The sequence below is a fragment of the Acetomicrobium sp. UBA5826 genome, from assembly GCF_002433005.1.
Taxonomy (GTDB): domain Bacteria; phylum Synergistota; class Synergistia; order Synergistales; family Acetomicrobiaceae; genus Acetomicrobium.
The window spans coordinates 1-56,917 of sequence record NZ_DJHF01000007.1 but is presented as its reverse complement, the minus strand read 5'-3'; the positions used below and the strand labels follow the sequence as shown (position 1 = coordinate 56,917).

Below are 56,917 nucleotides of genomic sequence, written 5' to 3'. Positions count from 1 at the left end.
AACAACATTTTGTCCAGCACGTTTTTCAACCTCTCCGCGTAATGTCCCTCGAGGAAAAATGGTCGAAGCCCTTGGCGCAAATATTCCCCGAAGGCCGCCAGCGGGTTTATGGCATTTATTACACCCTGGACCGAGGGTATGTCTGGATTGAAGGGGTCGATCACGGGAAAGAGGCGATCGTGTTTTATGGCAATGAATTCCCTGAACGAAAGAAGGGGAACCCTGATTTGAACGAACCTGCGCGATAGGTCGGAAACGCCACTTTCAAGCGATGCACTGCTGCTGTCGGTGGCCCAGATCTTTTTGCCGGGGAAGGCGTCGTAAAGCGCCTTTAGGTGCACGGCCCATTCGCGGGCGTAATGCACCTCGTCTATGATAACACCGTCGTAGCCGGTTCCAAAGGCCGCCTCGCATATATCCCACAGCTTAAAGGGCGCCACCAAGGGATTGTCCGCTGGTATGTAAAGCATTCCCTTCGACCTTGACAGCGCTAACGTCGTCTTTCCCACGCCCCTGGGACCCAGCACAAGCAACCCCCTGGCCGACAGGTCAAGGGCGTCGAAGTATGGTCGCAAACGCTTCGGCAAGTTTAAAACTAGGCGGGCCTGTATTTCTTGCAGTTTTGATAGCAAATCTTGCAAGGTCATGATATTCTCCTTTTCGTTCTGTCGTAGAACGATTTTATCATATATTCGTTCTTTTGCAAAACGAAAATGCCATATATCTTAAAATACGTTTTTCAAGAGAACGTAAATTAGTGGGGTTTAATGACCCTGTGGCTTTTGTCTTCAGTACGCGTTCAATAAACTTTATATGCACATTTCGTTTGTGGCATTTAAATAGAATAACGCCCATAGAATGTAAGATGATCGTTCGATTTAATTAAACTACTATATTGAAATTCAAAACTAAAGACCTGACCCTCGGGTATTTGCATTAAGGATATTCTTTATTCCTTCGTCCATTTCATGCGATACCTCCGCGGGCCAAGCTTTTCGATCTCCCCGCTGGCCAAAGCCTTCTGCCAACGGTTATAGTCCAGCAAAAATAAAACGACGTTTTCTTCTGGATCACGTGCCTTGCCTAAGCGTAGCGGCTTGCCTCTGTGGGCATCGCTTGCCACATGCAAGAGCAGGGACTGCTTTCGCATTTTTTCTATATACTCATCATAGTTTAATTTCCTCATTATTTTTAACGCCCTCCCAAAAAGTTAAGGCTTCCTTATTTGCTTTTCACGGATGTCCAGCCTTAATTCTTCTACGAAGTATAATCCCTCTGTTTGTTTTAGTTGCACGTGCCAAATCCCATAGACCGCGTCAAGTTTTTGTAGGATTTTTAGGAACCACTCCCCGATGTATCTTAAAGGGTAACGTCTGCGAGTCAGCTAAAAATCAAACCCGCTATGACATATGCCCTTTAAAGAAGTGTATAAAGGCGTTACTTTTCCCGTTTTAAGTACCGTTATGCATCCAAGCTCACTTGCAACGGAACCGAAGATATCCCCCAGGTTCAAGGTGAATTTGTGTCTTTTGTCCGCATTCTCACCTTCTTGGTCTTTTTTCTTTACCTGTTCTGACGTCACCTTGCCACCGCTACAGATGTAAGCCCTTAAAGCAGACATGGCCTTTAAGCCCTTCCTGCTCCAGGCCATAGGCCTGGAACTTAACCTAGAAGAAAGTACGTGACTTACGTGACCTTCAGGGCTTGAGCTGCCACAGTCCTCTTCGTTTCGAATCGTTATAGACTGCCAGTTGTTGGTTATATACCTCCTGAAATCTTTTATCCTCCTTCTTTCCTTTTCATCCAGGGCATCGTTTAACATCTCAAAGCTAATCTTTTTAAAGGAGTTAAGGTCATTTGTATTTATGGCCCTGTATATATAACGTCTTTTTTCAGGCTGCCTTGCCGTGGATTCAAGGATCGCTTTATTTAGGTGAAATTTATCGAGCACCAGCTTTGACTCGGGCAGCCAGTTTATCCCCTGTCTTATCCAATTTGCACCATCTCCATGGATGTATATGTCCTTTATGTCCTCCGGGTCGTAAAGCTCGTATATCCTATCTGTTACCTCAAGCCAAAACTCATCTGTGTCTTTTCCGTAACCGCTCATGTATATGGGGTTTATACATCTGTTTTTGGATCCCTCTTTAAAGGTGCCCTCGTATATACAGATCAAAGGAAGATTCGTATTTCTGCCCTCCTGTAAGGATACGTGGTCTTCATCTGCATCTATATGTAATACCTCTACGCCTCTTTTTTTAGGAACTTTTGTCTTTAAGGCCTCCAGGTTTAAGCTGTGGATCTTGTTTTTGACGGTCTGTCTGGATAGCTCACCCTCAGTTACGTTCATCGAACTTTTGGCGTAAGATACCTGGCCTGCCGTTTCTACCAGCTTTACCGTCACTGTTTTGCTCAACCTTTCGTATTTATCCAACCCCAGGGCTTCGTCTAAGGGGTATACGTATTTATCATGACTTTTATCGAAGTAGTAGGTCCTGTTAAAGGATATATCCCCAAATGTGGTATAAACGCTTCTTTTGTCATCACGTCTTTCTACGACCAATCCTCTTTGCTTTCGAGACGTTTTGTCCTTTAATATGGCTTCGTCTGCAAGCTCAAAGTAAGCCTTTACGATCTCCCGGATGAAGGCCTTCGTCATGCGAAAAAGCTCATCTTCTATTTCAGCCAGCGTCCTGACATTGGAACTGCAAAAAAACTTCAATATCTCGGAGATGAAGTTTGAGACAATTTGTAGTAAAATAACCTTGTTCAAGTTGGGACCCTCCTTTATGAATTTTTGTGTGCTACAAAGATTCTACCAAAAGGAGCGGTCCCTTTATTTTTTCCTCTGAAAATCTCCTACAAATATTTTACGCGATCAATCCCATATGAGATTTAAGCTGGTTGCTTCTTTTATTTTATTATAACTCGAAACCAAGGAAACACATTCTCCATATTAATATAAAAATATATTATAGCATATCGTTAAAATGGCATGTAAACATAAAATTCAAAACTAAAGACTTGACCCCAAAGTTTTTTTACCACACACTGCGAGGGGGACATTTGCCCCCCTCGCAGTGTTGTGGTTTCTTATCTATGGATATTAGGCGATTTCGCCTATTATTGTCGATTTTCGGAGAAATTGAGCCACTGTTCGAACTGCCATCGCGCTATTTCATTTTGAAGAGAAAGCATCCTTTCGTGCTGTTGAGATGCCTTAGCCCTGTCTATGCGGCCTTCATACGCCATAGACCGAAGCTCTAAACGAGTTCTTTCGAGCTGGCGCATATTTTCGGCAATCTTGGGTGGAATTTCTGTGCCATAGGGAGTATTGTTCAATCGCGACCTCGAGTCAAAATCGCTCCTCTGTGGGCCGTATCCCCACATCATTGCGCCTGACCCCCAGCCTCCCATCATGCCTCCGCGGCCGTAACCTCTGCCCCACATATGGTGCGGTCCAAATCCATAACTGCCATGTGCCAAAGCGGAGCCCGCCACTGCAATAAGCGCTACCAATGCTAGAACAGCTATTGTTGAACGTTTCATATCTATCGCCTCCTGTACTTTGTCTCGGATCTTTATCTCTAACTTGATTTCATTTTATTCTCGGTGGTTAAATTGCGCCTCGGTATTTTACGAAGCCCTAAGATAGGCAATAATATGTAACCCGCGGGTTTCTGGGGTCGGATCTTTAATCTTGAATTTTAGTTTAATAGGTTAATATACTTAAACCAATATTAATCTAGAACATCTGTATTGAAGAGGTAAAGATGATTTTTGGGATTATCGTCTTCAATACGGACATTTTAAGCATGTTTGCAAAATATTGATCCAAAGAGCGGCTCAAAGAATCTATCATTAATCTAGCAATTTGGTGGTCTTATAATGGTAGGCCCTCGGGTATTTGCACCGCGCCTTTAAACCTTAAATCAAAATGATATAAAATACAACTAATGACCTTAAGTCTCAACAAAAAGAAAGAGGGATTGATATGGCACATTTCAAGAAATTTAAAACGATACAGGCAATGTTTGTTGGCTCATTCATCCTTTGCTGTATCTTTAATACAACTTTGTCCACAGAGGCCCAAGACGTCCCCCTTCCTCCTGTAAATCTGGGACAATCCGGCTTTTTAGACGGAGTGGCAGGTCCCGGGTGGCTTTTTGAGGCTACAGTTGAGCTTTTCAGTTCTGATGAGTTTAAAGGCCCTTCAGGCGATACGTTGCCAGGAGATGCTGATTTGGACACTTGGGTGACGATGATTCACGTCGCAAAGATAACGGAAAAGCGGTTGTTGGGCGGATTTTACGGCGTCGAGATTTTGGTTCCCATAGTTGGCATCGATATGGACATGTCCTTTGTAAATGATAAAAATAGCGGCCTGGGAGACATTACGGTAAGTCCCTTTTTGATCCAGTGGACTGACGGAAGGCTTTTCGGGAAACCCTTTTACGCACGTTTAAACTTCCCCGTCACTTTCCCAACCGGCGATTACAATGAGTCCAGGGCAGCAAATATCGGGAGCAATATATGGCGCTTCAACCCCTACTTTGCCTTTACGATATTCCTTACTCCCAAACTTGAGACGAGTTGGCGTCTGCACTATCTTTGGAACGGTAAAAATGACTCGCCTCCCCATTCTTTCGGTGCGCAAAGCATAGAGCCGGGCGACGCCTTTCACCTCAATTTTGCCCTTTCCTACGAAATCAACCCCAAAATGCGCGTCGGGATAGCGGGCTATTACCTAAAACAGACCACGGACGATCGTATTGATGGAGTAGGCGTACCGAATTCGCGCGAGAAAGTCTTCGGCATTGGCCCCGGTATCATGTATGGAGACAGGTCGAGCACCTACATCGTGAATTACTATTTCGAAGACGATGCGGAAAACAGGCCAGAGGGGGATAGGCTCGTTTTTAGATATATGAGCAGCTTTTAATAATCGTTTTAAGATAGCTCCCAAGGCATTTATGAGGTTTTAAAGCTGCTTGAGCTGTTATAATGTTGTTGTAAACACGAGCAAGACTTTAATTTATAATGTCCTTTTCGTGTCGGAAAAGGAAGGCGGTTATTATGAAAAAAGAAAACAAAAAGGAAATTGAAGCGAAACTACGCGACTTTTTTGCCATGCAAGACATAAAACTGGCCTTTCTGATTGGCTCTTACGCCATGGGGACAGCTAGGCCAGATAGCGACGTGGATATTGCCGTGCTTTTCGGAAAGTCCTTTGACGTCAAGCAGGCCTTAGACTTGAAAGAACAGCTCACTGAGTTAGTTGGAGTAGACGTAGACCTTGTTGTCCTTGATAGCGTCGGTCCGGTGATGAAGATGCAGGCGTTAAAAACGGGCATCTTATTGCGTGCTGAAAAAGGAGCTTACGAGCAGTTTTTTGTTTCTACGGTAAATGAGTATGACGACTTAAAATATTGCCGCAGGGAAATTGAAGAAAACATCCTAAGGAGGCGGCTTTATGCCTGACAAGGACATAGTTTTGGCGAAGGTTGCTACTATACAAAGGTGTCTTGACAGAATCCGTGACGTTACGGGTCTTGATCCCGAAAGCCTTGAAGATATTGACAAGCAGGATATATTCGTCCTTAACCTGCAGCGCGCAATTCAAGCCTGCATAGACCTGGCGGCCCACGCTGTGGCATCAGAACATTTAGGCCTTCCCGAAAGCGTCAGAGATAACTTCGTCATCTTAAAGGAAAAGGGAGTAATAGGCGCAGAGCTTGCCTCAAGAATGCTCAAAATGACAGGGTTTCGAAATATAGCGGTTCATAATTACCAAGCGCCCGACTTAAATATCTTAAAATCCATACTCGCAAATAACTTAAAAGACATCGAGGATTTTTATTCGGCACTTTTACGTTATTGGGGGTTTGCAAGATAAAACAAGCGAACGTCATGAAAATCACGTTTGCACCAGAGATCTTAAAGCTATCCCGGCACCCATATTGGGATGTACATAAACTTAGAGGCGACCTCATGACATTTAAAAACTGCTATGATATACTGAATCTCAACATTAAGTAAAAGCCTGTCCATATAAGAAGAGGTGATTTGATCGTGAAGCGAGTAATGGCTCTCATCTTTGTTTTTTGTATTCTTTTAGGGCTATCTTCATCATCCTTTGCTGCAGTGGAGATCAAGATCGGACATGTGCTCACCGCTGATAGTGCCTGGCATGTCAATCTCGAGGGGTTTGCCAAAGAAGTGGCAGAGCAAACAGAAGGTCGGGTAATTTTTAAGATCTACCCCGGATCTCAGCTAGGTAACGAAAAAGATCTCATTGAGGGATTAATGCTTCAAACTGTCGATGGCGGTTTAATCGGCGGTGGTTCCTTTCAATCCGTCGATCCCAAATTTGGCATAGAAGCTCTTCCCTACGCATGGAAAGATCACGAGACTGCTTACAGAGCAATGGATGGAGAGATTGGGAACTTCCTTCTTGAAATTCTAGAATCTAAAGGTATAAAGGGGATTTCCTGGTGGGAGAACGGATTTCGACATATTACAAACAATAAAAGGCCTATCGTGGTTCCTAAAGATATGGAGGGGCTTAAAATTCGCGTAACTCCCGACAAAATGCGGCTTGACACCTTTAAGACCCTAGGAGCTTCGCCGATTCCGATTAACTTCGGGGAGTTGTATACCGCCTTACAGCAGGGTGTAGTCGATGCACAGGAGAATCCGCTTGGCATCATTTACGCTAATGCTTTCTATGAAGTACAAAAGTACCTGTCTTTGAGCGGGCATATTTGGGGTTCGGCTTTGCTTTGTGTCAATTCGTCAGCGTGGAAACGCATCCCCGATCAGGATAAACCCGTGGTTGAAGCCCTAGCCCATAAATGGCGAGACAGGGAACGGCAGCAAATCATGGACGAAGAAGACGATATGCTGGCTAAGCTAACAGAAAAGGGAATGCAGGTAAATGAGGTCGACAATGCGGCCTTCAAAGCGGCAGTTCAACCGGTGTGGAAGGATTACGAATCGGTGTTTGGGAAAGACTTGATGGATCTTGTTAGGAAATATGGCGAATAAAATACTTGACAGATTTTTTAGGGCAATAGATTATTTGCTTTCTATTGCCCTTTACGTAATTTTCGTCGAGGTGGTCGTTGAAGTAAGCGCGCGCTATATTTTTTCTGTTCCCATTCCCTGGGGATCCGAACTGTCTCAGACTTTGTTGGTATGGATAACCTTTCTGGGCTCAGCAGTGGCCATGAGACAGGGAGAACATTTGGCAATTCGGTTTATTCGAGACATCACTCCCTGGCCATTTTTAAAAAGGGGACTAGAAATCCTTGGCAACTTGTTTTTGATTGCCTTTTTAATCGTTGGAATGTGGTCAGGATATCTCGTCGTTGCAAGGACATGGGGGCTTAAGACGACGGTTCTGCAAATTCCCGCAGGAATACTTTACCTCGCTTTTCCCGTGGGTTGTTTTTTTATGATCCTTGGTTTGTGTCAATTTCTAATAGCAAATCGTCATAATGTAAACGAAAGGGTGTAATCAATCATGCTAATTTTACTCCTCATTTTATTTATTGCCATAATTGCGGGAATTCCTGTCGCTTTTGCTATTGCCCTTTCAAGTACGGTGTATCTAACGATGCTTTCGGGCGTTCCTCTTCTTGCTATAGCCCAACGCATGGTGGTGGGGGTGGATTCTTTTACGCTTCTTGCAATTCCCCTTTTTCTTCTGGCAGGAGAGCTAATGGCCAGAGGAGATATCACGCCGAGAATAGTAAAGTTTACCTCCACCCTTGTAGGGCACATCCCCGGCGGAATGGCCATGGTTATGGCGATATCCTGTATGTTTTTTGGGGCAATTTCGGGATCGGGAGTAGCAGATGTCGTAGCTATCGGTTCAATCCTTCTTCCTGCAATGAACGAGCAAGGCTACAAAAGGCCTTTCAGTGCCACTTTGCTCGGGTGTTCGGGCGCATTGGCAACGATCATACCTCCAAGCATTGTCATGGTCATTATCGGCGTAACCACCGGCGCTTCCATAGGAAAGCTTTTCTTGGGCGGAATCGTTCCCGGGGTTATGGCCGGAGTTGCTTTTATGATTATTTCGTATGTATTTGCCATCAAAGAAAACTATCCAAGAATGGAAAAATCGAGCTGGAAGGAGCGATGGGATGCCTTTAAGATGGCATTATTGCCTCTTCTTGCGCCTGCGATAATATTAGGGGGCATCTTGCTCGGGATTTTTACCGCTACCGAAGCCGGCGGCATAGCTGCACTTTATGCTTTGATTTTAGCTGTCTTCGTCTACAAAAAGGTCTCGTTATCAGAGCTCTTAGGAATAGGTATTGGTGTTGCCAGGACAAGCGCCGTTATCCTTTTTATAATAGCTGCAGCAAGCCTTTTCGGGTGGGTTGTCGCTGCCGAAGACATTCCTCAGAAAGTTGCAACGTTCATGCTTTCGATTAGCGAAAACTATTGGGTCATATTGATTCTTTTCAATATACTTTTGCTTTTGCTCGGGATGTTTATGGAAACGATCGCAATCATCATAATAGTCCTACCAATCTTTTTGCCTATTTTTAATATGTTGGGTATGGACTTGATACATTTGGGCATAATGATATGTGTGAATCTGGCCATAGGAGCTAACACCCCTCCTTTGGGGGTCGACCTGATCGCTGCATGTAGAATAGCTGAGGAGCGATACGAAAACACGTTTAAATACCTGCCACAATTTTTGGGTGCAATGGTATTAGTTTTGGTACTTATAACGGCTTTTCCGCAGCTTGTATTGTGGATACCGAATTTACTTATAAATTAGCGTTAAACTCTGCTAATGCGCTCTTTAATGTTAAGGGCGCATTAACCTGCCTCACCCTTCCTGGTGAGGTGCACCGTTTATGACCATTTCAAGCAGCGTCAGAAGGAAGGCCTGTTTGAACCGGGGCAGAAGTTTTTAACTCCTGGGTGTCCGGGCCTCCGCCCCGCATTTGGGGAAGCCGGGTCGGAATGTGACCGAGCCTGGTTATTACCCACTTACTCCAGTACCCGTTCCGATAGCCTTTCCACTCCGGAGTCCGTTCGTACCGTCCCGCTTGCAGGATCTCTTCCGCCTTCGATTCGAGGGCATGTTAGATGAGGTCCTTGACCACCGATTGAAGGCAGATTAGGTCACCCTACAGCAGGGACTGGACAATTTCGTTGTCAAGATTTACTGTCGTTTTCGCCGCCGGGATCACTCCTTCGGTTTGTGTTTTCTGTCTGACTACACTGTAACCGAAGTCCCGGTGGCTTTTTTGTCCTTCCTCCGACTGCCGCCTTTTTCAGACGACCTTTTTACGGCAGTTTAGGGGGTTGATCCAAATGCAAAAATGGAATACGCCATTAAATAAAAAGACTGCTGATATCTCAGCAGTCTCAACATCATATTTATAATTTTATTTATATCTTTATAGCCACCCTTGCAGCTTCTTCTATGGCTTCCAGTGCTTTCCTTGCCTTTACGGCATCGCCGACAACATAAACCTCCGGCACCTTACCCTTTATTTTCTCTTCCAGTGGGTTATATGCCTTAGCACCCATGGCAAGGACTATTGTATCAAACCCGGTCAATCTCTCTTCTTTCCCATCCTTTTCGAAGACCACGCCATCGTCAAGGAATTCCTTCACTGTTGCTCCAGTAACTGCCTTAACTCCATACTTATTTAACCTTTCTAACAGGAAATACTTTACGGCATCCTGCTCATCCTTTGCTATCTCCGGAAGCATTTCCACTATGGTAACATTGTGATGGTGTTCGCCTAAGAAATCAGCTGTCTCGACACCCACCATACCACCACCGACTATCAAGACATTCATGCCAACCTCTTTCTTCCCTTCCAGTATGTCAACCGCCTTAACAAACTTAGGATTATTTATTCCCTTTATGTTAGGTACAAGTGGAACACCACCTGTCGCCAGTATGACCACATCGGGATTCTCTTTGGCAATTAGGTCTTCAGTTACTTCAACTCCTGTCTTATACTCCACGCCGTATTTCTTACCCATGGTTATATAGTACCTTATGGCCTTTAATATATCCTGCTTGGTGGGCGGAATAGCTCCTATCCTGTACTGACCGCCCAATACATTCTCTTTCTCATAGAGTGTAACCTCATGTCCCCTCTTGGCCGACACCCACGCAGCCTCCAATCCACCGGGCCCTCCGCCCACTACCATTACTTTCTTGGGTTTTTCGGTCTTTTCTATTGTAAGTTCCCCTTCTCTTACGGTAAACGGATTGACAAGACAGGATATATTAGGTTTTGTCGGGTCAAACAGATAACCTGCACATGCCTGCATACAACCTATACACGGTGATATTTCTTCTGTCAAGCCAGCAGCAACCTTATTTGGAAGTTCAGGGTCAGCTAAGGATTCTCTGCCTAAAGCAACTAGATCGGCTTTGCCGCTTTCCAGTATATCCTCTGCAAGCAGTGGTTCATTGATTCTTCCCACTGCTATAACAGGAATGTTAACCGCCCTTTTAATTTCCCCTGCAGCATATACGTTAAATCCAGGAGGTACAGCTGCAGGAGCAATTATATATTGAGTGGTTGCATAAACCCCGCAGGATACATGGATCGCATCGACCCCTGCCTCTTCCATAACGCGGGCCACCAGTCTGGAGTCGTTTATGTCTCTTCCACCTGGCACCACTTCATCACCACTTATCCTGAATATAACCGGATATCCGTTGCCAACTTTTCGTCTAATGTTTTTAATTATTTGCACAGGGAAACTCATCCTGCTCATAAAGTCTCCGCCAAACTCATCTATCCTCTTATTAGAATATGGAGACATAAACTGGGCTATAAGGTATCCATGAGCTCCATGTACCTCCACGGCATCAAACCCAGCTTCTCTCGCCCTTCTAGCTGCGTCACCAAACTTCTCAATGAGGTCATAGACCTCCTCCGTCGTAAGTTCCCTTGGCATTTCTCTTTCTACAGGGCATGGAATTGGTGATGGAGCTACTGGCTGACCTTCAATTTTGTCATGAGTTGTTTGCCTTCCAGCATGATGAAGCTGAATTGCTATTTTAGTCTCGTACTTATGAACTTCGTCTGTGACCTTCTTCCATGCAGGTATAAACTTGTCATCCCATATACCAGGTTCGTCCCATGGAGAACCTTTACCAAGGGGGTCAATTGCCGTGGCCTCTACAATCAGCAGTCCATATCCTCCCTTTGCTCTTGCAGCCCAATATGTTATATGTCCTTCTGTAGGGTTACCATTCGGCAGTGCAAGTCCAGTAGCCATTGGTGGTACCACAAAGCGATTTTTTACCTCCATTGTGCCTATCTTTATCGGTGAAAGCAGTACATGGAACTTCATAAAACAGACCCCCTTTGTATTTTTACTTTATTTTTACTTTATATTGCTAATAATTTTACATTTTTTTGCCTATCTCAGTCAACTCCCAGAACTGCTGTATTGTGATGTCAATAAGAAACTAAAAACTAATAAAATTTTACGACAATGCTTCTCTCAGAGTTAAACGGCTCTGGATAGGCATCCAAAAATTACCTCACCAGCCTCACGCCCAGCTCGTAAGCACGCTTGCAGTCTTTGGGGAATACCTCTTCGTGACGCCTCTTTTTGGCAACGGGATCAAAGCGCCTGGCAGCGTACTTGGAGTAGTTGTCGAACTGCAGCGTGTCATAGCATATAAGCGACTCGCAGGGGCCGAAAAACCTTTCAAGAAGTGCTGCGTTGTCACGAAACATTCGGTCGTAGCCGATCTGTTTTGCGAGCTCTTCCGTTACGTTCATCGTATAGACCCATGCAGTGCGGACCTTTTTAGGCTGCCGGCCCGCAGCGTCGGGCTCGTAGATGGGAAATTGGAAAAAGAGCCTTTCCAGGAAGGACCTCATCTCTCCCGTGACGTCTCCAAAGTAGATGGGAGATCCCAAGATCAGGGCATCAACGGTTCGTATCTCCTCTAAAAGCGGAGCCAAATCGTCATTTATGGCGCACTTCCCAAAGCTTTTTCCGCCTTTTAACTTACAGGCAAAGCAGCTTATGCAGCCCTTGTAATCTAGGTCGTAAAGATGCACCAGCTTTGTCTCGGCTCCTGCCGATTCTGCACCTTTAAGGGCGTGCTCGAGCAACGTAGCGGTGTTCCACTTTTTCCTTGGGCTTCCGTTTACGGCAATTAATTTCATGGACAACACCTCCTAATTAGGTTACCCAAACAATATAAAACCCTGTTCTGGATTTTTGCAAGGGTAAAGAGGAGTATCTTGGTTTTGTGCGGATCGCAACCTTCGATACGTCGGATAATTTAGATAATCTCGATATATTTAGACAATTTATGAAATTGACTTAAACTCCCTTTTTTGTGATATTATGCTCTTGGAATTTTATCAAAAATTTGTGCGAAAGGAGGGTTTGTCCATGTTGTCTGTCATCGATCGCCGATGAAGCCAGGGAAGGATGCGGGTTCCGCATTCATGCACCCGAAAGCTTTTTTGCTTTGGCGCTTCATCTTCGGCTCCCGGGGCAATGATTTTCGGTCGATCGAGGGGCGAACGTGGTCCAACCCTCTAAAGTTTTGACTCGTTCCGGATCTTCTTCGATGATTTTGCCCGCCTTTTTCGGAAGTTTTGAAGCGCCTCTAAGCACGCATAAGGGGTGCATTGACGGTGGAGATGTGCTTTGCTTTCTACTAGAAAATTTAAGCTTCCGGAAAGGTGGTTTGAAAGATGTTTCAAGCATTAAATCGTGCACTTATGTCTCGCAAAGGCCCGATTCTGACGGGAATCGCCGTCGGAATTTTGGCACCTCTCCTTACCTTTTGGGGCAATCCCGGCAATATGGGGATTTGCGTAGCCTGTTTCACTAGGGATATCGCCGGAGCTTTGGGGCTTCACAGGGGAGCCGTTGTGCAATATATTCGGCCAGAGCTTGCCGGCTTCATATTGGGCTCCTTCATTTCTTCTTTAATATACAGGGAATATAAGCCCAGGACGGGGTCTTCCCCGATCGTTCGCTTTTTCCTCGGCTTTTTCGCTATGATCGGGGCCTTGGTTTTTCTGGGGTGTCCGTGGCGGGCTTACATTCGTTTGAGCGCCGGAGATTTAAACGCCATCCCCGGCATCCTTGGACTGACAATTGGCGTGGCCATAGGGATCGCCTTTCTGTGGCGAGGTTTTAGCCTGGGCAGGAATTATCCGGCGAAAAAACCCCTGGGTTATATCATGCCCCTTGCGGCGATAACGCTCATCGCCTTTGTCCTCTTGCGTCCAAGCTTCGGCCCCGAGGGCTCGTCTGCTATATTTTTTTCCGAAAAAGGTCCAGGCTCCATGGCAGCACCCGTCGCTTTGTCGCTTGCCGCGGGGCTTTTGATCGGGTGGTTGGCCCAACGAAGCCGTTTTTGCACCGTCGGGGCCTTGCGCGACCTCATAATGTTCAAGGATTTTCACCTCTTCAACGGGATAATAGCTTTTGTCATCGCTGCTTTCGTCACCAATCTGCTTCTCGGTCAATTCAAGCTCGGCTTTGAAGGGCAGCCCATCGCCCACACGAACGTACTGTGGAACGCCTTAGGGATGGTGCTGTCGGGCCTTGCCTTCACCCTTGCGGGTGGATGCCCGGGAAGGCAGTTTATCATGAGCGGAGAAGGGGACGGAGACGCTGCCGTCTTCATACTGGGAATGCTTTTTGGCGCTGCCACAGCGCATAATTTTAGCCTTGCCAGCTCAGGCACGGGCCCGGGCGCATTCGGACCGGCAGCGACGATAATAGGAATAATGTTTTGCCTTAGCGTCGGCTTTCTGATGCGAGAAAAGATATAAAGACTAAAGAGGTGAAAATTATGGCTGAATCCATAACTGTAGATGCTAGAGGGCTTTCCTGCCCTCAGCCGGTAGTCGAGACGAAAAAGGCCATCGAAAGATCAGCATGCAGTGAAATTTATGTGTTGGTCGACACGATGACTTCCGTGATGAACGTCACCCGCTACGCAAAAAGTCAGGGCTGGACCGCCCAATACGACAAGATGCCCGAGGGCGGTTTTAAGATCACATTAAGAAAGTAAAATATTGGTTTGCCGTTAAATAACTGCCGTTAAAGTCTCGGCGTTTAAGCAAAAAGACGGAGACACGGTTTCCCGGTCGGTCATCCCGCAAAAACAGTTGACCTGACCGCGAACTAGGTCTCCGTCTTTTTTGTATCTCCTATAAAAATACCGGCGATATGCCTCATATCGCTTTGTTTTGATAGGGAAGTGACATGTTTTGAAAAGGATGCTTGACAGAGAATAATATTTTGATAGAATACAATTAGGTTACAACAATGTAAAACATTGTTCAATATTGTTGAACACGCGAGGTGGTTCAAGTGCGCAAAACTACTCTTTTGAAGAAGCTGATAAACGACCCTGAGATTCTGGTGATGCCCGGCGCTTACGACGTCTTATCCGCTCGGCTAATAGAGGCTGCCGGTTTCAAGGCAGTGCAGTGCTCGGGCTTTGGCTTTGCAGCTTCGCTTCTGGGATTGCCCGACATCGGCATTTTAAGCAGCACGCAGATGCTTGAAATTACGCGCAGCATCTGTCACGCCGTCGATATCCCCGTCATGGCCGACGGCGATAATGGCTTTGGAAACGCCGTGAATACCTACTACACGGTCCGGGAGTTCGAGGCCGCAGGTGCTGCAGGCATCAACTTGGAAGATCAGATTAGCCCCAAAAGGTGTGGCCACATAACGGGAAAGCAGTGCATCTCCGCCGAGGAGATGGTCCTAAAGATAAAGGCGGCAAGGGAAGCTGCCAGGGACCCCGACTTCGTGATAAACGCCCGCACCGATGCTTACATGGTCTACGGAGAGGAGGAGGCCATCCGTCGAGGCAACATGTATGCCAAAGCAGGCGCTGACCTCATCTTCGTCGAGGCCGTAACCTCAGTGGAGGGAATCAAGCGGGTGATAAAGGGCATTGATGCTCCCGTCTCTATAAATCTACTTCAGGGCGGAAGGACGCCCCTCGTCACCATCCAGGAGCTTCAGGAATGGGGAGCTGCCAGGGTCAGCATACCCGTCACTTCCATAATGGCGGCTGCGTGGGGAGTCAAGCAGGCATTGGAATACATAAAAGAAAAGGGCACAATAAAGGACCTGCCGGGCGTGATCGGTTTCGAAGAATTTGAGAGCCTTGTAAAGCTGGATAAGATTAGAGACTTAGAGTCGCGCTACCTCACGGAGGATGAGATTGCGCTGAGGTATCAAGGCCGTGATGGTTTGGAAAAGGCAAAGAAGGAGCTTCACTAAAGCTAACTCATTTAAGGGAGTGTATTGCAGATGGCTGAAAGGGAAAAGGGCACATCAATTCGACGAGCTTTAAAGGTGCTTTCTGCCTTTTCCTTGGAAGAGTCCTTTCTTGGAGTGAGCGAAATCGCAAAGAAGCTAGGGCTTCCGAGAAGCTCGGTCCACTGGCTGCTTCAAGTCCTCCAGGATGAAGGTTATGTCTGCCAGGACCCGAAGAGCGGTAAATATCGACTCAGCGTAAAGCTCTTTCACCTTGGAACGATAGCAGCTAACACGATGAACATTAGTTACGTTGCCCGTCCCGTAATGGAGCGGCTCCGCGATCTTACGGAAGAGACCGTAAACCTTTACGTTTTAGACGGTTTTGATCGCGTCTGCATTGAGCAGGCGGAAGGCATCCACCTGGTGAGACAGGTGGTCCGCCTTGGCCAGAAGATCCCTGCCTATTGCGGAGCTGCGGGGAAGGTGTTGGTCGCCTGGCAACCTGAGGATTTTATCGATAGGCTGATCTCCCATACGCGACTTAAACCTTTGACCAAAAACACAATCTCTGATGTCAGCCTCTTTAAAGAGGAACTTGCCAAAATAAGAAGGCAGGGATATGCCGTAAGTTTCGGCGAGAGAGATATCGAGGTGGCAGCAGTTGCTGCGCCCGTCTTCGACGAAGAAGGAAAGATACTTGCCTCCTTAAGCGCCAGCGGTCCCGTCTCCCGTTTTGAAATAACTCCCCAGGTGATAGAGGCGATTATAAACGCAGCAAGCGAAATTTCCTATCAATTGGGTTATTCAAAAGACCTGGAAGCCGTAACGTCGGGAGGAAAAAGTTAAGAGAGTGTAAAAATTTTTTATGCAAATATATCTAAATATGAAAAAAGGAGGATAAATCCGTGAGACTGAAGGCAGCCAAGCCGATTGTCGTTAGGGGCAAGAAACTTGGAGGAGATAAGCCTCTGATTTGCTTTCCCCTGGTGGGGAAAACTCCCGAGGCAGCTTCAGAGGAGGCCAAGAAGGCGATTGCAGGCTCTCCCGACGTAATCGAGCTCAGGGTTGACGCCTGGAACTTCATAACAGACAAACAAACTTCCATGAAAGTCCTTGGCGATATACGAAAATTGACCGATATACCCTTGCTTTTGACGTGCAGGAGCCACCTTGAGGGCGGATTTCAGGAAGTATCGGCGGAATCAAGAAACGCCCTCTATAAAGGTGCAATAGAAGAGAAACTGGTTGACTTAGTTGACATCGAGCTTATAAGCGGCTACGAAGAAATCAAGAATTTAAAGCAAATTGCCTCACCCCGTGGCGTTTATGTAGTTGTCTCCTTTCACGATTTCAAGAAAACCCCTCCCAAAGAAGTCATCTTTGCGACTATAGCCAAGGAGATCGCCTTTGGCGGAGACATTGCCAAGGTCGCCGTAATGCCCCAGTCCATGGAAGATGTCTTGGCACTTATGTCAGCGACGCTGATGGCCAGGCGTGAGTTTCCCGATATTCCCTTGATAACCATGTCCATGGGGTCGCTTGGTTCCATCACGAGGATCGCAGGCTGGCTCTTCGGTTCGGATCTGACCTTTGCGGTAGGTGTAGCTTCATCTGCCCCGGGACAGATACCGGCAGGCGAGCTGAGAGAAGTTTATAAGCTGCTTTATTCCCTTTACCTGAACGATTAAACAGCAACAAAGCAAGTATGGGACAAATTAGGCAAAATTTTACCAACGGGGTTTTGTTTTAATTTATTTTAAGGAGGTAAAGCAATGAAGGACCTTGTGGCTTATCAGATAGTGAATTCCCTTGAGAAAAAGGGTGTCGAACACATCTTCGGCCTCTGCGGGCAAGACGGCCGAGCAAATCGTGGTACAGGGACGTGACCTTCAACATTCCTCCTCAAAAACTAGCAAACATAGCCGGTTTTTCCATCCCCGTGCATCGTCCGTCGAATGAGGAGCTTTTTGGCGAATTTTACGATCCTGAACTGGAAAAGTAGTAATCGGACTTTAAATTAAATGGGAGGGGTAAAGATGTTTTGTCCAAATGCAGATACAAGGTTCGTAACGCTTTATGGCAATCCGCTAAAGCAGACTTTGTCGCCCCTGCTTCACAATACGGTATTTGAGTCGAAGAACATGAACAACTTGTATTACCCACTTGAGATACCAAGCTTTGAGGATTTGTCTAAGGCATTGAAGACAATGCACATATTTAACGTAATAGGCGCAAACGTCACCATGCCCTACAAAGAAAAGATCATAGAGCTTCTGGACGGTTTGGACAAAAGCGCCGAGCAGTGCGGCGCGGTCAACACCGTCGTCACTACCGAAAAGGGATTGATCGGCTACAACACCGACGGCATGGGGTTTCTCAATTCCTTCATGGAGGAGTCCAACGTAAGCCCCGAAGGAAAGACCCTTCTTTTGATAGGTGCCGGAGGAGCTGCCAAGGCCGTGGTATTTGCCTTCCTAAACGCAGGGATTTCAAAGGTGATCGTCTACAACAACAGCCAAACCAGGGCCATGTCGCTGGTAGAAAGAGTGGAGAAGTTCTTTCCCGGAAGATGCGAGTGGAGGCCCCTTAACAATAAGCCGGTGCCGCCTGAGGGCATCGCTGAGGCAGATATCATCATCAACGCCACGAAGGTTGGCATGAAAGGCGAAGCGGAAGGTCAGTCGCTGGTATTGCCCGACAGCTTCCGCCCGGGGCAGTTCGTCTGCGACGTCATCTACAACCCGCCCGAGACCAAGCTGCTGGCCGACGCCAAAAAGGCAGGCTGCAAGACCTTAAGCGGAGACGGCATGCTCGTATACCAGGCGGCTGCTGCCTTTAAGTTGTGGTTCGGAGTAGATTCTGACGTAGAGTTGATGAAGCGGACGTTGAGAAATTACTTCGGATTTTAAATAAATAATACAATGACGCTGGTCATTACCGACCAGCGTCATTGACCGGAGACGTAGAGGGTTTGACCTTTCAAGATAGATAAAGGGCAAAGGGGGCTTGGCAATGGCTAAAGTTATCAGGAGGTTGCCTGAAGGAGCAAAAATAAGCTATTTTAATATAGGTTAGCAGTAATCTTTTAGGAAAGGAGGAAACGGCATGGAAAAGACGATTTCAGGAGTGACCATAGAGTGTGTAAAGGGAGATATAACAAGACAGCCCGATGTGACAGCGGTTGTAAACGCTGCCAATGCCTGGCTTAAGCCCGGCGGGGGAGTGGCAGGAGCGATACATCGCGCTGCAGGGCCTGAGCTCGATAAGGAGTGTCGACCTCTGGCGCCCATAAAGCCGGGGCAGGCCGTCATCACAGGCGGGCATAATCTTCCCAACAAATACGTTATCCACTGTCTGGGACCTCGCTACGGCGTAGACAAACCCGAAGACAGGCTGCTTTCAGATTGCTATCGAAACGCCCTCAAGCTTGCAGATGAACACGAAATAGACTCCATCGCCTTTCCGGCTATATCCACAGGCGTCTTCGGCTATCCCGTCCAAGAGGCTGCGGAAGTGGCGCTAAGGACCGTCAAAGAGACCATTCCCTCGCTCAAGCACGTCCATAAAATCAGGTTTGTCCTTCACAGCGACAGAGATCTCAAAATTCACGAAAAGGTGCTTGAAAGCCTATAAGCCCGCAGAGAGCATAAAATTTCATAATTTTGGGATAAAATAAATAAGGCAGTTTGGATAATTTTAAAAAGCAGGTGGAAATGCGTTGGAAGAAATCTGGTACCTATTTAAGGACCACAAGTTGCTGTTGTGCTGTGCCTTTAAGATGAGGTTGCCGACTTTGCGTGATGTAGAAAGCCTGGCCGACAAGATCGTTAGTAAAGGAGTCATCGCCATAGGAGACGCAGGCAGAGACGAAGGCCCGAGGGAATATTGGGCTGAAATGTCGCCGGAAGCTTCAATTCCCGAAGGCATGGTCGCTTTAGGGCTTCGGGACGTCGGCAGCATCCTGGGGGAGGAGGCCTTTTACGCAGCGGCAAGGGCATTTCAGCTTATGAACTGGGTGGGGCGATACAGCTTTTGCATGTCCTGCGGCGATAGATTGGAATCCTCATCGGTGGACAACGGTAAAATTTGCCCAACCTGCGGTTCCGTTTTCTATCCTCCCGTAAGCCCTGCAGTGATAGTAGCGGTGGAAAGGGAGGGCAAAATACTGCTTGCCAGAAACGCCAGCTTTCCTCCCAAGCGATACAGCGTCATTGCAGGTTTCGTGGAGCCCGGCGAGAGCTTCGAGGACGCCGTCAGGCGCGAAGTCAGAGAGGAAGTCTCCATAGAGGTAAAGGACATCAAATATTTCGGAAGCCAGCCCTGGCCCTTTCCTCACTCGATCATGGTGGGGTTTACGGCCAAATGGGCATCGGGCGAACTCAAGCCGGATGGCCGCGAGATATTGGATGCTGGCTGGTTTTCTCCCCACGAAATGCCCGATCTTCCGCCGGGAGTAAGCATAGCTCGAAAGCTCATAGACAACTTCAGGCGCAGCCGGGGTGTAGAGTTTTAAAGTCGTGGTTAATAATAAGATGAAAAGAGGGAGAGCGTTTGCCCTCCCCTTTATGATTTATATGCAGTCTAATTAAAGTTGTATTCTGTAACGATCCTCTTTCTTCCCGTCACTTGATCTTGATAGTACTCGTAGCAACAGATGCCGAGGAATGAACCGGAGATATTATAGACGTTTGTATATCCCATACCCTGCAGGGCCATCACGGCGTAATAACTTCTCTGGCCAGAACGGCAGTGCAAATAAACGGGCCTATCTTTTGGTATTTCGTTTACCCTTGATCTCAGCTCGCTTAAAGGAATGTTGACGGCATTTATGAGGTGGCCCTTGTTGTATTCGTCATTCTCGCGGACGTCGACGATAAAGGCATTGTTTTCCACCAATTCCCTTACCTTCGTGACGGGGACTTGCTTGTACCTGCCGTTTAAGAGGTTTAAGCCGACCAGTGCGGCGTGATTGACCACGTCTTTTGGAGTGCTGAAGGGAGGAGCGTAGGACAGTTCTAACTCCTTTAGGTCCTCCAAGGTGCCGTTCATCAATATCAACGTAGCTATGACATCTATCCTCTTATCCACGTTTCCCTTACCTATGGCCTGGGCGCCCAGTATTCTTCCCGTTGGGTACTCGTATATTAACTTAAAATGCATTATATTGCAGTCAGGCATAAGGCTTACCTTATCAAAGGGGATTATGTAAACGAAATCATAGGAAATCCCGGCGGCCTTCGCCCGCTTTTCGTTCAATCCCGTCGATGCGGCGTTCAGATCGAAAAGCTTGACGATAGAGGTACATATATGTCCGTTATTTCTGTGGGGGATGCCGTAAATGTGATCGGCTGCAGCCCTCGCCTGCCTTTGTGCCGGTCCGGCCAGAGCGCATTTGAAGTACTTGTGTTCTAAGCGGGAGTATACTTCAATGGCGTCGCCTATGGCGTATATATCTTTATCGCTTGTCAAATAGTTATGGTCGACCTTGATCGCGCCTGTAGTGCCAATTTCAAGCCCTGCGTCCTTGGCGAGAGCTATATCGGGTGCTACGCCGACGGCCATGACCACGGCCTTGGCGTTGACTTTTCTCCCGGATTTCAGAACTAGGTGATCGTTGTCTATCTTCACTACGGCATCGTTTAAGATGAGGTTGACGCCTTTGTCGTATATTTCTTTATGAAGTATCTGAGCCATGTCGTTATCAAAAGGTGCCATTACTTGTTCGGTGGCTTCTATTATGGAGACTTTTTTGCCTGCTCCATGCAAGTTGTCCGCTATTTCCAGCCCTATATAACCACCGCCCACTACGGCGACGTCTTCGATGTTATTCTTTTTGAGATACGTATAGAGCCGATCGATATCTACCACGTTCCTAGCGGTAAATACGTGTTCTTTATCAACTTCCTCAATGCTTTTCGGCAAGATGGGATATGCTCCGGGAGAGAGGATCAATTTATCGTAACTTTCTTCGTATTCTCTGCCGCTGGCGTGATCCTTTACCAAGATCTTTTTCTCGTTTCTTTTGATTTTTATCACTTCACTGTTAACCCTTGCTTCGATGTTATATTGCTTTAAAAACTTTTCCGGAGACATTAAAATGAGATCTTCGGTTTTTTTAACGGTATCGCTGAGGCGATAGGGCAGACTACAATTTGAGAATGAAACATGTGGTCCCTTCTCAAAAATAACGATCCTGGCAGACTCGTCTAATCTCCTGATTCTTGCCGCAGCGGAAGCCCCGCCGGCCACTCCGCCGATTATTAAAATCTTTTTTTCCATTAATAGTTACCTCCCGGTAGTTTAAAATATTTTAAAATCCCGCTCGTAGGCGTCAGTTACACCGATATCTTGCTCCTGATCTTACAGCTGAGGATGCCTCCTATTACCATGAAAACCAGAAATATCCATCCCGATAGCGAAAGATTGGCAATAGGGCTATACAACGCCCCGACGTTACATCCGTTAGCAAGGCGAGTGCCAAATCCCATGCAAATACCGCCTAGCGCAAATACTGCAGCCTCTTTCTTTTTCATGCGCAATCCTGACTTAAACGCTTGCGCGAACTGCCCCGCTGTTAGCAAATATATCAAGGCGCCTACGATAATCCCGAAGTTCTGTACCGAAGCGCCGTGCTTAAAGAAGGGCAAAGTGAAGGTATCGGCGGACATATGGGTGAAATTGGCGATAGACTCGGGCGACATGCCAAATAACATGAACAATTTACCTACCCATATTCCGTAAGGAGTAGATGCACCCCAACCGGCCTTGGTCACGCCCATCAGGAGCATAAAAAGCAGGGCCAGCACGATAGCGCCTTCCCTTAACGTCCAGGGTTTTACGAAGAGATGCTCGTATGTCTGGGCGCTAAAAAGCTTGAAAGTCTTTACGTCCATTGGTTTAAGTTGGTCCTGCATGATTTCAAGAGGAACGCCTGTGTATGTATTGGTTTCAATCCTTTGCTTTTCGTACAAATAACAAAGATATACCACAATCCCGCTGAAAAGGGCCATTAGCAGAATAGCTCCTAAATAACCCCCGAAACCGTCACCCTTGAAAAGATCGGGTAGAAAAACTCCTCCCGCAAGCTTACTGCCAACCTCCGTCGAAAACCAGGAATCATTGACCCAGCTAGCGGTTCTTTGTATGGGAAAACCGAGGAAAACACCTACACCGAAGAAGAAGAGCGTAATGATGGCCTTTGGAAGAGCAGTGGGAAATATTGTAAGTACTCCCGTTGCACAGCATTCGGAAAAGGACATTCCAAATCCGAAGAGAAAGGCGCCAATGATTAACCCCATATTTATAGGATTAATCCAAAGATTGTAGGAAGCAGGATCCGATCCGAACAAAAAGGCTGCCGTCAACAAGCCCGTAATAAAAAACATGAACGTCATCGTTCTCATCAGCTTGGTAGACCCGGTTTTATACGCCCTGTATACGCTGCCGGCAAAGCCTGTATACGCCCTCGATAATGTGTATCCCAACCCCGTCCCTATCAACAGTCTGAAATAAAGGTCATTACTGCTTAAAAACATCTTGCCTCCGACCACAATGCATAAGGCTGCCAAAAATCCGACGACATACTCAAGCTTCTTCATACAAAGTTCCCCTCCCTAAACGTCATGATGCTTAACCAATGTCCTAAAGGTTTTGCTGGTTCGGCAATATAAGAATGCGTTCATTACCCCAAGCCTTTCGAAGCAAACTTTGTTAAATCCGCCACAACTTAATGTGAATTATATAGCCTATAGGGTATATTTGTCAACCCTACCCGGTATTGTATCTGACCCCAGGATATCTGTTTCAAGACGAATGTTATAATAAACATCGTCTATGGCAATTAAAAATATTTATGAGAGGGTGCGCAGATGCCCTATGCGGAGTTCAAGGCACCGAAGGGGATAATAAAAGTCTTTGTAAAGCTGGCAGAAGGCGTCATATCTCAAATTCAAATAAGCGGTGATTTCTTCATGTATCCTGAAGAAGCGCTCGACGACCTTGAGCAGCTGCTGGTCGGCACTAATGCCGAAAGGGCGGAGTTATCCAAGCTGATTGAGCAGTTTTACGAACAAAGGCAGATCCAAACACCAATGCTTACGCCCGACTGCTTTGTCGAGGCCATAATGAGGGCCGTTAGGAGGTAAATCATGGAGGGCTGGAGGGTTATTCCTTTAAGGGTAGACGATCCCTTCTACAGCATGGCCATTGACGAGGCCATTTTAAAACTTAACTCAGAGGGGAGGTCTCCTAATACATTGCGATTTTGGAGGTGGCAGCCCTCGACCGTTTCGCTCGGGTATTTTCAAAGCCTGGAGCGCGAGGTCGACCTGCTGGCCGCAGCCAAATACGGCGTAGCCGTGGTGAGGCGTTTAAGCGGCGGGGGTGCCGTCTTTCACGATCACGACGGCGAGCTTACCTACAGCGTCGTCTGCAGGCAAGAGGATTTGCCTCGCGACATCATGGAATCCTTCAGGGTGATCTGTGGTGGCTTGATCAAGGGGTTTGAACGCTTGGGCCTTGAAGCTCGCTTTGCCCCGTTAAATGACGTCGAGGTGGGCGGCAAAAAGATCTCAGGCAGCGCACAGACAAGAAAGTGGGGAAGCGTCCTGCAGCACGGCACGATACTTGTTGACCCTGACATCCGATTGATGTTCGAGTTGTTAAAGGTAAGCCCGGAGAAGATCTCGGACAAGTTCATCGCATCCGTTTATGAGCGGGTAACATCTCTCGCGCGAGAGCTAAAAAAGCGCCCGAGCTTTGAGGAGGTAAGAGATGCGATGTGTGCGGGCTTTGCCGATTCCTTGAGTGCGTCTTTCGAGGAAGGCGACTTGACGTCTGAGGAAATAAACTTAGCAGAAGAGTTAAAGGCAAAATACGCCTCAAAAGAATGGCTCATGAAGCGGTAAAGGTGCAGGCGAAATGAAAGAATACGAAACCACAGCAGACAATAAAAATGATTTTTACGCCTTCTACCCAAAACCCTTATTTCCCTCCCTTTCGATAACGGGAAAAGCTTGCGCCATGCACTGCAAACACTGCGATCGTCACTATCTCGAACATATGATCCCCTGTAGCGATCCCGCAACCTTTTACCGAAAGTGCCACGAATTCGACAATAAAGGATACAAGGGAGTGCTTGTAAGCGGCGGTTACAACGAAAAGGGGTGGGTGCCTTTGGAGGGCTTCGTCGATACATTGGCACGCATCAAGGGCGATACAAAGCTGGCGATAAACGTCCACTGCGGGCTCGTTCCCGAAGGTCTTGCCCGAAGCCTTGGCCGAGCCGGCGTCGACGTCGTTTCCTTTGACCTGATAGGCGATGACGAAACGATAAGGGAAGTCATAGGTCTTGACAAATCTGTCGATGACTACGTTAGCACCTTGGATTATTTGCTTGAAAATGTCTCCTGCGTGGTGCCCCATATAACGATTGGCCTCCACGGGGGGCGCCTCAAAGGTGAAAAAAGGGCCGTTGAAATAGCGTGCTCAAGAAAAGTAAGCACCCTTGTTTTTTTGGTGTTGATACCCACAGGCGGTACGGCCTTCGAGGCAGTAAACCCTCCGTCTGCCGATGAAGTCGAAGACATAATATCCTATGCCCGTAGCAAAATGGAAGAGACAATCATTTTTCTCGGCTGCATGAGGCCCCGACAAACAGAATACGAGCTTCGGGCCCTCAAGGCGGGCGTAAACGGGATCGTGGTGCCGAAAAAAGAAACCTTGGAAGCGGCTCGAAATATGGGTTTAAAACTTCAAAAAATAGACCTCTGCTGTGCCGTCCCAATGGAGATAGGAGGGTAAAAGTTGGTCAAATATGTAAGGGTTGCGCTGGGCACCGCTGCTGTTTTAGGCTTTTGCAAGGTTAAAATTGAAGTTGCCCCCACCACGGCCCATCTGCTGGTTTACAGCGAAAGCAAGTGTCTTGCCAACTGCATGTTTTGCCCTCAAGCAAGAGAAAGCCTCGCCGACGGCGAGATGCTTTCCAGAGTGGAGTGGCCAAGGTTTTCGCTGGACGACGTCATCGAAGCGCTGCAGAAATCAACCCATGCTTTCAAAAGGGTATGCCTTCAGTCCGTAAATTACCCCGGCGTCGCAGATGACCTTATCGAAATAGTTTCGACGATAAAGAAAGCCTGCGATCTTCCCCTTTCCGTCGCGTGCCATCCGATCTCGCCAAAGGACGTAAAAAGGCTGACAGATGCAGGAGCAGAGCGCATAGGGATCGCCTTAGACGCCGCTACCCCCGAACTTTTCGAGAAAATAAAGGGCAAAGGAGCAAAATCTCCCTACCGGTGGGAGACTCATTTAAAGGCCCTTGAAGAGGCGAAAAAGCTCATCGGCAGGGCGACAACCCACCTCGTCGTCGGCTTGGGAGAAAGCGAAGAAGAGATGATAAAGACAATCCAGATGCTTTACGACCGCGGTATAACGGTAGGGCTTTTTGCCTTTACTCCCGTCAAGGGAACCCCACTTGAAAAATGGCCTAAGCCTAAAGTTTCTAGCTACAGAAAAATCCAGATGGCACGCCACCTCATAGCAAGCGGCACTACAAGAGCAGATGACATGAAATTTCAAGGCGGACGCTTAAATGATTTTGGCGTTGACGGCGCTACGCTTGAGCTTGCCGCGGACAGCGGCATTCCCTTCATGACGTCAGGATGTCCTAATTGCAACAGGCCCTTTTATAACGAATCGCCCTTGGGCCCGATGTACAACTTCCCGCGAAAGCCCACAAAAGAGGAGATAGAATGGATCAAGAAAGAGCTTGACCTTACTGGCAGATGATGACTGAGGCTTTATCCTTCAAGCTCATCCTTTTTCCGTCTTGAGGGATCAACTTCCACATAAAATCACCGGACAAGCCCATATAGCACGAAATGCCCTTCATGCTGATGTTGTCGAGCTTTACTGAAAAAGGTTCCACTTCAAACCTGGCAAAACCGTCGGAGTAAATTTTTGTTACGTGCCCTATCCTTACGTCTTCGATGTAAACGGGATCGCCGATCTCTGCCCTTCCGCGTGCCAGCACGCCTCCAAAGCCGTAATGCGGCAGACCCCCGTCTAAAATCCCAATTCCCTTGCCAACTGTAACGGGCAGGCCGGAAAACATACCCATCCTGGCAGTAGGGCCTTTAAGGAGCGTGTAATTCGGCCTTTGGACGATGACTTCGCCCTGAAAGCTTGAGGTAGGAGGCACGCCGTAAAACTTTTCCCATTTCAAGGAAGCGTAAATGGGCATGCCTCCCTGTGCCCTGATCAGGTTGTCGCGCGGCCTGATTTCGACGTGCATATGACGATCGGTCCAGGAGTCGAAGTGGCCGTTTTTTACCATCTCCCCCAGAATCTGGCCAACCTTTACGCAGTCACCCACCTTGACGATTGGTTTTACATGGAGGATGCGAACGAGATACTCCGAGGTCACCGGCGTTTGGATGGCGATCAGGTATTCTTTCGTGGGCATTTGAAATTGCTTCGTCCTTGGAGCCGTAAATTCGTAAACATACGTAACCTTTCCCTCTACAGGAGAGGGTGCGTCATGAGAGAAAGGGTAAATGTCGACAGCTTTGTGTTCGAAGTGCGCGGGGTAGGGGCTGTTGAAAAAAGTCACTCTGTTTGACAGTTGCGCGTATATCTTTATCCCGCAGAAACTCGCGATCTCAACAGTCAAAAAATATCTCCCCTCATTAAAATCATTGAAAAATCCGCAGCACAGATCGATTAAACAACACAAACAACAGCAATTATACAACCCCCCTATCTGTCGTCCCCATATTATCTCTCGTAGTGCAAATATAGCAATTTATCGTAGCTATATAAATAGGGTGTTAAAATATATCTGGTTTGTATTGACAACTTACATACAAATATTTTAGTATGCGTGCAGCTTAAGTGGAGCTTAAATTTAGCAAAGGAAGGCATTCGTTGATTTACGCTTCATGAATCACACCGACAAACCGCAACTTGTGATTTTTCATGTAGTATGATAGATAAGATCGCACTGGCCATCTAAGTACGTAAACATGGAGGTAGATATGTCGTGAAGATGAGTTTTCGTTGGTTTGGAAAGGGATATGACCATATAACGCTTGAACAGATCAGGCAGATTCCCGGGATGGAGGTAGTTGTAACTAGCTTGCTTGACATACCAGTTGGTGAGGTGTGGCCATTAGAACGTCTAAAGGCCCTAAAGGAAGAAGTCGAAAGCTACGGCCTAAAGCTTGAAGTGATAGAGAGCGTAAACGTGCATGAGGATATCAAGCTGGGGCTCGAAACGCGGGACAGGTACATAGAAAATTACATAAAGACCATGAAAAACCTCTCCCAAATAGGCGTGAAGGTGATCTGCTACAACTTCATGCCCGCCTTCGACTGGCTTAGGACGGAGTTGGAATACCAATTAGAAGATGGCTCCAGGACCATGGCATATAGGCACGATTTCGTCTCCAAGATAGATCCTGAAAACTTCGCCGAACAGTTTATGGAACAATCGAAGGATTCAGAACTTCCCGGTTGGGAGCCCGAAAGGCTTAAGGAAATCTCAAGGACTATAGAAAGATACAAAGAGATGACGGAGGACAAGTACTGGAAAAACATCAAATATTTCCTCGATAGCATCATACCTTCCGCAGAGGAGTGCGACATAAAGATGGCCATACACCCCGACGATCCGCCCTGGCCGGTGTTTGGCTTGCCAAGGGTCATAACGGGAAGGGAGAATATACGCAAATTTCTGGACCTTAACAAAAGCAGGTACAACGGCATAACCGTTTGCACCGGTTCTCTTGGCGCTAACAGGCAAAACGACATCCCTGCCATCATTAGGGAGTTTGGCAAGGAAGGCAGGATCCATTTTGCGCACATCAGAAACCTCAAGTTCACCTCCGACAGGGATTTCTATGAAAGCGCACACCTCTCCAAATGCGGATCCCTTGACATGTTTGAGATCGTAAAGGCCTTTTACGATGTGGGGTTTGACGGATACATGAGGCCGGATCACGGTAGGATGATATGGAAAGAAACAGGCCGCCCCGGTTACGGGTTATACGATAGGGCATTAGGTGCAGTTTACCTGCAGGGTCTGTGGGAAGCGATAGATAAGATGACAAATAAACATAGAAACCCGGCTTTTTAGTATAGTTTTAAAATATATTTTGGCCTAAATCTTGAATTTTCGCCCGATTTTAGAAATGGAGAGCTTCCTTTAATGAAAAAGAATGCGAATCTTTACGATCCATCAGTGGCGTCGCTTAGCGAAGAGGTCACTGAAACCCTTTACGCCGACGAATGGGTGCGCATAGAGCGCATCATTTCGACAGGTCAAGCATCTCCCGAGGGGTTTTGGTACGACCAAAAAGAGAATGAGTGGGTGTGCGTCCTTGAAGGACAGGGAGTCATTCAGTGGGAGGACGGCAGCACAAAAGTGCTTGATAGGGGAGAATGGGTTTTAATCCCTGCTCACGTCAAACACCGCGTACTTTCGACAAGCACCGCCCCGCCCTGCCTGTGGCTTGCCTTTTTCTGGAGACGCTAGTCTCTATCTAAAATCATGTTCACTTACAAATACCCTCAGCCCCATCAACAGTAAATTCGCTTGGTTAACAATTTATCATACAACTGCTAAAGCTATCCCCTTCGTGCCTTGAGGCATATAATTAAGGCACAAGTTCGAGTCGAAGCTTGATTTACCTGACTGATCTTAAATTTAAATAGCATACGGGGAGGCTAAACCATGAAGATGCTCTGCATATCAGGAAGTCCAAGAGGGAAGCAAAGCAATACCTTTAAGCTTATGGAAGAAACTTTAAATGCGATAAAGTTGCATTTTACGGATGCCGAAGCGGAATACATCAATCTTTCCGATAAAGATATCCGATACTGTATAGGTTGCGGTTTATGTCATAGAAATCTTCTTCAGTGTCCCATAAAAGATGATGTCAGCGATATCCTCCAAAAGATGCTGGAGGCGGACGTCATAATGTTCGCCTCGCCTGTTTATATAAACCATATCTCGGCTCAGCTTAAAGCGCTTTTGGATCGCTCAAGCCCATTTATTCACTGCCAGATGCTTTTGGGCAAATACGGCGCAGCCTTTGCCACGTCGGGTGGCGGGCCTCACGTGATGGTTTTGGATTACCTTGAAGATTACATGATAAGCTGCGGCGTCCAATATGTTGGCGGAGCTTCGGGGCCAATGTCAGAATTTGATGCCCTAAAGGAAAGGGCTAGATCGCTTGGTACTCAAATTGTTGAAGCTGTCAGGGAGGGCAAAAAATTTCCGGATCAGTTGGCAATGATGGAAGTCAGGCGAAGGTTCTTTAAAGATGCAATCTCTTTGAGAAAAGAGCAGTGGGCGGGGGAGTACGGATATTGGAGGGAGAAAGGCTGGCTGTAAACGTTGCTGACAAAAAATGATTATATATTGGAGCAGATAAGATAATTGTTTTATAGTTGAAGTGCCGGAATTGCCGGGTTGCATGGCCGATGACGAAACATATGATGAGGCTGTAAAAGCTTTTGCTGTGATCAAGGAATGGATAGAAACTGCAAAGCAACTTGGCAGGGAGATTCCTGAACCTAAACCCAAGCTGCTTTATGCATAGTTACGACCAAAGGAGTGATGTCATTGGATACGGTTTCTTTGCTTAAATGTCTTTCAAGCGCTGACAGTCCCTCGGGCTATGAGAATGAAGTCCTAAAGGTCATCGAAGAAAACATCAAACCCTACGTCGATTCCGTAAGAAAACACAAGATGAACGCGCTTATAGCCGTAAAAAATGGGCAAAATGTCAAAAAACTTGGGATATTTGCCCATGCTGACGAGATAGGGTTTGTCGTCGCAAAGCTTGAAGAAAGAGGTTTTTTGAGGGTCGAGCCAATCGGCGGCATAGATCCGAAGGTGGTCATCTCCCAAAGGATAAAGATATTCACCAAGCAGGGTGTCGCCACAGGAGTTGTAGGCTTTCTTCCTCCTCACCTCCAAAAAGACGATCAAAAAGATAAGGTCCCCGATTACAACGACATTTACGTCGACGTTTCCTGCAGCCCTTTAAGCGAAGCCGTAAGTGTAGGAGACATTTGCGTCATCGAAGGAAGGTGTGCCTCTTTAGGCGATAAATTTTCCGGTAAGGCATTGGACAACAGAGCAAGCTGTGCTGCCCTAATCATGGCCGCCAGCAAGCTTGAGATTATAAAAAACAGGGCTGACGTTTATTTCATCTTTTCAAGCCAGGAGGAGATCGCAGGCCCGGGGGCGGTCTCCGTTGCGTACGAGCTTGGGTTGGACGAGGCCATAGTGGTAGACGTAACCCATGGCAACGAACACGTCCCGCAGATGCCCCAAATTAAGATCTCGGAAGGCCCCGTATTGGCAGTCGGGCCCGTCATAAACAGGGAGTTTTACAAGGTCTTATGTGACGTGGCAAAACGTCACGGCGTAAGGACGCAGATCGAGCCGACCCCCGGGAGGTCTCATACCGACACGGACGAGGTGCAGCTTACGAGGTCGGGTATAAAGACGGCGCTGATCTCCATACCGCTCATGTACATGCACACGCCCGTAGAATTGGTCGATCCCCGCGACGTGGAGGAGACCGCACGCCTACTGGCTTTAACAAGCACCGTAAACCTGTGATGAAAGGGGTGAAGGCGTTGTACTTAAAGGAATTATCCGAACTTGACGGCGTCTCTGGAGATGAGGGACGCGTCAGGAAGTTTATAGAAGAAAAGATCAAAGACAAGGTAGACAGCTTAAAAGTCGACGTCCTGGGCAACTTGATCGCCTTCAAAAAGGGGACCAGGTCGAACAGAAAGTTCGTCCTGACTGCCCACATGGATGAGGTCGGCTTCATGGTGACAAACGTAGAGGATGACGGAACGCTATCCTTTGCTCCCGTAGGGGGCGTCGATCCCAGGGTTGTCGTTGGAAAACCTGTCAGGATCAATGGAGAGCTGCCCGGAGTTATCGGTTACAAGGCTATACACCTTCAAAAGAAAGACGAGCTGCTGGCCTCGCCCAAATTCGAAAACCTTCGCGTCCATATAGGTGCAAGGTCAAAGGAAGAAGCCTCACGTAAAGTGGAATTAGGAGACTACATCTCATTTGCGACGGATTTCAGGAGTGAAAATTCACGCGCAACCGGAAAGGCCTTCGACGACAGGGCAGGTTGCGCCGTCTTGATGGAGGTAATAGAACAGGAACAACGTTACGAGGACGACCTGTACTTTGCCTTCCTGGTCCAGGAAGAGCCAGGCCTGCGGGGAAGCGCGGTATTATTTGAACAGCTTCAACCCAATATAGCCTTGGTGATCGAGGGGACCACGGCAGGAGACGATCCCGGCCTTCCGGAACATCAATGGGCAACTCACCTGGGAGACGGCCCCGCCGTTACCTTCATGCACAGGGGCTACGTGGTAAATAAAAAGATCTACGAATCCATACTGCAGGTCGCCCAAAAATACGACATCAAGCATCAATATAAAAGGAGGACCGCGGGCGGAACGGACGCTGCGCGCTTGGCAAAAACCGGCGGGGGAGTGCCGGCTGGGGTAATCTCCGTTCCGGCCCGATACATCCATAGCCCCTTGTCCATGATCGACCTGGGAGATTTTGAAAACACGGTCAAACTGGTAAGCAATATCTTAGAAGAAGGAGAGGGTTTTGCAAGATGATAGATCTAATCAAAGAACTGACAGAAAGTTACGGCCCAAGCGGCAGGGAAGAGGAGGTCCAAAAAATCGTCCTTAAATACCTTGAAGGCCACATAGACGGACACAAGTTCGACCCCGTGGGCAATTTGCTCGTCTGGAAAAGGGGAAGAGACGACAAAGAGATGCTTTTAGACGCCCATATAGACGAAATCGGGCTTGTGGTAACGAATATAGACGATAAGGGGTTCCTCAGGGTGGAGCCCGTTGGCGGAGTTTCTCCCTATCACTACGTAGGCCAAAGAGTAAAGTTCCCCAAAGCCACGGGAGTGGTTTACTACGAAGGCGAGACGCCCGAGGAGCAAAAGAAAAATTTATCGAACCTCGCCTTTGACAACCTCTTCGTGGACATCGGCGCCGGCGACCGCAGTGAAGCCGAAAGCTTGGTCTCCATCGGCACCTTTGGCGTCTACGATTCCTATTTTTACAAAAACGGCAATTACCTCACATCGAAATCCATGGACGACAGGGTGGGCTGTGCCGTCTTGGTCGAAGTCTTCAGGAATTTAAAGGATCCGCGCCATACGGTCATAGGGTCTTTTTCCGTCCAGGAAGAAATTGGGCTCGTCGGAGCCTTTGTATCGGCATACAGCTTTTCACCTCAAATTTGCATAGCCGTTGATGTCACCGATTCGGCCGACCATCCGAAGGGACTGAAAAGGCACGCCATGGCGTTGGGCAAAGGCCCTGCCATAAAGATCAAGGACAAGATGTCCATAAGCCACAGGAAGGTCGTCGAACTGCTGGAGCAGGCAGCACAAAAGGCGAATGTGCCTTACCAAAAGGAAGTTTTGACCTTTGGCGGCACTAACGCTGCCGCACTTCAAAGAACGAAGGAAGGCATCCCTTCCGCAACGCTTTCAATACCTACCAGATACGTCCACTCTCCGAGCGAGACGGTGAGCCTAAGCGACGTAGAAGGAGCGGTAAAATTGCTGGTAAGCCTTGTAGATTTAAATATCTAACGTTAAAAACGCCCCCGATAGGCAAAGTCCCATCGGGGGCAGCTTTTTTATATTTTTATTTTTTCCAGAGCCTTTAATACTTTTTCTTTGACTTTGTCGTCGGGTATCCATTTCGTCCATAGGTCTTTGTATTCCTTGAGAAACCATACTGCGGTTGTTTCGACGTTGGCATTATTCTGCTGCATATACGCCAAAGCTGCGTTGTTTTGCTCCAGAGTGGTCTCGTAATTTGCCAAAAAGCTCAGTATCTCCGTGTTATTCTTGAGAAAATCGGCGTTGATGCCTATGTGGACACGGGCGGCCGGAAATTCGCAGGCATAGCCCGCCTCATCGTTCCACTTTTTTGGATCGTAGGGGGGTTCCTCAAGACGAGTCATATTTAACATTCCCATAATCCATTCGGGTTCCCAGTAGTAGGCGAGAACAGGTTGACCTTTGTTGTACGCCGTTACTATTGCCGTAGCCAGGGAAGTTTGCGAACCCGGACTAAAGGGCTCGAAGGTATCGGTAAGTCCGTAAGCTTCCAGTTTCTTTAAGTTAATATCATAAACCACCCATCCCGGGATTGCGTTGTAGAAGCGTCCCTTATTCGGTTTTTCCCGGTCTTTGAAAAGTTCCCAATATTTGGGAAGGTCATAGACCGACCTCAAATCCGGAGCCATAGGTTCGATGCCCCTCTCTTCGTCGCCTTCGATGACGAAGGTGGGCACGTACCAACCCTGAGGCGAGTCAGGAAAAACAGGACCAAGGTCGATGACTTTTTTATCCTTCCCTACAGCTTCATTGTACCAATCTAAGACGTTATCGATCCACATCTCCATGGCCACGTCGATATCCCCACGTGCCAGCCCTGTCAGTCCTGGCACGGATTCCGCGAAAATGTAGTTAGGCTTATAGCCGTATCCGTGTTCCAGGACGAAACCCGCTATTCTGTTGTGCATCTGTACGCTGCTCCAGCTGAAATCTACAAAGGTAATTGTTTTATCCTTTGCCGGCGCTGACCCTGTAATACAAAAAACCGCAATTGAAACAGCGCAAAAAAGAGCGAAAAGTTTTCTCATTTACGCATTCCTCCTTTTTATATTATTTTATTTACTATTTAATGCCTCGGGGCGGCAAGAAAATATAGGCAAATCGGTCGGCGATGTCGTAACGGGCATAGCCAAATGGGCGCTACGAAAATTTTATGAGCTTTAGGGAATAGAAAGGATAAAAATACAGAAGCAAGCACTGCAATATGTTTTTATATTACAAGAATTTTTACGTGCTTGTCAAAGAAACTTACGTTCCGTCGACAGGCCGGCACAGCGGTGCATATCCTTCAATGCCTTCGGAAGTTTTTCGATGAAACGCCTTCTAGAATCATCAAAATCATCGAGGCAAAGCACAAAAAGGCTTTTTTCTATTGCTTCGATAGCTCTTGCGACCTCTTTGCATTGTATAAGTTTATCGCGGATCTCGGCCCACTTCGATCGGGGTTTCTTTCGCAAATAGGGAGGTAAGCACTGATAGAGGCTCTCTTGTAGGTCGAAGGGAATGTCTGTTGGAAAGGTACCAATTTTCCCAGTAGGGCATCCACTTTAAAACGTCCCTTTGCTCGGGATAAATTCTGTCAAGTTCGCCCTGAAGGAGATGCCCCTGTAGGGCAGTTCTTCGAGCCTCGTCATGTCGTACATTTCAAGAAGGAAAGTAGGTTTCCAGTAGTAAGCCAAAACAGGATTTCCTCGTTCATAAGCTCCGGCAATAGCCGAAGCCAGGGCTGCCGCAGAGCCGGGGTAGAAGTTTCGATAGGTTTTATCCAGTCCGTAGGCTTTGAGGCGTTTCTCATTTATGACGCTTATTATCCAACCCGAAGGGCCGTTGTTGAAGCGTCCCTTTGTATGGGTGGATCATTGGCCCCTACGACACAAGGGAGGTAGTTTTAAAAAATCCTCCGTAAAGATGGCCTGACAGCTTATGCAATAATTAGTTGCCAGGCCATCTTACTTCAATTTTTTATAACGTCGCATTATAAATGTTCAGATTGCAGCAGTTGGTAAGATCATTTCCTTATCGTGTTCTTCAGCAAGCGCCCGTCTTCAAAAGCTATAAAAATCTCAAATTTCTCCGGTGCGACGCCTAAATTTCCGTTATCAGCCAGCCAGAGGTGCAGTTCCGTGTCTCCTTCGACCTCCATATTGAAAGACCCGTCCGTATTAGACAGTATTCCCCCAGACGCAGCGCGGGTGACTACTATATTCCATACGCCGTTTCCCGGAATAGTATCCCATGTTCCGCTTTTGCCGTCTTTTGCCTTAACGGTAATGCTTTTTATGGTTCCTTTAGTATTAATGAGCTTGAGTAGCACGTGAGCGTCGGGGTTCGCGTCCGCCGAGGCAAGAAGAGAGGAAACCTCTGCCTTCTTCAGGTAGTTCATAGGCCCCTTGCCGCGATAAGTAGCGCGAATTTTGTCAGAAACTTGAGCTGTGCCCGAAGGCATCCTGGCCTTTGAAACCTCTTTTCCTTCTTCGGCACGCACTACATCTTTTTCCAAGATGCTTCCGTCGCTCATTACCACGAGGACTTTGTATTTAACGTCGCCTTCCGTAATAGTTCCATTATCCGTCAGCCATAGATCAAATTCCTTATGGCCGTGGCCGAACTCGTGAGCAAGGGGTTGGGATTTCCCACCATCCATAGCGACAGGGCAGGATATGAAATGTTACTGCAGATGGGGTACGATCCTAGATGTGAGGGATTGAAGCAATTGTGGTTGTGTCGTTCCTCAATCATGTTATTGCTATAATATTCTATATAATCTATCAGGTAAGTCTCATAAACCAATATAATGAGGTTTACTGTCCATGAAAGACGTGTCAGGACATTATAAAGGCTACAAAGGTGCCGCCTTTGTCTTGTTATCCGCCTTCTTGTTCGGGCTTATCCCTATACTTGCCCTCTTTGCCTATAAAAGTCGCGTCAGCGTTATGTCCCTTCACTTTGTACGATTCACGATCGCATCTGCTGCACTTTGCTTCTTGCTTTATATGCAAAGAGGGAAAGCAGCTCTGCAGGTGGACAAAAGAAATTTACTTAAGTTGTTTGTTCTTGGTGGCGTCATGTTTACCCTAACGAGCTTTGGCTACTTCTCAAGCATTGAATATATACCGGCCTCGGTGGCAGCCCTCATCTTTTATTCATATCCCGCTTTGGTGTCCGTCGGATCGTTTTTTGTCAACAAGGAACGTCTTTCGAGGCCTATTATCCTATCAATAATAATGTCTTTCCTTGGTCTTGTTTTTCTTTCCGGAAAGACTGCCATTTCCGTCAGCATAAAGGGCGTTTTGCTCGCCGGCTTGGCAGCTTTATCATATACATCCTATATCCTTTACGGGAACTTCATAATCAGAGATATACCGTACCAGGTGACTGTGGCTTATGTCTGCCTGTTTTCTGCTGTGTCGTTCCTCATCCTCGGAATAGGCACACATAACTTGGCCCTTCCGGTTGCTTGCTCTGCATGGATGTTGCTCTGCATGATAGCCTTCATCTCCCTTTTTGGCTTTCTATCCTTTTTCCTCGGGGTTATGCTGACATCCCCGTCGATAGCTGCCATCTTAAGCATGGCAGAACCTCTCGTGACCGTCATCCTCTCGCTTTTAATCTTTAAAGAAAGCTTAAGTGTGGCCCAATGTTTCGGAGGGCTTCTCGTGCTTATCGGGTCATTTCTGGCCCTAAAATCCTCGGCCTCGCGGTAAATTATCCTATTAAAAGCTTGAAAGCTATACGAATGCTAAAATCTGGGTCTTATATAGATTCTGAAAAAATCTTTTATTTCATGGCACCCCTAGAAGATAAACAGTTACATTCTTGTTGCCAAATAAAAACAGTGCCGTAACATGCGCATCTTATACTTGTTTCGGCAACACAAATTTGGTTTCAGGGGAGGTAAGGATCGGTGAAAAAAGCAGTTAAGGCAAGAAGGATTTTACTAAGTATGGTTGTTTGTATGATATTTGCCATTCTTGTTATGCCTGCCACACCTTCAAATGCTCAGCAGCTTAGCCTGAAGGAAATAGAGGAGCGCGCAAGGCAGGAGGGCATGATCGTAAGCGTTGGTATGCCCGATGCTTGGGCTAACTGGAAGGATACGTGGCGCGATCTGGAGGTCAAATACGGCCTGAAGCATATCGACACCGATATGTCGAGCGCGGAGGAAATAGCCAAGTTCGAGGCGGAAAAGAATAACCCTACAGCTGACATAGGAGACGTGGGCATGGCCTTTGGGCCTGTTGCAGTTGAACGGAAAGTTACACAGCCCTTTAAGACGTCCTACTGGGACGAAATACCAGATTGGGCCAAAGACAAAGAAGGACACTGGATAGTGGGATATCTCGGCACTATGGCCGTCATCACGGACAAGTCCCAGGTTAAAAATCCGCCCAGGTCTTTCGAGGACATTAAAAATGGGGATTACAAAGTCGCCATCGGGGATGTGACTAAGGCTGCCCAGGCTCAGATGGCGGTGCTTGCCACAGCGATTGCCCTTGGCGGAGACGAGAGCAACATTAAGCCTGCAATAGACTTTTTTTCGGCGCTTGCCAAACAGGGAAGGTTATTGCTGACCGATGTATTGCCGGCCAATTTCGAAAAGGGAGAGATACCCGTGGGATTTCTGTGGGATTTCAACGCCTTGGGTTATCGGGACCAAATAGACCCCGATCGCTTTGAGGTCAGCATCCCCAAAGAAGGAAGCGTAGTGAGCGGTTACGCCACTATAATCAACAAATACGCCCCCCATCCTCATGCAGCCATGCTCACCAGGGAGTACATCTTGAGCGATGCCGGGCAGATCAACCTTGCAAAGGGTTATGCACGTCCGATAAGAAGCAGCGTAAAGCTTCCCGAGGAAGTGGCGAAAAAGATGATTCCTATGGAACAATACGCAAATGCAAGGCCGATTAAGGACTTCAAAGCTTGGGAAAACACGGCGAAGATGCTGCCTCAAATCTGGCAGGAACAAGTGTTGGTGTATCTTAGATAGCTACCATGAATAAGGTAATTCTCGTAATAATAGACGGACTCAGGTGCGATGTGGCCTTTAAGGAAATGCGCTATATGGTCCGTTTGACCGGGAAAGGCTTGGCAGCCAGATTTGCCCTAAAGGCTGAACTGCCAAGCCTTTCCAAACCCTTATACGAGACGCTGCTTACGGGGATTCCTCCCTATATAAGCGGCGTGACCTCTAACGAATTTAAAGGAAGGTCGAGTCAAAAAAGCCTATTTCATCTGACCAGAGAAAAAGGGCTCATCAACGCAGCAGCGGCTTATTACTGGATCAGCGAGCTTTACAACTGCTATCCCTTCGATCCGCCGCTTCACCGCGAACAGGAGAAGGAAGATATGCCAATTCAATTCGGGAGATTCTACTTCGAGGACGACTATCCCGATTCCCACCTCTTTGTCGATGGTGAAATACTTCGAAGGAAACACAGGCCCGACTTTTTGCTGATACATCCCATGGGGGTCGATTACTTCGGTCATCTCTACGGAGGTTCATCAAGAGAGTATGCAAAAAAGACATCGGAAATGGATGAGCTTTTAAGCAAGTACATCCCCCTGTGGCTGGACGACGGCTATCAGGTGATTGTGACGGCCGACCACGGGATGGACGACTTCGGAAACCACGGGGGAGAAAGCAGCGAGGAGCGGGACGTGCCTCTGTTTCTCGTTGGCGACCGATTCACGTCGGTATGCTACGAACCTCCTTCGCAGCTTGGGATAGCGCCCTTGATCTGTAGGCTGCTTGAGATAAATCCGGCTGAGGCAATGAAGTCTATTACATCTCTGGCATCCTCGGGGGGATTATCGTGAGGGCAAAGTGGGCGCATATCAGTAAAAACCTCTGGCTTACAGGTGCGCTTTTTCCATTGGCAGTAATGATCTTCGGATTCGAGCTGCTGCCAATTATGGGAATGCTCATTGACAGCTTTAGGACGGACGACGGTAATGTTTGGACTTTGGGACAATATATCACCGCTTTAAAAAATCCATACTATCTGGTCGCCATCAAAAACAGCCTGCTCATATCGCTTCTTTCAAGTTTCATTGCAATAGTCGTGGCAGCCTTCGTCGCTTACTTCATAACGCGCCTTAAGCCGAAATCCCAGGAGGCGGTATTGACTTACGTAAATCTCACGGCAAATTTCGCAGGCGTCCCCCTTGCCTTTGCCTACATTATCATGCTCGGCAACAGCGGTCTTTTTACGATCCTATTTCAAAGGTGGGGGTTGGATATATTTTCAGAATTCGACCTCTACAGCTGGAGTGGCTTGGTCCTGGTTTACGTTTACTTTCAGCTGCCCTTGGCCATACTTTTGCTTTATCCAATCTACTTTGAGATAAAAGAGCAGTGGCGGGAGGCCGCACATCTGCTTGGGGCTTCAGATATGCAATTCTGGCTTCAGGTTGGCCTTCCCGTCATTATGCCTGGGCTCGTCGGGACTTTTAGTATTCTCTTTGCCAACGCTATGGGAGCCTATGCCACGGCCTACGCCTTGGTTGGAAGCAATTACAACCTCCTTTCCGTCAGGATTGGCGCTCTGATATCGGGAGATGTATACGCACGACCTCATCTTGCAAGCGCGCTGGCCATGCTTCTCGCCTTGAGCCTCATCGCAGCCATGCTTACAAATGAATACATGATGAGGCGGATCAGGAGGGATTTAAAGTGAAGGAAAAGAGGACACTTCATCGCTTCGCCATAGCTTTGATGTTTCTTTATTTGTTCATGCCTTTGATAGCAACCTTCCTATATTCGATTGCCACCGACTGGTACGACACTGTCCTGCCCAAGGGGTTGACTCTCTCTTGGTATGTGAAGCTTTTCCAGGATGTACGTTTCGTAGCGGCTTTGGGGCGAACGCTCTTTGCCTGCTCCGTCGCGGTAGGTTTAAACATTGCTGTGATGGTGGTATCGCTTTTCATCGTTTCTCTTTATCTTCCAAAGTTAGAGCGGTTTCTTCAGGCTTTCGCCATGCTTCCCTATGCCATACCTGGAGTGATTGGTGCCGTGGGGCTGATCAAGGTCTATTCCTCAGGACCTCTGGCAATTTCCGGGACAGTTTGGTTATTGATAGGAGCCTACTTCGTCGTCATACTTCCCTATACATATCAAGGAACGCGAAACAGCATGAGGACGGTAGACCTTCCTCAACTCGTCAGCGCGGCCGAGCTTTTGGGTGCTTCCAAGCCTAAAGCCTTCTTTAAGGTTGTACTGCCGAACATACTTCCTGGGGTTATGGTATCAGCCCTGCTTTCCTTCTCCGTGCTTTTTGGTGAGTTCGTTTTGACAAACTTCTTAGTAGGCGGATACTACGAAACCGTCCAGATATACTTGATGAGGCGAATGAGGGAAAGCGGCCATTTGTCCAGTGCCGTCGTGATAAGTTACTACCTTTTCGTCTTCTGCCTTTCATGGATCGCGTTAAAGCTGGGCCAAAACTTCAAAAACGGAAATTCAGATAACTTAAGGGGGAAGAAATATGAGTTACCTCATTATAGATAAAGTTACAAAGAAGTTTGATGGTACGGTGGTATTGAATGAAATAAGCCTCGCCGTCGAAAGGGGAGAGCTGGTAACACTGCTTGGGCCTTCGGGCTGCGGCAAGAGTACATTGCTTCGATGCATTGCCGGGTTAAATGAGGTCGATGGCGGTCGCATACTTTTAAACGACAGGGATATCACCTACCTTGCACCGAGAAAGAGAGGAGTGGGAATGGTATTTCAGTCCTACGCCCTTTTTCCGAACATGACCGTCTACGAAAACATAGCATTTGGGCTAAAAATGCAGGGCCTTAAAGGAGGCTATATTGCAGCAAGAGTTAAGGAGATGATCGACCTCGTTGGGTTGGGCGGCAAAGAAAAATCTTATCCAAGAGAGCTTTCCGGCGGTCAGCAACAGAGGGTAGCTCTCGCTAGGTCAATGATCGTGGAGCCTGACGTGCTGCTTCTTGACGAGCCCTTCAACGCACTGGATGCCAAGATAAGAAAGATGCTTCAGATGGAGCTTAAGAATATACAGAAAAAATCCGGCATGACCATGATCTTCGTCACCCATGACCAGGAAGAGGCTTTGACGATTTCAGACAGGATATTCGTGATAAACGAAGGCAGGGTAGCGCAATCCGGCAAACCTTTGGAGATATACAGCCAGCCTGCAAGCGAGTTCGTGGCGAGGTTCATAGGAAACTTCAACGTCCTTAAAGGGGAGGAATTTGAACGGCTCGTGGGAGAACCCCTTATCTCCGGAAAGAGCTTAGCCATAAGGCCGGAGGTGATCAAGCTTTCCTTGAATGGCGAAAACGGAAAAGGCCATAATGGCTCCTGGCGAATTAAGGGTAAGGTCGTCAGCGTCTTTCTCAAAGGAAATATACTGCGCTATCGGGTTAGATCGAAAGATTGCATCCTAGACGTAGACGTCTTAAATAACAGCCTGGACTGCAGTTTAAATTACGATACATCGGTAGATCTTGTCATTCCAAAGGACGAAGTTAAGGTGCTTAACCTATAAAATATTTATTTAGGCCAGGGATCTTTGAGGCGCCTTTTTGCCCACTGGTCGGCTCTTTCCTCGCGCTCACGAATGATCCTTTGCCAATCTTCCTTGGTTCGCACGTCCCTTGGAATGCTTTCTTTTTCGTGCCCAAGCTTCATATGGGCAATCTCGTGAAGAAGCAGGAACCTGAAAAGCTCACCCGGCGCGATGTCGCGGTTTCCCCAACGGCTGTAGTAATCTTCAGGATCGAAGCTTTGAAGCATCTCCACCCAGGCTTCGCCGTCGGAAGCAATGGTTACCCGAGCGAACATATCGGCGCCCAAATATTCTCTAAAAACCAGTTTCACGCCCCAGCTTTGAGCTAGTGTTTCAAGCCATGTCCTTTCTTGTTCATGGACCGTAATTGTATCTTTCATATCATCCACTGCCTTGCTGTTGTCGTAACATAATTTAATATAACGCAAAACTCACGGCAGGTCACCTTATTCATTCGCGTTTATCCCTTACTATTCGATAATCGAATCATTTCCAGAAATTCCGCTCTGAAAGTACCCTGGCGCTTCCGATATATCGTCGCAATATAACATCGACGTATCAGGGTGGTAACAAAAAATTCAAGATTCAAGATCCGAACCTCAAAGTTGACAAAGGAGAGGGATGTTTCTATAATGGTCTGAAAATAAACTTCAGATTAAATTATACTATATAATGGAACTTATGTTGATAATATGGAAAGGAGCAAAGCTAGATGTCTTCTGAAAGCATACTTGTCCTGGGTTCAGGCCCCATAAAGATAGGCCAGGCTGCAGAGTTCGACTATGCGGGAAGCCAAGCCTGCAAGGCACTTCACGAAGAAGGTTACCGCGTGATACTGCTCAACAGCAATCCCGCTACTATACAAACGGATACGGCTATGGCCGACATCGTTTACATAAAACCCCTAACGGCCGAAGCCGTTGAGGCCATAGTCGAAGAACATCACCCCAAAGGAGTCATAGCCACATTGGGCGGGCAAACCGCCCTTAATTTATGTGTGGAGTGCGAAGAAAAAGGCATATGGAAGAAAGCAGGCGTCAGGATCCTTGGGACTCCGATATCTGCCATAAAGGCTGCCGAGGGAAGGGAATCCTTCAGGAATCTGATGAAAAGCATTGGTCAACCCGTCCCGGAAAGTGTTGCCGTTTCCTCGACGGAAGAAGCCCTGGAGTTTTCCCGAAGTCAAAGATTTCCCCTGATCGTAAGGCCTGATTTTACCTTGGGAGGCACCGGCGGAGGCATAGCCTGGAACGAGGAAGAATTAAAGGAAAGAATTCAAGAGGGCCTGCAGGCCTCTCCCGTTCACAGGGTATTGGTAGAAAATTATCTTTTAGGGTGGAGAGAAATAGAGCTTGAGGTGATAAGGGACGCTCGAGGCGACTGTTTGTGCGTCTGCGGGATGGAAAACGTCGACCCCATGGGGATTCACACGGGAGACAGCATCGTTGTCTCGCCTGTACTAACCCTTACGAAAGAGGAGTGGAACCTTTTACGCACGGCCGGGTTGGCCATTGTGAAGGCTTTGGACGTGCGCGGGGCCTGCAACGTGCAGTTTGCCCTTTCGCCCCAGGGCAATTCCTACTACGTCATAGAGGTAAACCCCCGCGCCAGCAGGTCCAGTGCCCTGGCAAGCAAGGCCACGGGATACCCAATAGCGAGGATAGCTGCAAAGATTGCCCTGAGCAAAAGCCTGGCGGAACTTCCAAACCCCATCACGGGAAAGGGCAGCGCCTTGTCGGAGCCCGAGGTTGATTACATCGTAGTCAAGCACCCCCGCTGGCCCTTTGAAAAGTTTCCAACCGCCAATATCCAGCTTGGGACGCAGATGAAGTCCACCGGTGAGGTCATGGCAGNNCATGGCAATAGGAAGTTCCTTTATGCATGCCCTTCTTAAGGCCTTTCGTTCATTGGATGAACCTTCGCCCCTCACCGATAAATGCTTTAAAAAGGCCACGAAACACGAGCTGTGGCAGCACTGCACACTTCCAACCCACAGGCGCATGGGAGCCATCCTGGAGCTCTTAAGGCGCGGTGAAGCCATAGATGACATTTCGGACGCTACGGCAATACATCCCTATTTTATAAAACAACTTCAACAGATCGTCTCGATAGAAAAAGGGTTAAAAACCGGACTTACCCGAGATGTGCTAACAGAAGCCAAACGTGCGGGATTTAGCGACGAAGATATTGCTATTATCTGCGAAATGTCGGCAGAGGAGGTATCGGGCTTGCGTCAGGGTTATAACATCGAGATAAAGCACAAAAAGGTAGGAGGAGAAGGCTCTCGATTCGGGTACTTCTATGGCGTTTACGAAGACGACTCCCCTTTAGTCGCTCCTTGCGATGATGCTCGTTCAATCATCGTTTTAGGCTCAGGCCCAATAAGAATAGCCCAAGGGGTTGAGTTTGATTACTGTTGCGTAAAGGCTGTTGAAAGCTTGAGGCACAGGGGCTTTAGGGCAGTAATGGCAAATAATAACCCCGAGACGGTCAGCACCGATCACGACATTTCCGACGCCCTTTACTTCGAGCCCCTCCACGTCGAAGACGTTAAGGCCATTCTGAAACGCGAAAGGGCCGAAGGGTTTTTTTGCTCCTTTGGAGGGCAGACGTCGCTAAAATTAGGCCTTGCCTTGGCAGGAGAAGGTTTTAGCATGTTGGGCACAAATGCATCGGCGATCGTAGAGGCCGAGGATAGAGGACGTTTTTGCGATATACTGCACAAGCTTGACATACCCTATCCTCCGGGAGAGGCTGCAAGGAATTTGAAGGAGGCCGTGGATATCGCCGAAAGGTTGGGCTTCCCAGTGATGATAAGGCCCAGCTTCGTCATAGGCGGAGTCGATATGCAGGTGGTTTACGAAATGGAGGACTTCAAAAAGCTTGCCTCCCTTGCCTTTTCCCATGCTCCCGGTGTCGCCCTCCTGATCGATCGTTTTCTTCCGGGAAAGGAGTTTGAGGTTGATGCCATCTGCGACGGAAAAGACGTACTGATCCCCGGTATATTCGAGCACTTGGACCCAGCCGGTGTGCATTCCGGCGACTCCATCGCGCTCTTTCCTGATTTTTCCCTTTCGCCACGGGAAAAAGGCGAGGTGCTTCATATAGTTTCAGCCCTTTCTGATGCGTTAAACGTCAAGGGGCTATTTAACGTACAATTCGTCCGTCACGACGACAAGCTTTACGTAATAGAGGCAAACCCGCGGGCCAGCCGAACCGTTCCCATAGTAAGCAAACTAACGGAGATTCCAATGGTAGACCTAGCCGTCGGAGTTGCTTTGGGAGAAAGCCTTAAAGGCGCAGGTTACGGGCTTGGCATTATGGATTACAAAGGGCCAATGGGAGTAAAAGTACCCGTCTTTTCCACGGAAAAGCTTCCCGGAGCAGACAGCAGGCTCGGTCCGCAGATGCAGTCCACGGGAGAGTCTTTAGGCGTGGGGGAGACCTTTGCCGAGGCTTTAAGAGAAGCCCTGCAGGGCGCGGGATGGAACATTCCGGAGAAGGGCAACATCCTTTTTNNCTGCTGGCTCCTGTAGCTTCTATATTTTACAATCTGGGATGGAAAATTTACGCTACACCAGGCACAGCAGCGGCGCTCAAGAAGTGGGGGTTGCCCTCCGAAGAGGTTCTCAAGGGGGCGGAGCTTATATCGGCCATTCGTTCCAATATGTTCGACGTTTTTGTAAACATACCTTCCCTTCAAACGGATACACTGAAGGACGGCTATGCTATGAGAAGGGCGGCCATTGAATGCCGGGTGCTTTGTCTTCATACGCTGGAAGCAGCTCAGGCCGTAGGCTCATCGCTTACGGGCAGAAACCATACTTAATATAGCCGATTGAATATCGTTAGTCGCATAGGCGCGATATCTTCTCATATAAACAGTTGTATTCGTAGGTCATCTTCTTTAAAGCCAAGGCAGGAAAGATATCGCGCAGCGGTATATCCTTATCGGCCGTGCCTTCCGTCTTCCAGTCCACGACGACGATCTTGTCTCCCTTGGACTTGCTTTGGCGCACCAAAAAGTTTGCCGGGTTAGCCCAGTCGTAGATCACCAGTTTGTGGCTTACGAGGAAATCGTAAAGTTCCCTTAAAAGTTCAAGGGTACGTCCTGCCTTGTCAGGGTTTTCTTTGACGAAAACGTCGATCGGTATAGAGAAGGAACCGTCCTCGTTGCAAATGCGCTCGACGACCAGCCCCGGCCCCAGGTTCGTCATTGCTATGCCAAAGCATCTTGGTGCGTGCTCGTAAAAAGCTTCTCCCACTCTGAGTGCCGTAGAACGGTACACCCTTGCCTCTTCGCGGTTTGACCAAAAATCAATGAGCCAGGGCATTAAAATCCTCTCCAAGCGCTTCCTTGGTGAAACGCGATAGCCTTCTTTCCAGAGCCTATCTATTTTGATGCAAAGGCGGGGATCTTTGGGATGAACGAAGGTATCCCTCTTACTTCCGCTGTGAATTAAAAGGTCAGGGCTTAAGGGCATGATCTCTTTTGGGAAAAAGCGCGGCTGCAGGGCCTTTCTTTCAAAAAGAAACGGTAAAAGATCGGCAAAAAAGAACTTATAGCTATCCTTTGGGAGAAAGGCGTTCATCCAAATCTTGAGCGCTTTCCTGCGAATCTTTTTTACCCTGCTGTATTGACCTTCCGCTTCATAAATTCCTGCTAAAAGATCCAAATACACGACCAAATCGGGGTGGTTGCCACCAAGCTCTTTTGTTGCCCTAGACAGGGCCTTTTCAGCTTCGGACAAAGCTTTATCATATTTGCAGTTTTGGATCAATTTAACGACGTTTGCGACCTCATCAGGATACACTTTGCTTTCCCCCTGAACCTCTCGATAAAGCTAGCATTGACAAAAGGGCATTACACCGATTTAAGTATGATATCAAAATATACTTAATATGTCTTACGTAATCCATTTCGTTCAGGTGTCGGCATCAAAAAAACTTGACTTGTGGCATACTCCAGGTAGTATGCTATATCATGTATCAAAAATTACGAGAGCAGGAGGGAAAGCTGTATGAAAAAACTTGGCTTTGGACTAATGAGACTGCCCCTGATTGATCCCGAGAACCCTGAGAGCATAGATCAGGAACAGTTGAACAAAATGGTAGACCATTTCCTCGAGAGGGGATTTACCTACTTCGATACAGCCTATCTTTACCATCAGGGCAAAAGCGAAGTTGCGATAAGAAAGGCATTGGTTGAAAGGCATCCCAGGAACAGCTTCACGCTCACAGACAAACTGCCCACCTGGATTGCCACTAAATATGAAGATTACGAGGCTATTTTTGAGGAGCAGCTCGAAAGGTGCGGCGTAACATATTTCGATTACTATCTCCTTCACAGCTTGGACGTCAAACGCTACGCTGAGACTTCAAAGCTGGGCGGATTTAAATTTGTAAAAAAGCTCAAAGAACAGGGCAAAATCCGGCACATCGGCATCTCCTTTCACGATAAAGCCGCTCTGTTGGACCAGATACTAATGGAGCATCCCGAGATAGAATACGTGCAGCTTCAGGTAAACTATCTGGATTGGGATAGCCAGCTTATACAGTCGGGCAAATGTTACGAAGTGGCAACCAAGCACAAAAGGCCGGTAATAGTGATGGAACCTGTCAAGGGAGGATATCTTGCCAACGTCCCTCCCGAGGCGGTCGAGCTGTTTAAAAAATACAATCCCGACCTGAGCGTCCCCTCCTGGGCAATTCGGTTTGCCGCTTCCCTTGAAAACGTCTTCATGGTGCTAAGCGGCATGAGCAGCTTCGAGCAAATGGCCGATAACGTGAGTGTCATGGAAAACTTCGTCCCCTTGAACGACGAAGAAATGAGGATCATAAAAGAGGCCGTAGAGATAATAAAGAAGATGGTCGTGATACCCTGCACGGCCTGCAGGTATTGCGTCGACGGCTGCCCCAAGCATATAGCAATACCTGAGTACTTTGCCATATTCAATGAGCGCAAGACCTTTGGGCCTACACCCGTGCAAGTATCTTTTTACAACAACTTAGCCAGGGAACATGGCAAGGCATCGGACTGCATAGCCTGTGGCCAGTGCGAGGAGCATTGCCCTCAACACATAAATATCATCGATGCCTTAAGGGATGTCGCCAAAGAACTTGAGGCTGAAAAAGAAACGGCCTAAGGAGCCAAAAAATGACTATAACCGAAGTGAGCGAAAAATACGGGCTTATGCAACGGGTCAACTGAAGCTAGTAGCAGTTTATAGCGGCTCCCTAGCGGGCCGCTATTATTTTGCTAAATTTTATTGCTTTTAGAATTTGAAGGAAGTATAATTAAACATATTGAAGTATAATTAAATACATTGATGTATTAGAAAATAATGAATTAAGGGCGGTTGAGATCATTTAATGTTGCAAGCTATCAGGGTTCCTGTCAAAGAATTGCAACGTTGTAGTGGCATTGTAGCCGAAGATGTTGTATCCAATGATAAGGCTCTTCTGTTGCCCCGTGGCTCGAGTTTAGCTCTTCTAGACGATAGTGCCATCAATATCTTAAAGGGAAAACTCATTTCTGAAGGGGTAGAATATATAAACATCTATCTTCACAATGATTCGGATCCCTCCTTAATTACATCAATAGAGGATGAGAATAATTATCAATCCGCCCCTCCCTTTCGGCAAATTGACAAATCGCTAGCGGAAATGGCGCTATATCAGATTAATGACGTTTACAACAGAATTGCAAAAGGAGAAACATTATCGGAGCTGTACGAACCGCTGCTTAATACGGCACGGGTCTTGACTCAAGAGATATTAGAATCCGAGGCCATTACTCTTTCCTTATATAAAGTGAAGGAAAAAGATGAGTATACTTTCGTACATTCTCTTAATGTTTCATTGCTTTCTGGATTTTTGGCTGAAAAGCTATTAAAGGGCGATAGTGTAACCGAGAGGATCGTAATCGGAGGATTGCTGCACGATGTAGGCAAGGCAAGGATTCCTCTAGAAATTTTAAACAAACCTGGCCCCTTAACAGCCGAAGAGTTCGCAGTGATGAAGGGCCACCCGTTAATAGGGTTTGGAATTCTAAAAGACGCGAGGATTACCGACGAAACAATACTAAATGTTACTTTGTTCCATCACGAAAGAATGGATGGAAAGGGATACCCCAAGGGTCTAACGGGCAAGGAGATTCCCGTTGAAGCAAGAATTGTTGCGGTGGCAGACGTCTTCGACGCAGTTACTACAAATCGCGTCTATCGCAGTGGTGTGTCTCTGTATAATGCTGTATCTTTGATCATTAAGGATACTGGTAAGCATTTCGATCCAAAAGTTTCGCGGGAACTGGTATCAGCTTTAGGTTTGTATCCGCCTGGGACGATTGTGGAGTTGTCCGACGGCAACATAGCCGTTGTAACTGCCTGTAATGAGGGTGATTTGTTTCGACCCACAGTTAAGCTGATGGGCTCCTGGGCAGAAGTTACCTCCGGCAATGGACGCGATGGAAAAGTAGTGAACTTGAGAAATACCCCCAATTTGTATATAAAAAAAGCCATAGGGAACTTCAGTAAATAAGACAGATCTGTTCTAAGTATATTGCTCCCGAACATCCAGGATGGCCGGTTTGAGTTTCTTCAAAAAATAAAGCGATACGAAGAAGGCAACTACGGAAGATACGGGCTGACACCACCATACTCCGTCTATGCCAAACATTGCGTTCAAAAGCAGTGCTGCGGGATATCGAACTAAAATGTTTCGTATAATCTGAGCATAAAAATTATATTGCGTATAGCCTGCGCCAAGAAAAAGACCGCCAATGATGATAGTCAAGGCTATGAGGGGGTAGGCCGTCGTCGACGCCCTTATGGAGGCGACCGAATAGCTTAGAGTCAGTCCTTCGGGCTTGAAGACAGCGAGAAACGTCGAGGGAAATGCGTACAAAAGAACGCCAACGCTGCACATCAATATGAAAGCCCACTTGCATGCAAAGGCAAGCCCTTCTTTGACTCTTTCTATCTCTCCTTTTCCCAAATTATAGGCGACGAAGGGGACAAGGGCGGCATTCAACCCAAACACCAGCAAGAACGCGATATCCTCTATGCGGTTGCCCAAAGCCCAACCGCTAATGGCAGCTTCCCCGTACTGCGCAAATACCCTGTTTAACAGCGCGGCGCCGACGGAAAAGCTGATCTGAGAAAGAGAAAGAGGCAAACCGATGACTATGATACTTCGCCACGTTGGGATCGTATTTCTTGTCAAGGTAAACTTGGGATATATATCACTGTAGTGTCTCAACTTCAAAAAAGAGTAAGCGAAGGTCAAAATTCTGCCCACAAGGGTCGCCAGAGCAGCTCCTCCGATGCCCATGTCAAAGGTAAAGATCAGCAGAGGATCCAAAGCCATATTTACGGCATTTCCTATCAATAACGCGTACATCGGCATGGTGGCGTTTCCTTGGCTCCTGTAAACGGCATCTAGCAAAAGGGACCAAGAGGCAACGGGAAAGGACCAAACCTGCCAGAAAAGATATCTGTTTATATACACAAGAGCCTCCGGGCTTGCCCCCAGAAAGGAGAAGAAATGCTCCTTTATAGAGGGAATTAAAAGCAGGCATGGAAAAAGAGATATCAAAAATACTAAAGATAGGGCAGCGTTCGCCAGATAGCGACTTCGATAAAGTCTTCCCATGCCTAAATTTTTGCTTATAAGGGTGGTAGCCCCTATCGTGCAGCCGCTCATGAGGGCATAGACGACGAATATCACCGGCATCATCAAAGACATGCCCGCCAGCGGCACGGTCCCAAGCCAGGCGATGAACATGGTATCGACTATATGAAAAACCGTGTGGGCAAACATGGTAATCATCGAAGGAATGGCAAGTCGCGTCAATACACGGGAAACCGAATCGCTTCCCATGTCAACGTTAGTCGGCTTTCTGGTCTGCATATCTATTCTTCCTCGCTCAGCAAAATGGCGTCCAATACCCTTCTAAGCATGTCTTTTTTTCTTTCGTCCACCCTCTTGCCGCCATACCAAATTTCGGTAGATCTGTCCGATAACAGCTCATCTAAATGTACTTTATTCGCCTTTTCTTGCATTTCTTCAAGCAGCTCCGATGTATCGACGGCCAACGCGTCGGCTATCTTCTTTAGTATTTTCAAGGAACCGTTTCTCCTGTTGCTCTCCAAAGCTTGAATGTAGCCGGGGCTAACCCCAACGATACTGGCCAATTCGCCCTGGGTCAACCCCCGCTGTTGCCTGATCCTTTTGATCTTCAGACCCAAACTCATAAGATCTCGCACCCCTTTAAAGTGTACGTAATATGATAGCATTATCTTGACTAAACATGAAATGTCCTCCATAATTATACTAAGCTAAAAAAGATAGGTGATGCTAATGTCTAATCTGACTCCAAGAAAAGAGGACTACATCAAGGAGATATACAAGCTCGCAGAAAAGAACAGGGCGGTTCGCATAAAAGATATAGCTCAAGTCATGGGAGTTAGGGCTCCTACCGTCGTCGGCATAATATCTTTGTTAAAGGAAGACGATCTTGTGGCCCAGGAGCCCTACGGCTATCTAGAGCTTACGCAACCGGGAAGGGAAAAGGCAAAGTCTTTAATACAAAGAGAGCAGTTAATAAGACGTTTCTTCGAAGATGTACTGGAACTGCCAAGCGATGAGGCGAAGGAAAATGCCTGCGCCATTGAACATTACATCTCATCAAGCTGTCTGGAACGCCTCGTATCATTTATCGAGTTTCTCCATACCTGCCCCTACGAAAAGCCGAAATTCCTGGAACATTTCAGACAGTTTTTAAATTCAAAAGACGCGGAAGGCATTTCGTGCTGTTGCTGCTCGGAGGTTACCCAAAAGAAGTAAACTCCAACGACGTCACTTTTAAGGTCAAATATTTTTTTAACACAGGATTTCAAAAAATATATCCCATGATATTTAGTTTTTAATTTATCATGGGATATATTATACTAGAAGCGATATCGTATTAAGGGAAGGGGAATTTACCTTTGCGAAAGTGTCTTGCATTATTTGGTGCGTTATCGGTCTTTTTTTGCTTGACGTTCTTGGGAAAGCCGGCCTTAGCTGATAGCGTGGATGACCTTTTTCTGGCAAAACAGTGGGGACAGCTTGACGAATTTGTAGCGTTGACGGGTAATTCGCTTTCTCCCAGAGAATGGTCTGTCTACGCCAACGGTCTCTGGCTTCAGAACAGATACGATGAGGCGCTGGAGATATTGCTCAGGATACAGGACGATTTCCCGCCTTCGGTAAGGCCCTTCGGCAAGTTTTATACAGCTTTAGCCTTTGAACGGATAGGCCAAGAAAGTGAAGCAAAGGCTTTGCTCTATAAGTTGTGGCCGAAATCACCCGAACCGCTTCGTTTTTACGTCGCTTACGCCCTTTTTCGGGTAGAAGACGTCGACGAAAAGGAGAAGTGGGCGCGAGCCATGTTGTCTTCTGCCTCTGATGATCCCCAAAAGGTTCAGGCACTGACGGCGCTGTTTTCCATAAAGTCGGCAGGTCTTGAGGAAACTTTTGCCTTGTTGGACCTTCAGCCGCGCAACTCGACGGCATTGAGCTTTCTGCAAAGTCAGGATTGCGAAAAGGACTCAAGAGTGTGCCTCTACTTGGGCCATGCAGCCTTTTTAAACGGAGATTACAGGAAGGCCGTGGAATTTCTAAAAAAAGTGGATGAAAGTTCTCCTTCTTGGGAAAAGGCCTGTTACTATCACGCCTATGCCAATTACAGGCTTAAAAATTACGAAGAGGCGGCCGCTCTTTGGGGCGAATTGGCAAAAAGGGGCGGGGATTACTCCGTTGCTTCCGTTGGAAGGCTCGCCACTTTGGCGAGGCTTGGATACGGCAAGGCAATAGAAATTTTAAAGAACGTTGCTGCTCCCGACGGCGAAACGGCAAGAGCCGCCCTCTATCACCTCATATCCTTTTACGAAGACAGCGGCGACAATGCTACTGCAAAAGCTCTGACAGCAAGGCTTCTTTCCGGAAAAGACGACTTTTACTCGATGAAACTGCTGTGGCGTATGGGATGGAAATCCTGGAAAGAAAAAGACAATCTCAACGCAGCCGAATTTCTCATTCGGGCAAGTACCTATAAAGGAGATGCACTCTGGGCTTCCCGGAACCTCTACTGGGCAGCAAGAGCTCTTGAAGAATCGGGAAATGCTGAAGAAGCTTTGAAACTAAAAGACCAGATAAAGGCTAATTATCCTCTATCATACTACGGCTTATTAGTCGAAAATATAGAGGGCAAGATCAGAGAAGGTCTTCCTGAGGAACTTCAAAGCAAACCGAGCGCCATGGAAGCATGGGGGTTCCTTTTTTGGGAAAGCAGGATCTTGTCTCAGAAAAATACACCGTCGGCCCGTTTCAGGGCTTCCCGTATTTATGAGTGGCTGGGCAATTTCGACATCGCTTACAACGTTGCAAGGCCCCTCGAATACTCCTTAAAGGCCGAAAACTTGTACTACAGGGATTTACTGAAAGCCCTATATCCCACTCCCTTCGCGCAGGAAGTTCAGGTATCCTGCAAAGATTTCAATGTAGACCCCCATGTGGTGTGGGCCATCATGCGCCAAGAAAGCGCCTTCAACCCCAATGCCACAAGCTGGGTGGGAGCCAGTGGGTTGATGCAACTGATGCCAGCGACGGCAAAGGACGAAGCTACAAAATTGAAAATTAAAAATTACAATATATATTCCCCGGATACGAACATACGCCTCGGCGTAGCTCATTTCTCCTGGCTTATCGGAAGGCTCGAAAAACTGCCCTTAGCGTTAGCTGCCTACAATGCAGGCATCGGCAACGTATTGCGATGGTTACCTCAGGAGGACGATTTCGACGAAATAGAATGGATCGAAGACATACCCTTTGAAGAAACCTTGACTTACGTAAGAAAAGTCTTATCCAACTATAAAATTTACATAGCCTTATATGGAACTACAGACGAAAGGGAGTAGTGAAACCATGAACGCAGATCGGCATTATACGGAAGAAGTTCAAAGGGTATGGGAAAAATTAAAGGAACTTGGATATGAGGGTGAAATTCTGGTGAGCGACAAAACCATATTCACCGTAGAAGACGCATCAAGGGCGATAGGCGTGCCTGAAGAACACATCCTCAAAAGCCTCATATTCCTCGTTGACGGAGAACCTGTCTTGGCCCTGATGAGCGGCTCAAATAAGGTCGACATAAAAAAGGTTAAAAAAGCACTCGGAGGACGTAAGATCAAGATGGCCGGACCCGATTATATTGAAGAAAATTTCGGATATAAAGTGGGCGGCGTTCCGCCGGTAGGTTATAACATTAAAATGAAAGCATTGATAGATGAAGATGTACGCAAATACGACACATTATGGGCTGCTGCCGGCAACGATCATGCCTTCTTTCCCGTATCGCCGGACGAACTTGTAGCGCTCACGGGCGGTTTAGTCTGCGAGCTCAAAAAGCAGTGAGCTGCGTTGAATCCTAAAGCCCAGGTCTTAAAATTCTTCCGAAACTTGAGAAATCATGAAATATACGGAGAAAGACGCCATAAAATATGGTATTATTATTAGCAGGTTAGATTAGTTGCCGCCAAATTTCATTGAAATTATTTGAACTAAACGGTTTTTTTGGTACAATGAAATCGAAGGTCAAGAAAGATCAAAGTTAGGAGGTGATCTTCTATGAAAAGACCTGAATTACCGGAAAGAAGAGGACGCGGACTGTGGTGGAACCCTTGGATGATGGGAATAGATAGACTACAGGAGGAGATAAGCAGAGTGTTTGACGATTTTGCAAGCAGATTTGTGCCGCCGGTGTTGGGTGGAGGTGCGGTATCGGTAGACGTATACCGCAAAGACGGAAACGTGATAGTCGAGGCGGAAATGCCGGGTATTGATCCACGCGATGTGGATATAAAGGTATATGAAGACAAGGTACTCTTGAGGGCCGAAAAGGGTGCCAGCAGAGAAGTGGAGTCCGAGGATGTAATAAGATCTGAAAGGTACTACGGCAAGATTTCGAGGGTAATATCGCTTCCTGTCGAAGTGATACCCGAAAAGGCCAAGGCCAAATTCAAAAACGGGCTTCTGGTGATCGCCATACCTGAAAAGGAACCCGAAGAGGAAGGCGGCTATCGGATCAACATTGAAACCGAAGATTAAAAGCTCTTTCGGCCCTAACGATCTGAAAGATAAATAGACAAGACGAAATGCCTTTTACTTCCCCTTTCACGGGGAGTGTAAAAGGCATTTTTTTCAAACAAGAGGATATGGCCGATATACTCAGATTCCACTACGAAAATACAGAGCTCGACGAAAACCCAGGCTATGAAAAGGGGACTCCCCACAGCGTCGGTGTAAGAAAGATTTGCGTGGCCACAACTAATACCTCATTTATAGCCCAGTTAAGAAGCGGAATGCCCAAAGAGATAGGAATCATATACTGGCTTGCCACGGGATCGCCCTGCACCGGCGTTTACGTTCCTTGGTATTTGGGAATTTTGGAAATCCCTCATCAATGGCAGGTCGCTCAAGAGACCCCACTTAATAGTAAACGATCTTTCCTCGATTACCACTTTGATCCGGCACCTGAGGTCCTCCAATTTAATGACGCCTCTGCCTACTATACCTTTACGGAGCTAGAAAATCTGGTAAGCATGAACTACAAAGAGGAGATAGATTGGGTCAGGATCGAATGGAAAAAGACAGAGCGCCAAAACATAGAAAGACAACCTTACCTGGAGAAAATGCTTTTGGAGATGTATAACGCAGACCCTGATTTGGCCATCCAATTTCTCACGGACTATTCGAAGGGAATATCCACAGAAGTCTTCGTCCGAGCAAAAGACATGATCCATACATTGAAAACAAAATACATGTCACATTGAAGATTTTTAATACAAAAAAAAGACAGCGTCGGTTTTAAAGGCCGGGCGCTGTCTTTTTTGTAAATATAAAATAAAAAATCAAGCTTTAATTTTATCTTTATAGGCCAAATAGTAAAACACGGCTACAAATAAAACGCCTCCTATAATATTCCCCAAAGTAACGGGGATGATGTTGTTTAAAAACCCTCTAACTGAAAGAGCGTCGATTGAGTGGGAGGTTAAACCGGCTTGAGAGACCAGTCCTTCGTTGTTTTTTAGAAGAATGCCAAGGGCCATAAAGTACATATTGGCGATGCTGTGCTCGAAACCCGAGGCCACAAAGGCCATGATGGGGAAAAATATGGCAAATATCTTGCTGACTATATCTTCGGCGGCCATAGCCATCCACACGGCCAAAACTACCAGCCAGTTGCACAGAATGCCACGAAAGAAGGCGATTCCAAAGGGCAAAGACATCTTGCCCGATGCTATCTTCAACGCGTTCGAACCTACGGCATCGCCTGCCAAACCTGTACGATATATCAAGTAAGCCAAGAAAAGCGATCCAATCAAGTTTGCAAAGTAAACGATAATCCAGTTTTTAAGTATTTCTTTCAAAGTAACACAACCTGCCAAAGCTCCAATGGGGATCAAGCAATTCCCCGTAAAAAGCTCGCCTCCGGCAATGATTACCAACATCAATCCGACGGTAAACGATGCGCCGCCAACCAGTTTAGACAGGCCAAGGCCGACATATTGGCTGAGGTCCTGTGTTACGACGGTATAAAGAAACCCGCCAAAGCCTATATAGGCACCAGCTAAAAAACCCAGAAAAAGCATCTGAGAAATTCGCAAACTACATTTGCTGGTCGCTGTCGCACAAGCGCTGTTTGCTATATCTGCAGGTGATTTAAAGCTCATTTAAAGACCTCCTCAAAATATTGTCTTTATTAGGTAATACCGATAATTTATATCATTTGTGCAATCGAATGTCGACACATATGCCCCAATCAAATCAAGCTTGTCCTTTCGTTATATTGTATTGCATATTGTATTTTCACTGAAAGCATACCCGAATATGATGAAACTTCTTGCAGAATTTGGCTTATGCAGACATTCGCCTATCCCTTGACAATTACAAAAATTTACCATATATTAACATATGTCTAATGTCGACACACGACATACGACGGATAAGGACAAATATAACGCACGAAAGGCGGGATCTACATGTCAAAGAAATCACGTCTCGACCTCATGAAGATGAAGGAAAAGGGAGAGCCCGTAGCATGGATAACTGCTTACGACTTTCCCACGGCATCCTTTGCCGAACAGGCAGGGATGGACATGATCTTGGTAGGAGACAGCTTAGGGATGGTATTGCTGGGCTACAAGGGGACCATACCTGTGACGATGGAAGAATGCATCACCTGCTGTAAGGCAGTGCGAAGGGGTGCACCCAATACCTTTTGCATAGGCGATATGCCCTTCATGTCATACCAGATATCCGACGAAGACGCCGTGTATAACGCAGGAAGGTTTTTAAAGGAAGCCG

59 protein-coding genes and 2 pseudogenes (1 of these 61 cut by a window edge) are annotated in these 56,917 nt (G+C 47.2%); 42 read left to right on the top strand and 19 right to left on the bottom strand.

Annotation, left to right across the window (positions count from 1 at the left end; all coding sequences use genetic code 11):
- The 4 genes from B3N34_RS01410 to B3N34_RS01395 form a co-directional block, all read right to left on the bottom strand.
- Positions 1 to 647, bottom strand: the 5' portion of a protein-coding gene (locus tag B3N34_RS01410; protein ID WP_286974215.1) for an ATP-binding protein. Its footprint begins 514 nt before the window's first position; the window shows 647 of its 1,161 coding nt (coding positions 1-647); it begins with the start codon at positions 645 to 647; its stop codon lies off the left edge, out of view.
- Between the two features lie 302 nt (positions 648 to 949).
- On the bottom strand, positions 950 to 1,186 hold the full coding sequence (locus B3N34_RS01405) for a hypothetical protein (RefSeq protein WP_286974213.1): 237 nt from the start codon (positions 1,184 to 1,186) through the stop codon (positions 950 to 952).
- A gap of 198 nt (positions 1,187 to 1,384) precedes the next feature.
- The gene (locus tag B3N34_RS01400; protein WP_286974210.1) at positions 1,385 to 2,773 is read right to left on the bottom strand and encodes an ISLre2 family transposase; all 1,389 of its coding nucleotides are present in this window, start codon (positions 2,771 to 2,773) and stop codon (positions 1,385 to 1,387) included.
- Positions 2,774 to 3,123: 350 nt separating this feature from the next.
- Complete coding sequence (locus B3N34_RS01395) at positions 3,124 to 3,549, bottom strand: hypothetical protein (RefSeq protein ID WP_286974207.1); 426 nt, start codon at positions 3,547 to 3,549, stop codon at positions 3,124 to 3,126.
- Positions 3,550 to 3,994: 445 nt separating this feature from the next.
- Here B3N34_RS01395 and B3N34_RS01390 point away from each other — a divergent pair, with 445 nt between their 5' ends.
- The 6 genes from B3N34_RS01390 to B3N34_RS01365 all read left to right on the top strand — a co-directional run bounded on the left by B3N34_RS01390 (position 3,995) and on the right by B3N34_RS01365 (position 8,800).
- On the top strand, positions 3,995 to 4,942 hold the full coding sequence (locus tag B3N34_RS01390) for a SphA family protein (RefSeq protein WP_286974205.1): 948 nt from the start codon (positions 3,995 to 3,997) through the stop codon (positions 4,940 to 4,942).
- A gap of 134 nt (positions 4,943 to 5,076) precedes the next feature.
- A complete protein-coding gene (mntA, locus tag B3N34_RS01385) occupies positions 5,077 to 5,481 on the top strand; it encodes a type VII toxin-antitoxin system MntA family adenylyltransferase antitoxin (protein ID WP_286974203.1) in 405 nt (134 codons plus the stop codon).
- Positions 5,474 to 5,896 (top strand): type VII toxin-antitoxin system HepT family RNase toxin, encoded by a 423-nt coding sequence (hepT, locus tag B3N34_RS01380; protein WP_286974202.1) that lies wholly within the window; start codon positions 5,474 to 5,476, stop codon positions 5,894 to 5,896. Before mntA ends, hepT begins: the two co-directional genes overlap by 8 nt.
- Positions 5,897 to 6,072: 176 nt before the next feature.
- A complete protein-coding gene (gene dctP, locus B3N34_RS01375; RefSeq protein ID WP_286974200.1) occupies positions 6,073 to 7,047 on the top strand; it encodes a TRAP transporter substrate-binding protein DctP in 975 nt (324 codons plus the stop codon).
- Positions 7,037 to 7,519, top strand: coding sequence for a TRAP transporter small permease (locus tag B3N34_RS01370; RefSeq protein WP_286974199.1), 483 nt, complete (start codon positions 7,037 to 7,039; stop codon positions 7,517 to 7,519). The genes dctP and B3N34_RS01370 overlap by 11 nt, the downstream gene beginning before the upstream one ends.
- A gap of 6 nt (positions 7,520 to 7,525) precedes the next feature.
- Complete coding sequence (locus B3N34_RS01365) at positions 7,526 to 8,800, top strand: TRAP transporter large permease (RefSeq protein WP_286974197.1); 1,275 nt, start codon at positions 7,526 to 7,528, stop codon at positions 8,798 to 8,800.
- 88 nt (positions 8,801 to 8,888) lie between these two features.
- On the opposite strand, the pseudogene B3N34_RS09820 reads toward B3N34_RS01365, so the two are convergent.
- From B3N34_RS09820 to B3N34_RS01355, 3 genes and pseudogenes are all read right to left on the bottom strand, one after another.
- A pseudogene (locus B3N34_RS09820) lies at positions 8,889 to 9,095 on the bottom strand (transposase); the annotation flags it as partial.
- Positions 9,096 to 9,420: 325 nt separating this feature from the next.
- On the bottom strand, positions 9,421 to 11,355 hold the full coding sequence (locus B3N34_RS01360) for an FAD-dependent oxidoreductase (RefSeq protein ID WP_286974195.1): 1,935 nt from the start codon (positions 11,353 to 11,355) through the stop codon (positions 9,421 to 9,423).
- Positions 11,356 to 11,543: 188 nt separating this feature from the next.
- The gene (locus B3N34_RS01355) at positions 11,544 to 12,185 is read right to left on the bottom strand and encodes a flavodoxin family protein (protein WP_286974194.1); all 642 of its coding nucleotides are present in this window, start codon (positions 12,183 to 12,185) and stop codon (positions 11,544 to 11,546) included.
- A 540-nt stretch (positions 12,186 to 12,725) separates the two neighbouring features.
- On the opposite strand from B3N34_RS01355, the gene yedE reads away from it, so the two are divergent.
- From yedE to nudC, 8 genes are all read left to right on the top strand, one after another.
- Positions 12,726 to 13,817 carry a YedE family putative selenium transporter gene (gene yedE / locus B3N34_RS01350; RefSeq protein WP_286974193.1) on the top strand — a complete coding sequence of 364 codons (1,092 nt, stop codon included), beginning with the start codon at positions 12,726 to 12,728 and terminating at the stop codon, positions 13,815 to 13,817.
- A 20-nt stretch (positions 13,818 to 13,837) separates the two neighbouring features.
- Entirely contained in the window at positions 13,838 to 14,059 is a 222-nt protein-coding gene (locus tag B3N34_RS01345) for a sulfurtransferase TusA family protein (protein WP_286974192.1), read from the top strand.
- A gap of 302 nt (positions 14,060 to 14,361) precedes the next feature.
- Entirely contained in the window at positions 14,362 to 15,288 is a 927-nt protein-coding gene (locus B3N34_RS01340; protein WP_286974190.1) for an isocitrate lyase/PEP mutase family protein, read from the top strand.
- Positions 15,289 to 15,318: 30 nt separating this feature from the next.
- Positions 15,319 to 16,113, top strand: a complete 795-nt coding sequence (locus B3N34_RS01335; protein ID WP_286974188.1) for an IclR family transcriptional regulator — start codon at positions 15,319 to 15,321, stop codon at positions 16,111 to 16,113.
- A 59-nt stretch (positions 16,114 to 16,172) separates the two neighbouring features.
- A complete protein-coding gene (aroD, locus tag B3N34_RS01330) occupies positions 16,173 to 16,955 on the top strand; it encodes a type I 3-dehydroquinate dehydratase (RefSeq protein ID WP_286974186.1) in 783 nt (260 codons plus the stop codon).
- A 348-nt stretch (positions 16,956 to 17,303) separates the two neighbouring features.
- A complete protein-coding gene (gene aroE / locus B3N34_RS01325; protein WP_286974184.1) occupies positions 17,304 to 18,176 on the top strand; it encodes a shikimate dehydrogenase in 873 nt (290 codons plus the stop codon).
- Between the two features lie 196 nt (positions 18,177 to 18,372).
- On the top strand, positions 18,373 to 18,900 hold the full coding sequence (locus B3N34_RS01320) for a macro domain-containing protein (protein ID WP_286974183.1): 528 nt from the start codon (positions 18,373 to 18,375) through the stop codon (positions 18,898 to 18,900).
- An 85-nt stretch (positions 18,901 to 18,985) separates the two neighbouring features.
- Positions 18,986 to 19,780 carry an NAD(+) diphosphatase gene (gene nudC, locus B3N34_RS01315; RefSeq protein WP_286974181.1) on the top strand — a complete coding sequence of 265 codons (795 nt, stop codon included), beginning with the start codon at positions 18,986 to 18,988 and terminating at the stop codon, positions 19,778 to 19,780.
- Between the two features lie 68 nt (positions 19,781 to 19,848).
- On the opposite strand, the gene B3N34_RS01310 is transcribed toward nudC, so the two are convergent.
- A complete protein-coding gene (locus tag B3N34_RS01310; protein ID WP_286974178.1) occupies positions 19,849 to 21,546 on the bottom strand; it encodes an FAD-dependent oxidoreductase in 1,698 nt (565 codons plus the stop codon).
- Between the two features lie 56 nt (positions 21,547 to 21,602).
- Positions 21,603 to 22,865, bottom strand: a complete 1,263-nt coding sequence (locus tag B3N34_RS01305; RefSeq protein WP_286974175.1) for a YeeE/YedE family protein — start codon at positions 22,863 to 22,865, stop codon at positions 21,603 to 21,605.
- Between the two features lie 270 nt (positions 22,866 to 23,135).
- On the opposite strand from B3N34_RS01305, the gene B3N34_RS01300 reads away from it, so the two are divergent.
- From B3N34_RS01300 to B3N34_RS01285, 4 genes are read left to right on the top strand one after another with little or no spacing between them, the layout of a single operon-like run.
- Positions 23,136 to 23,411 (top strand): lipoate protein ligase C-terminal domain-containing protein, encoded by a 276-nt coding sequence (locus tag B3N34_RS01300; RefSeq protein ID WP_286974171.1) that lies wholly within the window; start codon positions 23,136 to 23,138, stop codon positions 23,409 to 23,411.
- A gap of 3 nt (positions 23,412 to 23,414) precedes the next feature.
- Entirely contained in the window at positions 23,415 to 24,173 is a 759-nt protein-coding gene (locus tag B3N34_RS01295; protein ID WP_286974168.1) for a lipoate--protein ligase family protein, read from the top strand.
- 13 nt (positions 24,174 to 24,186) lie between these two features.
- Positions 24,187 to 25,068 (top strand): radical SAM protein, encoded by an 882-nt coding sequence (locus tag B3N34_RS01290; protein ID WP_286974166.1) that lies wholly within the window; start codon positions 24,187 to 24,189, stop codon positions 25,066 to 25,068.
- Positions 25,069 to 25,071: 3 nt separating this feature from the next.
- Entirely contained in the window at positions 25,072 to 26,052 is a 981-nt protein-coding gene (locus tag B3N34_RS01285; RefSeq protein ID WP_286974164.1) for a radical SAM protein, read from the top strand.
- Here the strand turns inward: B3N34_RS01285 and B3N34_RS01280 are convergent.
- The gene (locus B3N34_RS01280) at positions 26,039 to 26,935 is read right to left on the bottom strand and encodes a peptidase M23 (RefSeq protein ID WP_286974162.1); all 897 of its coding nucleotides are present in this window, start codon (positions 26,933 to 26,935) and stop codon (positions 26,039 to 26,041) included. The two genes, B3N34_RS01285 and B3N34_RS01280, sit on opposite strands and share 14 nt — an antisense overlap.
- Positions 26,936 to 27,310: 375 nt before the next feature.
- Here B3N34_RS01280 and uxuA point away from each other — a divergent pair, with 375 nt between their 5' ends.
- From uxuA to B3N34_RS01245, 7 genes are all read left to right on the top strand, one after another.
- Positions 27,311 to 28,399 (top strand): mannonate dehydratase, encoded by a 1,089-nt coding sequence (gene uxuA / locus B3N34_RS01275; protein WP_286974266.1) that lies wholly within the window; start codon positions 27,311 to 27,313, stop codon positions 28,397 to 28,399.
- Positions 28,400 to 28,471: 72 nt separating this feature from the next.
- Positions 28,472 to 28,798: a cupin domain-containing protein gene (locus tag B3N34_RS01270; protein WP_286974159.1), complete on the top strand. Its 327-nt coding sequence runs from the start codon at positions 28,472 to 28,474 to the stop codon at positions 28,796 to 28,798.
- Positions 28,799 to 28,996: 198 nt separating this feature from the next.
- Positions 28,997 to 29,659, top strand: a complete 663-nt coding sequence (locus B3N34_RS01265) for a flavodoxin family protein (RefSeq protein WP_286974156.1) — start codon at positions 28,997 to 28,999, stop codon at positions 29,657 to 29,659.
- Positions 29,660 to 29,711: 52 nt separating this feature from the next.
- On the top strand, positions 29,712 to 29,867 hold the full coding sequence (locus B3N34_RS01260) for a type II toxin-antitoxin system HicB family antitoxin (RefSeq protein WP_286974264.1): 156 nt from the start codon (positions 29,712 to 29,714) through the stop codon (positions 29,865 to 29,867).
- 17 nt (positions 29,868 to 29,884) lie between these two features.
- A complete protein-coding gene (locus B3N34_RS01255; protein ID WP_286974155.1) occupies positions 29,885 to 30,898 on the top strand; it encodes a M20/M25/M40 family metallo-hydrolase in 1,014 nt (337 codons plus the stop codon).
- Between the two features lie 8 nt (positions 30,899 to 30,906).
- Positions 30,907 to 31,935, top strand: coding sequence for a M42 family metallopeptidase (locus tag B3N34_RS01250; protein ID WP_286974153.1), 1,029 nt, complete (start codon positions 30,907 to 30,909; stop codon positions 31,933 to 31,935).
- Complete coding sequence (locus tag B3N34_RS01245; RefSeq protein ID WP_286974151.1) at positions 31,932 to 32,936, top strand: M42 family metallopeptidase; 1,005 nt, start codon at positions 31,932 to 31,934, stop codon at positions 32,934 to 32,936. Before B3N34_RS01250 ends, B3N34_RS01245 begins: the two co-directional genes overlap by 4 nt.
- Positions 32,937 to 32,983: 47 nt before the next feature.
- Here B3N34_RS01245 and B3N34_RS01240 read toward each other — a convergent pair whose 3' ends face one another.
- From B3N34_RS01240 to B3N34_RS01225, 4 genes and pseudogenes are all read right to left on the bottom strand, one after another.
- A complete protein-coding gene (locus tag B3N34_RS01240; RefSeq protein ID WP_286974149.1) occupies positions 32,984 to 33,997 on the bottom strand; it encodes an ABC transporter substrate-binding protein in 1,014 nt (337 codons plus the stop codon).
- Between the two features lie 210 nt (positions 33,998 to 34,207).
- On the bottom strand, positions 34,208 to 34,426 hold the full coding sequence (locus tag B3N34_RS01235) for a choline/carnitine O-acyltransferase (protein WP_286974148.1): 219 nt from the start codon (positions 34,424 to 34,426) through the stop codon (positions 34,208 to 34,210).
- A 90-nt stretch (positions 34,427 to 34,516) separates the two neighbouring features.
- Positions 34,517 to 34,804, bottom strand: a pseudogene (locus tag B3N34_RS01230) (glycine betaine ABC transporter substrate-binding protein); the annotation flags it as partial.
- A 173-nt stretch (positions 34,805 to 34,977) separates the two neighbouring features.
- Entirely contained in the window at positions 34,978 to 35,613 is a 636-nt protein-coding gene (locus B3N34_RS01225; RefSeq protein WP_286974147.1) for a hypothetical protein, read from the bottom strand.
- A 166-nt stretch (positions 35,614 to 35,779) separates the two neighbouring features.
- Here B3N34_RS01225 and B3N34_RS01220 point away from each other — a divergent pair, with 166 nt between their 5' ends.
- The 6 genes from B3N34_RS01220 (at position 35,780) to B3N34_RS01195 (ending at position 41,488) form a co-directional block, all read left to right on the top strand.
- A complete protein-coding gene (locus B3N34_RS01220; protein WP_286974144.1) occupies positions 35,780 to 36,673 on the top strand; it encodes a DMT family transporter in 894 nt (297 codons plus the stop codon).
- 251 nt (positions 36,674 to 36,924) lie between these two features.
- Positions 36,925 to 37,959 carry an ABC transporter substrate-binding protein gene (locus B3N34_RS01215; protein WP_422652825.1) on the top strand — a complete coding sequence of 345 codons (1,035 nt, stop codon included), beginning with the start codon at positions 36,925 to 36,927 and terminating at the stop codon, positions 37,957 to 37,959.
- A gap of 5 nt (positions 37,960 to 37,964) precedes the next feature.
- The gene (locus tag B3N34_RS01210; protein WP_286974139.1) at positions 37,965 to 38,789 is read left to right on the top strand and encodes an alkaline phosphatase family protein; all 825 of its coding nucleotides are present in this window, start codon (positions 37,965 to 37,967) and stop codon (positions 38,787 to 38,789) included.
- Entirely contained in the window at positions 38,786 to 39,649 is an 864-nt protein-coding gene (locus B3N34_RS01205) for an ABC transporter permease (protein ID WP_286974136.1), read from the top strand. The genes B3N34_RS01210 and B3N34_RS01205 overlap by 4 nt, the downstream gene beginning before the upstream one ends.
- Positions 39,646 to 40,482, top strand: a complete 837-nt coding sequence (locus B3N34_RS01200; protein WP_286974134.1) for an ABC transporter permease — start codon at positions 39,646 to 39,648, stop codon at positions 40,480 to 40,482. Before B3N34_RS01205 ends, B3N34_RS01200 begins: the two co-directional genes overlap by 4 nt.
- The gene (locus tag B3N34_RS01195) at positions 40,460 to 41,488 is read left to right on the top strand and encodes an ABC transporter ATP-binding protein (protein ID WP_286974132.1); all 1,029 of its coding nucleotides are present in this window, start codon (positions 40,460 to 40,462) and stop codon (positions 41,486 to 41,488) included. Before B3N34_RS01200 ends, B3N34_RS01195 begins: the two co-directional genes overlap by 23 nt.
- A gap of 5 nt (positions 41,489 to 41,493) precedes the next feature.
- On the opposite strand, the gene B3N34_RS01190 is transcribed toward B3N34_RS01195, so the two are convergent.
- The gene (locus tag B3N34_RS01190) at positions 41,494 to 41,889 is read right to left on the bottom strand and encodes an ImmA/IrrE family metallo-endopeptidase (RefSeq protein ID WP_286974130.1); all 396 of its coding nucleotides are present in this window, start codon (positions 41,887 to 41,889) and stop codon (positions 41,494 to 41,496) included.
- A 332-nt stretch (positions 41,890 to 42,221) separates the two neighbouring features.
- Between B3N34_RS01190 and carB the strand changes: the two genes are divergently transcribed.
- From carB to B3N34_RS01175, 3 genes are read left to right on the top strand one after another with little or no spacing between them, the layout of a single operon-like run.
- Positions 42,222 to 43,403: a carbamoyl-phosphate synthase large subunit gene (gene carB / locus B3N34_RS01185; protein WP_286974128.1), complete on the top strand. Its 1,182-nt coding sequence runs from the start codon at positions 42,222 to 42,224 to the stop codon at positions 43,401 to 43,403.
- Positions 43,366 to 45,045, top strand: coding sequence for an ATP-grasp domain-containing protein (locus B3N34_RS01180; protein ID WP_286974126.1), 1,680 nt, complete (start codon positions 43,366 to 43,368; stop codon positions 45,043 to 45,045). The genes carB and B3N34_RS01180 overlap by 38 nt, the downstream gene beginning before the upstream one ends.
- Positions 44,994 to 45,338: a hypothetical protein gene (locus B3N34_RS01175; protein ID WP_286974124.1), complete on the top strand. Its 345-nt coding sequence runs from the start codon at positions 44,994 to 44,996 to the stop codon at positions 45,336 to 45,338. The genes B3N34_RS01180 and B3N34_RS01175 overlap by 52 nt, the downstream gene beginning before the upstream one ends.
- Positions 45,339 to 45,357: 19 nt before the next feature.
- Here B3N34_RS01175 and B3N34_RS01170 read toward each other — a convergent pair whose 3' ends face one another.
- Entirely contained in the window at positions 45,358 to 46,323 is a 966-nt protein-coding gene (locus B3N34_RS01170) for a YrbL family protein (protein WP_286974122.1), read from the bottom strand.
- A gap of 207 nt (positions 46,324 to 46,530) precedes the next feature.
- Between B3N34_RS01170 and B3N34_RS01165 the strand changes: the two genes are divergently transcribed.
- Both B3N34_RS01165 and B3N34_RS01160 read left to right on the top strand, forming a co-directional pair.
- Positions 46,531 to 47,655 (top strand): aldo/keto reductase, encoded by a 1,125-nt coding sequence (locus tag B3N34_RS01165; RefSeq protein ID WP_286974120.1) that lies wholly within the window; start codon positions 46,531 to 46,533, stop codon positions 47,653 to 47,655.
- A gap of 226 nt (positions 47,656 to 47,881) precedes the next feature.
- Complete coding sequence (locus B3N34_RS01160) at positions 47,882 to 49,048, top strand: HD-GYP domain-containing protein (RefSeq protein ID WP_286974117.1); 1,167 nt, start codon at positions 47,882 to 47,884, stop codon at positions 49,046 to 49,048.
- Positions 49,049 to 49,060: 12 nt separating this feature from the next.
- Here B3N34_RS01160 and B3N34_RS01155 read toward each other — a convergent pair whose 3' ends face one another.
- Together B3N34_RS01155 and B3N34_RS01150 are read right to left on the bottom strand one after the other, a co-directional pair.
- Positions 49,061 to 50,419, bottom strand: a complete 1,359-nt coding sequence (locus B3N34_RS01155) for an MATE family efflux transporter (RefSeq protein WP_286974115.1) — start codon at positions 50,417 to 50,419, stop codon at positions 49,061 to 49,063.
- Positions 50,420 to 50,421: 2 nt separating this feature from the next.
- Complete coding sequence (locus B3N34_RS01150) at positions 50,422 to 50,763, bottom strand: helix-turn-helix domain-containing protein (protein WP_286974112.1); 342 nt, start codon at positions 50,761 to 50,763, stop codon at positions 50,422 to 50,424.
- Between the two features lie 106 nt (positions 50,764 to 50,869).
- On the opposite strand from B3N34_RS01150, the gene B3N34_RS01145 reads away from it, so the two are divergent.
- The 5 genes from B3N34_RS01145 to B3N34_RS01125 all read left to right on the top strand — a co-directional run bounded on the left by B3N34_RS01145 (position 50,870) and on the right by B3N34_RS01125 (position 55,383).
- On the top strand, positions 50,870 to 51,355 hold the full coding sequence (locus tag B3N34_RS01145) for a metal-dependent transcriptional regulator (protein ID WP_286974110.1): 486 nt from the start codon (positions 50,870 to 50,872) through the stop codon (positions 51,353 to 51,355).
- Between the two features lie 143 nt (positions 51,356 to 51,498).
- Positions 51,499 to 53,469, top strand: coding sequence for a transglycosylase SLT domain-containing protein (locus tag B3N34_RS01140; RefSeq protein ID WP_286974108.1), 1,971 nt, complete (start codon positions 51,499 to 51,501; stop codon positions 53,467 to 53,469).
- 7 nt (positions 53,470 to 53,476) lie between these two features.
- Entirely contained in the window at positions 53,477 to 53,965 is a 489-nt protein-coding gene (locus B3N34_RS01135; protein ID WP_286974106.1) for a YbaK/EbsC family protein, read from the top strand.
- Between the two features lie 213 nt (positions 53,966 to 54,178).
- A complete protein-coding gene (locus B3N34_RS01130; RefSeq protein ID WP_286974103.1) occupies positions 54,179 to 54,658 on the top strand; it encodes an Hsp20/alpha crystallin family protein in 480 nt (159 codons plus the stop codon).
- A gap of 107 nt (positions 54,659 to 54,765) precedes the next feature.
- Positions 54,766 to 55,383 (top strand): C69 family dipeptidase, encoded by a 618-nt coding sequence (locus B3N34_RS01125; protein WP_286974100.1) that lies wholly within the window; start codon positions 54,766 to 54,768, stop codon positions 55,381 to 55,383.
- A gap of 78 nt (positions 55,384 to 55,461) precedes the next feature.
- Here B3N34_RS01125 and B3N34_RS01120 read toward each other — a convergent pair whose 3' ends face one another.
- Positions 55,462 to 56,283 carry a formate/nitrite transporter family protein gene (locus B3N34_RS01120; RefSeq protein ID WP_286974097.1) on the bottom strand — a complete coding sequence of 274 codons (822 nt, stop codon included), beginning with the start codon at positions 56,281 to 56,283 and terminating at the stop codon, positions 55,462 to 55,464.
- Between the two features lie 309 nt (positions 56,284 to 56,592).
- Between B3N34_RS01120 and B3N34_RS01115 the strand changes: the two genes are divergently transcribed.
- A partial coding sequence (locus B3N34_RS01115; RefSeq protein WP_286974095.1) for a 3-methyl-2-oxobutanoate hydroxymethyltransferase occupies positions 56,593 to 56,917 on the top strand: 325 nt, incomplete at its 3' end.

What these genes read in the sequence shown, in the direction of transcription:
- B3N34_RS01405 (WP_286974213.1), bottom strand. Translation starts at nt 1,186, where the DNA reads ATGAGGAAATTAAACTATGATGAGTATATAGAAAAAATGCGAAAGCAG.
- B3N34_RS01395 (WP_286974207.1), bottom strand. Translation starts at nt 3,549, where the DNA reads ATGAAACGTTCAACAATAGCTGTTCTAGCATTGGTAGCGCTTATTGCA.
- B3N34_RS01390 (WP_286974205.1), top strand. Translation starts at nt 3,995, where the DNA reads ATGGCACATTTCAAGAAATTTAAAACGATACAGGCAATGTTTGTTGGC.
- mntA (WP_286974203.1), top strand. Translation starts at nt 5,077, where the DNA reads ATGAAAAAAGAAAACAAAAAGGAAATTGAAGCGAAACTACGCGACTTT.
- hepT (WP_286974202.1), top strand. Translation starts at nt 5,474, where the DNA reads ATGCCTGACAAGGACATAGTTTTGGCGAAGGTTGCTACTATACAAAGG.
- B3N34_RS01370 (WP_286974199.1), top strand. Translation starts at nt 7,037, where the DNA reads ATGGCGAATAAAATACTTGACAGATTTTTTAGGGCAATAGATTATTTG.
- B3N34_RS01365 (WP_286974197.1), top strand. Translation starts at nt 7,526, where the DNA reads ATGCTAATTTTACTCCTCATTTTATTTATTGCCATAATTGCGGGAATT.
- B3N34_RS01360 (WP_286974195.1), bottom strand. Translation starts at nt 11,355, where the DNA reads ATGAAGTTCCATGTACTGCTTTCACCGATAAAGATAGGCACAATGGAG.
- B3N34_RS01355 (WP_286974194.1), bottom strand. Translation starts at nt 12,185, where the DNA reads ATGAAATTAATTGCCGTAAACGGAAGCCCAAGGAAAAAGTGGAACACC.
- yedE (WP_286974193.1), top strand. Translation starts at nt 12,726, where the DNA reads ATGTTTCAAGCATTAAATCGTGCACTTATGTCTCGCAAAGGCCCGATT.
- B3N34_RS01345 (WP_286974192.1), top strand. Translation starts at nt 13,838, where the DNA reads ATGGCTGAATCCATAACTGTAGATGCTAGAGGGCTTTCCTGCCCTCAG.
- B3N34_RS01335 (WP_286974188.1), top strand. Translation starts at nt 15,319, where the DNA reads ATGGCTGAAAGGGAAAAGGGCACATCAATTCGACGAGCTTTAAAGGTG.
- aroE (WP_286974184.1), top strand. Translation starts at nt 17,304, where the DNA reads ATGTTTTGTCCAAATGCAGATACAAGGTTCGTAACGCTTTATGGCAAT.
- B3N34_RS01320 (WP_286974183.1), top strand. Translation starts at nt 18,373, where the DNA reads ATGGAAAAGACGATTTCAGGAGTGACCATAGAGTGTGTAAAGGGAGAT.
- B3N34_RS01310 (WP_286974178.1), bottom strand. Translation starts at nt 21,546, where the DNA reads ATGGAAAAAAAGATTTTAATAATCGGCGGAGTGGCCGGCGGGGCTTCC.
- B3N34_RS01305 (WP_286974175.1), bottom strand. Translation starts at nt 22,865, where the DNA reads ATGAAGAAGCTTGAGTATGTCGTCGGATTTTTGGCAGCCTTATGCATT.
- B3N34_RS01300 (WP_286974171.1), top strand. Translation starts at nt 23,136, where the DNA reads ATGCCCTATGCGGAGTTCAAGGCACCGAAGGGGATAATAAAAGTCTTT.
- B3N34_RS01295 (WP_286974168.1), top strand. Translation starts at nt 23,415, where the DNA reads ATGGAGGGCTGGAGGGTTATTCCTTTAAGGGTAGACGATCCCTTCTAC.
- B3N34_RS01290 (WP_286974166.1), top strand. Translation starts at nt 24,187, where the DNA reads ATGAAAGAATACGAAACCACAGCAGACAATAAAAATGATTTTTACGCC.
- uxuA (WP_286974266.1), top strand. Translation starts at nt 27,311, where the DNA reads ATGAGTTTTCGTTGGTTTGGAAAGGGATATGACCATATAACGCTTGAA.
- B3N34_RS01270 (WP_286974159.1), top strand. Translation starts at nt 28,472, where the DNA reads ATGAAAAAGAATGCGAATCTTTACGATCCATCAGTGGCGTCGCTTAGC.
- B3N34_RS01265 (WP_286974156.1), top strand. Translation starts at nt 28,997, where the DNA reads ATGAAGATGCTCTGCATATCAGGAAGTCCAAGAGGGAAGCAAAGCAAT.
- B3N34_RS01255 (WP_286974155.1), top strand. Translation starts at nt 29,885, where the DNA reads ATGTCATTGGATACGGTTTCTTTGCTTAAATGTCTTTCAAGCGCTGAC.
- B3N34_RS01245 (WP_286974151.1), top strand. Translation starts at nt 31,932, where the DNA reads ATGATAGATCTAATCAAAGAACTGACAGAAAGTTACGGCCCAAGCGGC.
- B3N34_RS01240 (WP_286974149.1), bottom strand. Translation starts at nt 33,997, where the DNA reads ATGAGAAAACTTTTCGCTCTTTTTTGCGCTGTTTCAATTGCGGTTTTT.
- B3N34_RS01225 (WP_286974147.1), bottom strand. Translation starts at nt 35,613, where the DNA reads ATGGATGGTGGGAAATCCCAACCCCTTGCTCACGAGTTCGGCCACGGC.
- B3N34_RS01220 (WP_286974144.1), top strand. Translation starts at nt 35,780, where the DNA reads ATGAAAGACGTGTCAGGACATTATAAAGGCTACAAAGGTGCCGCCTTT.
- B3N34_RS01215 (WP_422652825.1), top strand. Translation starts at nt 36,925, where the DNA reads ATGATATTTGCCATTCTTGTTATGCCTGCCACACCTTCAAATGCTCAG.
- B3N34_RS01210 (WP_286974139.1), top strand. Translation starts at nt 37,965, where the DNA reads ATGAATAAGGTAATTCTCGTAATAATAGACGGACTCAGGTGCGATGTG.
- B3N34_RS01195 (WP_286974132.1), top strand. Translation starts at nt 40,460, where the DNA reads ATGAGTTACCTCATTATAGATAAAGTTACAAAGAAGTTTGATGGTACG.
- B3N34_RS01190 (WP_286974130.1), bottom strand. Translation starts at nt 41,889, where the DNA reads ATGAAAGATACAATTACGGTCCATGAACAAGAAAGGACATGGCTTGAA.
- B3N34_RS01165 (WP_286974120.1), top strand. Translation starts at nt 46,531, where the DNA reads ATGAAAAAACTTGGCTTTGGACTAATGAGACTGCCCCTGATTGATCCC.
- B3N34_RS01160 (WP_286974117.1), top strand. Translation starts at nt 47,882, where the DNA reads ATGTTGCAAGCTATCAGGGTTCCTGTCAAAGAATTGCAACGTTGTAGT.
- B3N34_RS01155 (WP_286974115.1), bottom strand. Translation starts at nt 50,419, where the DNA reads ATGCAGACCAGAAAGCCGACTAACGTTGACATGGGAAGCGATTCGGTT.
- B3N34_RS01150 (WP_286974112.1), bottom strand. Translation starts at nt 50,763, where the DNA reads ATGAGTTTGGGTCTGAAGATCAAAAGGATCAGGCAACAGCGGGGGTTG.
- B3N34_RS01145 (WP_286974110.1), top strand. Translation starts at nt 50,870, where the DNA reads ATGTCTAATCTGACTCCAAGAAAAGAGGACTACATCAAGGAGATATAC.
- B3N34_RS01135 (WP_286974106.1), top strand. Translation starts at nt 53,477, where the DNA reads ATGAACGCAGATCGGCATTATACGGAAGAAGTTCAAAGGGTATGGGAA.
- B3N34_RS01130 (WP_286974103.1), top strand. Translation starts at nt 54,179, where the DNA reads ATGAAAAGACCTGAATTACCGGAAAGAAGAGGACGCGGACTGTGGTGG.
- B3N34_RS01125 (WP_286974100.1), top strand. Translation starts at nt 54,766, where the DNA reads ATGGCCGATATACTCAGATTCCACTACGAAAATACAGAGCTCGACGAA.
- B3N34_RS01120 (WP_286974097.1), bottom strand. Translation starts at nt 56,283, where the DNA reads ATGAGCTTTAAATCACCTGCAGATATAGCAAACAGCGCTTGTGCGACA.